Source organism: Brevibacterium antiquum, assembly GCF_016107655.1.
Lineage (GTDB): Bacteria > Actinomycetota > Actinomycetes > Actinomycetales > Brevibacteriaceae > Brevibacterium > Brevibacterium antiquum.
This window is the reverse complement of the sequence record NZ_JABASX010000003.1, coordinates 288,358-346,028: the sequence shown is the minus strand read 5'-3', so window position 1 is coordinate 346,028 and position 57,671 is coordinate 288,358. Positions and strand designations below refer to the sequence as shown.

Below are 57,671 nucleotides of genomic sequence, written 5' to 3'. Positions count from 1 at the left end.
GAGGAACTCCTCGACGTCGACGCCCGATTGTGCGCCGAGAGCCTTGACGATGGCGGGCTGCAAGAGCACGTCGTGAGGAATTTCGTGCTCTTCGGCCAGTTCTGCCATCGCAGCTTTGAGAGCAGAGACCCGATCCTTGATATCTGTGTGGCTGAACGGCGTCCGCGACTGAGCTGCGGTGACTTCTCTTCGCCCCGGCAGTTCGTCCACCGTCAGACGGGTCGCTTTGCGGTAGGCCCGGTAGAGTCGGCCGGAGTCGGCACGGGAGAGTTTGGGCCACTGTGCCATGATGTCGTCGCTCGAATGCACCCGGGACTGAGCGAGGGCGACCAGGTCCCGATCACGCAGAATACGCGAGGGAGCGGTATCGGTCTCGGCCGCCATCTCATCGCGAGCAGTCCACAGCTCCCGTACCTTGGCGATGTCCTTGCGTGACTTGAGTTTGGTCAATCCGTGCGTTCGGCGCCAAGGCTCAGCGTAGTGTTTGGGCTCGAAATCAAGGAGGTGTTCGAACTCCTGCGAAGCGAACTCCCACTTGTCGGCATCGATGAGCGCTTCGCGGAGGATGTCGCGGATGGGCAGCAGAACCTCGACGTCGAGGGCGGCGTAGTTGAGCCACTCCGTCGGAAGTGGTCGCTTCGACCAGTCGGCAGCAGAATGCTCTTTGGCCAAGCGAACACCGAGAGTCCGCTCCGCCACGGCTGCCAGACCGAACTTGTCCCATCCGAGCATGCGGGCAGCGAGTTCAGTGTCGAAGAGCGCCTCCGGCCGCATGCCGCGCTCCTGCAGGCAGGGCAGATCCTGAGTCACTGAGTGAATGACCCATTCATCTGCGCCGAAGGCCGAGTTGAGGGGGCTGAGGTCGGCAAGCACTTCCGAATCGAGCAGGAAGGTTCCTGCATTCGCGCGTCGCAGCTGAACCAGGAATGCGCGCTGGCCGTATCTGATGCCCGATGCGCGTTCGGCATCGATGGCGATGGGGCCGGATCCGTGTGCGAGCTCGTCACAGGCCGCGGAGAATTCTGCCTCGGAGTCGACGAGCGGCGGAACGCCATGAGCGGGTGTGGCCAAGAGCGGTAGTTCGGTTGTCATCGACGTCGCCCGGGCAGGGCTGAAACTCCTTCAGGAAGCGGTGGCAGTCCGGCAACTGTGCACAGCAGATCTATCCAGGCTTCGAAGTGATCGCCGATCAGTTCCGGCTCCGCGATCACGGGGGTCCATGAAGCGCGCAGCTCCAAGTCTATCGTGGACGACCGGTCGGCAAGAGTGCCGAAGCTCTCAGAGAGGACACGGGTCGTCGTGCCCCCGGCGGCGACGACCTCGCAGTCATTTGCTTCGAGGGCCTCTTCGAGCCAAGTCCAGGCCACAGGACCGAGCATCGTCTCATTGCCGAGTTCGTGCTCGAGCTCGGCGCGGATGTAGGACACGACACGGAACTGGCCCTCCCACTCCTCAGGGGAGCTGGGATCATAGAGGACGACGATGCGGCCCGTAGCCAATTCGTCGATCGTTTCACCACTGGCGCGAAGAAAGGTCTCATCGGCACTGACCTCGGCACCCAGAGCGTAGGAATACGGCGCCAAGCGAGCCGGCGCCGGTATTTCAGAGATCGAGACATTGTTCGTGTTCCGCGCTTCGCGCAGAACCGAGGTCACGGCGGAGAACTCCGACGGAATGCGATTGAGAGGTGAGGTGTTGACCACACTTGTCACGATAGATCAGGCCACGGTAGAGGTGAATCGTCCACGCCGTGATGGGACCAAGAGTTTTCACCCGCACCTGCGATCAAGACGCAGCGTCTTGAAACCGGAATCCGATGGGCATCCATCCGCCCGAGATGGGAGGATGGGGGCATGACTTCAACCTTGTTGCCCGCCCTGCGCGGAGAGCAGATTGCGCACACCCCGGTCTGGTTCATGCGGCAGGCCGGCCGATCACTTCCCGAATATCGCGAGCTGCGAGCAGGTACCGCGATGCTCGGTGCCTGCCGCACCCCGGACCTCGTCTCAGAGATCACCCTGCAGCCGGTGCGCAGGCACGGTGTCGACGCCGCCATCTTCTTCTCCGACATCGTGGTCCCGCTGCAGGCGGCCGGCGTCGACGTGGAGATCGTCCCCGGCACAGGGCCCGTGATCGCAAGCCCGATCCGCAGTCGCTCCGATGTCGAAGCACTGGCAGAGCTTGAACCCGATCAGATCCCAGACATCGCGGAATCCATCGGCCGGATCGTCGAAGAACTGGCAGGGCAGACTCCACTCATCGGCTTCGCCGGTGCCCCCTTCACACTGGCCAGCTACCTCATCGAGGGTGGACCGAGCAAGAACCATGAGAAGACCAAATCCCTCATGGCCGCAGACCCCGAGACCTTCTCCCTTCTGCTGAGCAAGCTCGCTCGGATCTCCTCGACATTCCTTGATGTACAGCTGGGCGCCGGAGCCTCCGCGTTCCAGCTCTTCGACTCCTGGGCCGGATACCTGTCCCGACGTGATTACGAAGCCCACGTACTTGAACACTCCAGCGCGGTCTTCGAATCGCTGCGCCACCATGAGGTGCCGAGCATCCACTTCGGTGTTCAGACAGGTGAACTCCTGAGCTCCATGTCACGAGCAGGCTCCACAGCAGTCGGCGTCGACTTCCGCGTCGACCTGACCGATGCCTCGACACGGGTGCAGCCGGGCCAACCATTGCAGGGCAACCTCGATCCGGCACTGCTCTTCGCCCCCTGGGAAGCATTGGCCCCGCGCATCGAGGAGATCGTCAGGCAGGGACTCGAGCATGAGGCAGGATTCGTCTTCAACCTCGGCCACGGAGTCCTCCCCGACACCGACCCGGAAGTGCCAGGACGGATCGTGGCCGAAGTCCACCGCGTCTCCGCAGAGATCCTGTCCGCACGGGGCTGAGGCCATGAGTCACATCACGATCGTCGGAGGAGGCATCTCCGGGCTCGTCACCGCCTATCGTCTGGCGCCCGACCATCAGATCACCCTCCTCGAGGCCGATGCGCGCCTTGGCGGGTGTCTGCACTCGACGACTTTGGCCGGGGCAGTGCCGGTGGGCCTCGACACCGGGGCCGAAGCCAGCCTGTACCGGCGTCCGGAGACGAAGGACCTCGCCGCTGAACTCGGATTGGACGTCGAATTCCCGTCAACGGCGCACAGCTCCCGCGTCCTGTCGAAGGGACGCCTCCACCCGATTCCCAAACGCACCGTCATGGGAGTGCCTGGCAACGCGGCCGAGGTCAGGGACCTCCTCGGCGAAGACGTCAGTGACCGAGTCGCTCATGAGGTCATCACGGACCCGATCGCGGGTTCGGACGTGTCGTTGGGGGACTTCCTGACGGAACGCCTCGGCGCCGATCTCGTCGACACGCTCGTCGACCCGCTGCTCGGGGGAGTCTATGCAGGACGGTGCCGTGACCTATCGCTGGCGTCGACGGTGCCCGCTCTGCTGCCGGCAGCCCGCGAAGGGACTTCGGTGCTCGAGCTCGTTCAGAGCCTGCTCGCTGCCCGTGACGCACAGTCCGCGGAGGGCACGGGCCCGCAGCCGGTGTTCATGAGTCTCGTCGGTGGGATCAACCGCCTTGTCCCGGCGCTCGAGCAGCACATCCGCGAACTCGGCGGCACCATCCACACCGGCACACAGGTGACGTCCGTTCAGGACGAGGGGGACCGATGGGCGGTGGCGACCGAGGACTTCGTCGTCGATTGCGATGCGGTTGTACTGGCCACCCCGGCGCATGTGACGAAGGATCTCCTCGCCGAGGTGGCCCCTGAGTCCGCTTCGATGCTCGCATCCGTGCCCTACGCTTCGACCGCTCTGATCCCGGCCCTCGTCGAGGTCGGAGACCGTGGGCTCGAGGGATCCGGATTCCTCGTCCCACCGACAGAGAGCTCATTCATCAAGGCCTCGACATTCGTGTCGAACAAATGGCCCTGGATGCGTGAGCGCATTCCTGAGGGCACCGCCTTGATCCGGATGAGCATCGGGCGATACGGGGACGGGCCGGGGGGCTGGCAGGATTGCGAGGATGATGAGCTCATCGCACGCGCCTACGCGGATTGGCAGTCCATCGCCGATCGCCGATCAGATCGGCTCATCGCGGCCGAGGCGCACCGCTGGGAACGTGCTCTGCCGCAGTATCTGCCGGGCCACGCCGAAACAGTGGCGAGAATCGATGCGGAGATCGCCGGAATCGCCGGCCTCGAATTGGCAGGTTCGGCATACTTCGGTGTGGGCATCCCCGCCTGCATCGACCGGGCCGAGACGGTTGCCCGGAGAATCACTCTCTCAGCACTGACGCACACAGAAGACGGACACACACAGCAGAAGGAGCAGGAATGAGCGAATACTCGAAGCCCACGGACGAGCAGATCGAACAGGCGAACAATGAGACGCGCTATATCGCGTACTCGGTTTTCGCCTCGGCGGGCGAACTCGGCGATGCCGACCGTGCCGAACTCGCCGACGAGGTCCACGAAGCACTCGCCCCATTGAAGGACCAGGGCCTCGTCGTCCGCGGAATCTACGATGTCTCTGCTCTGCGCGCGGATGCAGATGTGATGTTCTGGTGGCATGCACCGACCATCGAACTCGTCCAGGCCGCCTACTCGGCAGTGCGTCGCAGCATGTTGGGCGGAGTCCTCGAACCGGTCTGGTCGGTTGTGGGCCTGCACCGCCCGGCCGAATTCAACAAGGCACACCTGCCAGCGCTGCTGACCGATGACGAACCGGGCAGGTACATCTGTGTCTACCCCTTCGTTCGGTCCTACGACTGGTATCTCCTCGATCCCGCAGAGCGCTCCACGATGCTGCGCGATCATGGCATGGCCGCCGCGGGCTACAAGGACATCAAGGCCAACACGATCGCCTCCTTCGCCCTCGGCGACTACGAATGGCTGTTGGCCTTCGAAGCCCCGGAACTGCACCGCATCGTCGACCTCATGCGCGATCTTCGCAACACCGAGGCTCGTCTTCACGTGCGCGAGGAGGTTCCGTTCTACACCGGACCGCTCCGTGAACTCGTCGATATCATCAGCGACTGGCGCTGATTCTCACCGGCCTCTTCGAAGTGCCGCTTCGGGGTCGCGGCAGGGCGCAAAGCCTCGCTGCGGCCCCGACTGCTGTCCTGAGGCGGCGCGAGACCATGATGGAGCCTGATTAGGGCAGAAGGTTGATCAGGGAAAAGGCCTCAATCACTCAGGCTGCTTCTTCTCCACCACGTACGAGTGTCCATTGGCGTCCGTGCGCATCTCCAGACCCATCGCATCGAGTCGTTCGTGTCGCAGGTGCTCGTCCTCGTAGTAGCCGCCGGGGCGGGAATTGTCGACTTGGGCAGGCCCGACGATCTTGCGGAAGAAGCGATTGAGCCACGCAACGCGTCGCTGGGGATCGTGTGAGTCTGACATGCGAGTCCATTCGAAGTCTCAGAGCCGAGCTGCGGCCCTCTTGAAGCGAACCTGATGAATCCATTGTACGCTAATCATTAGCACGCTAACTAAATGATATGTCTCCTCGGGAGGATGAGAAGCGATGTCGACCACCCACGACCCTCTGGCTCTGGAGAGTCAGGTCTGCTTTGCCCTGGCTGTCGCCTCGCGCGGAGTGATCTCCGCCTACCGTTCGGTGCTTGAACCGATTCACCTCACCCATCCGCAGTACCTGGTCATGTTGGCTCTGTGGCACCATGAGATGTTGCCTGTGAGGAGGATTGCCGAGCTGCTTCGCCTCGAAGCTGCAACGGTGTCGCCGCTGATCAAACGTCTCGAAGCACTGGACTACGTGGAGAAGCGACGCAGCAGCCACGACGAAAGAGTCGTCGAAGTCTCACTGACCGACACGGGTGCGAAGCTGCGCGCGACGGCTGAGGCGATTCCTGGGCAGATGATGACCAAACTCGATATGAGTGAAACAGAGCTGCGCGAACTTCACTCCACTATGACGAAGATCATCGCCGCGGCCGACGCAGCTCATGCAGTCGATTGAACCGCCGCGGGAGCCCTCGGTCCATTTTCCGCCTCGACACCCCGGGTAGTCCGGGACAGCCCAGGCGCGCGGAAGCCTTTAGGCGGATGAAGCATCCGCCGGGCGTGACATCGGGGTGTGCTCGATCCCGTCCTCGAGGAACCGCGGACCATTCGGGCTGAATCCGAAGCTCTCGTAGAACCCCTCGAGGTGAGATTGGGCGTTGAGCGTCAGCAGTCGGTGACTGTGGCCGGCAACGAGCTCGCCGATCAGCCGTCGACTCCAGCCTTGGCCGCGCACATGCGGGTTTGTCACGACCCGACTGATGCTGCGGGCTCCCGGCTCAAAGGCCGGGCCGTCGGGAAGATCGGGCGGGAGGATGCGGGCGTAGGCCCTGGGAGCAAGACTGCGGCCCACCTCGGCGCCGTGGCTGTCCTGCATGGTCCTGGCGTCATCGGGGTAGAAAGCGTGCAGAGTCTGCGGCAACGTGTCGACTCCGTCCTGATCGAGGAAGATGCAGTTCTGCTCGACGACGAAGACCTGGGACCGCAGCTGGACGATCCCGTAGAGCTCAGTAAGCGTCAGCTCGTCGAAGGACTTGATGACGAGCGGTGATTCTTCGTTCATTCCTGACCGTCGACGAGGCGCAGTGAGATCGAGTTCAGGCAGTACCGCAGGTCGGTGGGGGTGTCGTAGCCTTCTCCCTCGAAGAGGTGGCCCATGTGCGAATCGCAGTTCGCGCACCGGACCTCGACGCGCTCCATGCCCATGGACGAATCGCGGAGGTAGCGGACCCGATCCTCGGCCAGGGGAGCGTAGAACGAGGGCCAACCGCAGTGTGAGGAGAACTTGGTATCGGAGGGGAACAGGTCTGCGCCACAGGCACGGCACTGGTACATTCCGACGCTGGTCGTGTCGACGTATTCGCCGGTGAACGGACGCTCCGTGCCGCCTTCGCGCAGCACCGCGAATTCATCAGGAGTGAGTACATCCTGCCAGCGGATCTCCTCGGGATTGTCTTCTGTATTGACGTTCGGCGACTGACTCATCGCGACCTCCGGTGCTTGTCGATATCTGTTGGAGTCCATTGTCCCACTGCTGCCGGACACGCAGGAGTCCTTCTCCGGCGATGGCTGATGGAGCAGCGAGCTGGCTCTGAGAGCCCTCTCACCTGCACAACAGCGTTTGGAGACTTCTCATTCCTTGGGTGACAATGAAGTCAGGAGGTATTCATGGTTCGCGACACTAAATTCCCGACTCGCCTGCTTCTGGCTTCGGTGGGTGTCGGTGCTGGGATCGGCGCCGTGATCTCGGTGGCGTCCTCGGGGCTGGCCGTCTATTTCGCGCGAAAGATCGTGGTTCCCGAAAACGCGCCGGAAGAACTCGAGATTCTCCACATCGACGGATTCCCGCCCAATATGCGCATCCATCTGCCCGCCGATGAAGAGACGACGGTGCGAGGCACCTATGGCCTCTACTTCAACCAGGGCGCCGGCCATGCCGTGATCGGTGACATCGTCGAGTATGACCCGCGGTCGAGAACCGTCTCCCGAGAGATCCTCTCGGTCACCCGTGGAGACATCAAGCGTGCCTCTCACGGTCGTTGGACGGGCATCGTGTACCCGGAGCCCGTGGCTGCAGGAGTCAACGCCGAGGACATCGAGATCGAATCCGACGCGGGAAGACTGCCTGCCTGGCTGCTGCCCACAGACCATCCCGAACCTCATGACACCTGGGCGATCCTCGTCCACGGCCGCGCCAGCACCCGAGCCGAAGGCCTGCGAGCCGCCCCGATCCTCAATACGCTGGGCGTCCCGGCGATCGCCATGTCCTACCGCAGCGACGCCGAGGTCAGGGTCGAGACCACCTCCCGCTACGGCCTCGGCGACACCGAATGGATCGACGTGGACGCCGCGATCGACTTCGCCGTGTCACAGGGCGCCCGCGACGTTGTCCTCTTCGGCTGGTCGATGGGTGGGGCCATCGCCTTGCAGGCCGCCTCCCGTGGTCGGAACAGACGGTATGTGAAGGCTCTCGTCCTCGATGGTCCCGTCGTCGACTGGGTGAATGTCCTCGACGGCCAGGCTCGACGCAATATGCTTCCGACGCCCATCGCCAAACTCACGCTGGAGATGATCACCCAACCGTGGGCGCGACCGATCACCGGACTGCAGACGCCTTTGGATCTGGGCAGGCTGGACTGGGTGACACGCGCTGCGGAACTCGACGTTCCGGTCCTGCTCATCCACTCAGACGACGACGAATTCGTGCCGTCTTCGCCGTCTCACGCGCTGGCGTCCGTGCGTCGCGACCTCGTGACGATGCCCGTCTACGACAAGGCCCGCCACACCAAGGAATGGAACATCGACCCGGTCCGCTGGGAAGACGATGTGGCGAACTTCCTCGAGGCGAAGATCCTGCCCAGGGCCTGACCGTCTCGCTCCTCGCTCAGGGCCGAAGTACCAGCGAATCCTCGGTGTGCCGGTCCAGCGCATCGGGTGTGTACGGCCAGGGCCGGGTTGCGCCGGCTGCCCAGTCCTCGGTCTGATCTGCATAGTGCGGGTGGAAGGCATGGCCCGAGGCCCCCGTGAGGTTGATCCACCGGGAGTGGTTGAAGTCCTTGAGGTCAACGATCTGTCGCATCGAGGGCACCCAGTTCGTCTCGAAGCCCACCGAGGCGTCCCAGCCCGTGGCATTGACTTCTCCGGACCCGCCCGAGACCTCGTAGGGGCCTCGATTGAACAGCCGCTCAATGGGTTTGATCCCTGATTCGCCGAGGCTGGCGTTGCGGATGGTCAGCCTGTGCAGGATGCCCCACCGCCAGGTCACGGGTTCGGAGCCGAGCAGATCCTCGGTCGTCTTCCACGCAGAATCCATGGCCCGAGCCAGCGCTTCGTCCCGATTCTCGACCTCGTCGTCGGCCCACCACTCGGAGTCCGGATCCTTCAGCTGGTTCTTGATGATGAGATACCAGCGTGATCCGCCGGCCGGAGGCACAGCATCAGGCAGCTTCGGAGCGAACACTTCGTCGAGGATCGTCTTCGAGAGCACATTGAAATACGCTGCAGCGGCACTGTTGGCATCATCGCGGCCATCCCAGTCCGAGAGCAGCTCCTGAGCTTCGGCGATGTCGGTGCCCACGCCGGCATCGATCTCTTCCAGCAGCGGGATCAGGGTCAGTGCAAGGGGATTGAGGTCATCACCCTGAACGCGAGACATGTCGCCCATCGTGACGTCCCCCTGGGCGATCGTGTCCTGCAGCAGCTTAGTGATCCGCCGCGCCCGGTCTCCATCGTCGAAGTCATTGCTCAACTGGACCGACCCTCCTGGAGGGGTGACAGGATTGTTCGCCGTCACGATCCAGCCACGTTCGGGGTTGTACAGACTCGGCAGATCCTCGAAGTCGAGGTATCCCTGCCAATCTTCGTCGGTCTTCCAACCGTGCCGTGGCAGCATGCCGTCGCCCTCGCCGCGTTTGGGGATCCTCCCCGGCACCTGATAGCCGATGTTGCCTTTGGTATCCGCGTAGATGAGGTTCTGGGAGGGGACGTCGAAGAGCGAGGCGGCCTGCCGGAATTCGCTCCAGTTCGTCGCCGCATTGAGCCCGAAGATCGCCGAGGCTGTGTTGCCCGGTTCCAGGGCCGTCCACTGCAGCGCCAGCTGGTAGTGCTCGCCGGCTGGACCTGATTTCGTGTCTGCGGTGTTCGCCCCGGTCGAGGCATCGAGCACATTGCGATAGGTTCCATCGAGATCCGAGATGAGAGGGCCGTTGCTCGTTGAGCGGATCGTGATCTCGCGAGGTTCCTGTTTCGCGATCTTCACGGTCTCCTTGCGTGTGGTCACGGGTTCGTCCCCAGAATCACGGACGACTTCGCCGTCGCGGACCTTCTCGACCACGAGGTCGGCGACGTCGGGCCCCAGATTCGTCAGTCCCCAAGCGATGCTCTGGTTGTGGCCGATGACGACGCCGGGCAGCCCCGAGAAGGAGAAGCCGGACACGTCGAAGGGGCATTCGGGCGTGATTTCGGTGCAGCGCAGTCCGATCTGATGCCACACGGAAGGCATGGCGGGAGACAGGTGCGGATCATTGGCCAGCAGCGGGGCACCGGTGGCGGTGTGCTCACCGGAGACCACCCACGAGTTCGACCCGATGTCATGACTGTTGACTCCCAGGAGCACCGGCAGCGACTTCAGGTGCTCCTTGAGCTCGCCGAGGCTGCTGGGAGTCTCGGTCCCTCCGCCGTGTCCCGATTGCTGTGTGTCCGCAGCAGTCACCTCGCCCCCGGCACGTGCTTGGCCCTCGTCACTTGCTTCGTCTTGGTCACGCGCTTCGTCTTCGTCACGGGCTTTGGCGCCGGCATTGCCGCCGATGATCGTCGGGCGGGTGTCATAGGGGTAGTCGGGATAGACATCGGCCATCTGCTCATCATCGAGCGCGGTCTGGCTGATTGCTCGGTCGATCTCGTCCTCGACATTCGAGCGCAGGTCCCAGGCCATGGCCTTGAGCCAGGAGACACTGTCGACCGGAGTCCATTCCTCGATCTCGACGCCACCGGCCTGAAGACCGACGATGCCGTACTCGAGGGACACCTCGGTGGGGGACTTGTCGCGCAGGTAGGCGTTCACGCCCTCGGCATAGGCCTCGTAGTACGCGCGTGTCTTGTCATCGAGTGCCGCGACCTCCGCCTCGGCGACCTTCCTCCAGCCCAATGTGCGAATGAACTTGTCGGTGCCGAACTGTGACTCGCCGAAGAGTTCCGAGAGCCGGCCCGAGGTGACATGCCTGCGGAAGTCCATCTCCCAGAACCGATCCTGGGCGTGGACGAAGCCCTGAGCCATGAAGAGGTCGTGGGAGTTGCTGGCCTCAATGGTCGGGACACCCGATTCATCGCGGGTGACGCTGACCTCGGCGTCCAGGCCCGACAGTGAGATGTCGCCGTCCGTGGTGGGATAGGACCGTTGGACGAGGAAGACACCGAGCAGGGTCAGGACGAGCAGCAGAACGAGGACGGCCGCGAGGATGCGGATGAGGACCTTCGCGCCCACAAAGCGATGCACGCCGGACGGCGGCCGGACGGCTTCGACCAGGGCACTGGAATCCTCTGAATCCGCGTCTGCCATATGTCTCCTTCGACCGAGTCTGAGTTTCAGCTCAGAATATCAGCTGACCTGGCCTTATCAGGCGGTTTGGGAGGGTAGACGAAGGTGACGAGGACGACGGAGATCATCATCAGCAGGAACCACGCCACCAGTTTGGTCACCGGCACCATCTGCCAACCGTCGATCTGGGAGGGGTAGAGCCACGCGCCGGTGACGGTGCCGATGTTCTCAGCGATCCAGATGAAGAACGCCACCAGCACGAACGCAAAGAGGACCGGCATGCGCAGAGTCAGCTTGTGCACGTGGAAGTGCATCCGACACCGGAAGAACACCACCCCGACAGCAAGGACGAGGAAGAGACGCACATCGACTATGTAGTGGTGGGTGAAGAAGTTGAGGTAGATCGCGGCGGCGATGACCGCGGTGATCCACCTCGGCGGGTAAGAACTGAACCGCAGGTCGAAGAGACGATAGACGCGCACGATGTAGGAGCCGACGGCCGCGTACATGAAGCCCGTGAACAGGGGCACAGCCGCGATGTGGAGGACACCTCCGGCCGCATAGTTCCACGAGCCCATCGATGTCTTGAAGATCTCCATTCCGGTGCCGACGATGTGGAACAGAACGATGACCCAGAGCTCGCGCCCGGTCTCCAGACGTAGAAGGAGCATCACCGCCTGGATCAGGACTGCCAGGATCACGAGGACGTCATTGCGGGCCAGGCCCGCATCGTCCGGGTACCACCACGTGGTGAGAATGATCGCGAGCAGCATGAGGGCTCCGAACAGGCAGGCCCACGCCTGTTTGATCCCGAAGACGAGGAACTCCCGCACCCCGTCCGGTATCTGTGAGAGATGCCGATTGGCGAATCGGTCGAGGAGCTGTTCGAGCCGTGTGAGTTCATGCTGATCGGCCATGAGGTCCTTCGACTGAGGGGCAGCGGTCGTGACAGAACCCTATCGCGCCCGGCGCCGCGCTCCTCGGCGCTGGTGGAGCCATCGGAGCAGCTGTGGCTTCAGCAAATAGACTCGGGGCATGCACATCCTCATCTTCGGAGCCTCCGGCCACGTCGCCACAGGCCTGGCCCAGTACCTGTCCGCTGACCATCGCATCACCGGCATCGTCCGGTCACAGCCGGAGAGCACGACTGCCTATGAACCCGTCGTCGTCCCCGATTGGGTGGATCGACCCCAGGCCGTCATCGACGAGCTCCACCGATTGGACGCGTCATCGGTCGACGCGGTCATCGCTGCGGTCGGCGGGTGGTACGTGGACATTTCGATGATCGCTCGCGGGATCGTCTCCTTCGATGAGGACTACTCCTCATACCTGCGTGGTCATTTCGCAGCCTGTGCCGTGTCAGAGGCGCTCGCCGAGGAAGCAGAGGCGCTCGCCGAGGCGGCCGGAAGTGCCCATGTCCGGCATCTGGCCCTCAACGGTGTGGCCAGCGTTGAGGCCTGTGTCGGGTCTGGAGCGATCAGCGTCTTCGGCGCCGCCCAAGAGATGCTCATCAGGGTGGCCGAGGCCGAGACGGACTCCGTGGACTATCGCGAGCTCAAGGTCATGGCACCCATCGGCGGTGATGACCGTAACGATCTGCGCGGGGGAGTGGAGACGATCAGTCTTCCCCAGGTCGCAGAAGCAGTCAGCGCGGTACTGACTCGACCAGATGAGCACGAGATCAGCACTCAGCTGGGTGTCTAGGCCAGGTCTTGACCTGTGCTCAGGCCCTGGTCTCTGCTCAGGCCCTGCCTTCTACTCAGGCCTTGGCATAGCGGATGAAGACCTGGTCATCGACGGTTCGCACATCGATGACTCGCAACCTGAGGGTGGCCTCGAGTTGGGAGAAGTGGCTGCCGGCGCTGTGAGAGTAGAGCGGGCTCAGACTCAGGTGCAGTTCGGCACCCGGGACGGCATCGAGCAGCCGGTAGGCCAGGTTCGGCCCGGACTCGCACACCAGGGTCTCGCTCGTGGACTCGACGGCTTCGAGCACCTGGGCGGCAGTGTCGGGAGTGAAGTGCTGAGCTCGGTAGTCGAGGCCGGCCTCGGCGAGCTGCCTGCTCAGTTCGTCCGGGTCCGATTCGGTCAGGACATGTACGGGGGTGTGTTCGAGGGCTTTGCCCGGTGCGTTGATGACCGGCAGTGCGGGATTGAGCGCGGTCCGGCGGTCGATGATGATGGCGCCTGCCTGTCTGCGCAGGGCTATGAAGTAGTTGAAGTCGGCCTTCGTAGACACGCCTGTCGACCAGCCGTCCAGGGCATACGCTCCGTTGATCGTCTGTACGAGGGAGATGATGAGCTTTCGCATCCCGGTGCCTCTACTTCTGCAGCTGGGACTCAGGTCCCATGGCGATGTGCGGGTGGGCATCGGGGTCGATGGTCCCAAGGATCCATTTGAGGTCCTTCTCCTTGAGCGTCACACAGCCGTTCGTCCCGGAATCATGATCGAGGTGCAGCCAGATGCCGCCGCCCTTGTCCCATCCCAGTGGACGAGTCCTGTCGGTGGGCGGGGTGCCCGGAACGCGGTTGTAGTCGATTGCGATGATGTAGTCGAAGACCCGCTCGTACTCGGGACCGTAGGCCACCGTCGCCGAGGAGGGGAGTCGTTCATCCTGGGTGTAGGGAAGCGCCGTCCCCGGGTCCTGTTTGTACCCGCCTGCATCGCTGAGAGTGAAGACTCCGACCGGTGATGTCTTGTCGCCCTCCCGTCGATCGGCCAGCCAGCCCTTCTTCCCATTGTGGATGTCAAAGGTCTTGCGCTTCTTCCACTGCCCGTCATCGAAGGTGTAGAAGCTCAGCTGCCCGGAATCGGAATTCGCATCCGGCCCGCTGGCAACGAGGACCTGTGAGGTCTCTGCGGGAATCTGTGCGGCCGTCTCCGGGCCCAGTCCGGGGACCTGAACGGAGTGGGCCGGACCTGCTGTCTCTGCGGTTTCTGCTCCGGGTGGGGTCATCTGCGCGGGGGCGGCGAAATCACCGAGGTCGTTCTGCTGGGCGGGCGCGGCGACCATCGCGGAATGAGCGGACGCACCATCATCATCCTCGCTGTCGGTCGGTGTCCCGCATGACGACAGCGTCAGGGCCAGAACAGCGACCGTCAGGCTGGTCCCGGCCCGGGTTCCACCACTGAACATGAGGTCATCATCTCACGAACCTTGAGAACACCGCGGTAGTGACTATGCGAAAATGAGCCTATGAGCATTCCACCTGTGCCGAACCACCCTCCGCGCCCCGGGCGTCGGAAACCGGCGGAGGAGTCTCCGGATTCGATCACCACTCAGTTGTTCATCGGCCAGGACAAATCCCCGGCCGCGGATGGCTCGACCCAAGCCCTCAGCGCTGACGAGCTGGCCAGACTCCGGTCGATGGTGTCCTCCGACGGAGCCGATGCCACCGAGATACTCAGCCTCGACGAGCTGCGCCAACTCGCCGCCGCCGAGAATGAAGAATCCGCGCTCAGCGGCCCGACACCACGGAAGGCGAGGTCCGAGGACATCGCCGAGGCGGAGGCCGCCTCCGCACCGAAGCAGTGGAATCCACAGGGTGCCTCGGGCGGCCAGCCTCCGAATCCCGAACCCTGGGGCGCCGACTTCGGTGCGCCCGGACAGCCCGCTCCTCAACCGCATCCCCCCGAGTACCCCGGAAACGAGTCGCACGTGCCCAACGGCGCATCACCCTACGCCCCACATGCGGCAGCCGCCTACGCAGGACACGGTGGTCCCGGACCGGCAGGCGGCGGCCACGGGCCAGGTGTCGGCCCAGGTGGTCAAGGGGGACCCGTCGGACCGGGTGGACCAGCCGGTCCCAACGGCGGCGGTTACGGTCCCGGTGGACCTGGTGGGTACGGACCGGGGGGATATGGGCCCGGTGGGCCAGCCGGACCCGGCGGACCCTACCGCCGTGAACCCGATACGAAGAAGGTCCCGGGGTGGCTCTGGGCCCTGGCTGCGATCGCACTGGTGATCGCCCTCGGCATCGTCGGCTACATCGCCTGGGACGCGACGCAGAGCAAGGACGACGCCGCGCCCGGCTCGTCCTCGCAAGGACCCTCAGACGATGCAGGCTCCAAGTCCGACGATTCGAGTTCGAAGCCGCCTGTCGCTGCCGAATCCTTCAAATCTCCGTCCGGCAACATCGCCTGCACGATTGATGCCGATCGCACCCGGTGCGTCATCTCAGCCTTCGACTACACGCCTCCCGCAGAACCCGATGACTGCCAGTTGGACAACTGGGGAGGTGTCGTGGTGGCCAATGACGAAGGTGCCGGCTTCTCCTGCCAAGAGGCCCCCGGAAATTCCGGTCCCGCTCGGGTGCTCGGCTACGGCGAATCGATCACTGCCGAAGGGATGACCTGCACATCGACCCGCGAAGGCATGACATGCAAGTCCGATGAGACCGGTGTCGGCTTCAATATGGCGCGTGCCTCGGTCGACTTCCTCGACTAGGGGTCTGTCGGGGGAGTGCTGCCGACTGCAGAGGGGCACACGACGACTGACCATCTCGGCGATATCGGGATCATAGTCTTAGGATTTGGACAGGTGTGGGATGGACGGAGCAACCACGACTATGTTGACTGTGTGGCTCACAGGTTGCTCCTCCTTCCTTGCCGCGACGAGTCCTGATCGGACAGCACACTCGTCGCGGAGTTTTTCCTATGCTGATGAAGCACACGATCAATGAATGAGGAACCATGAAACTGCAGAAGCCGACTCCTATGCCATACAGCAAGTACAAGTCCTTTCAGGACCGGATTGCTCTCGATATGCGCGACCGCACCTGGCCCGATCAGCTGATCCGGAAGGCTCCGCGTTGGCTGAGCACCGATCTGCGTGACGGCAACCAGGCCCTCATCGATCCGATGACGCCAGAGCGCAAGCGCAAGATGTTCGACCTCCTGGTCAAGCTCGGCTTCAAGGAGATCGAGGTCGGATTCCCCGCAGCCAGCCAGGTCGACTTCGATTTCGTCCGCGAGATCATCGAGCAGGACGCTATCCCCGACGATGTGCGCATCTCCGTGCTCACCCAGGCTCGCGAGGACCTCATCGAACGGACGGTGGAATCCCTCGTCGGTGCCCAGAAGCCGACCGTCCACCTCTACAACGCGACCGCGCCGGTCTTCCGCAAGGTCGTGTTCGGTTTTGACGGTGAGGGTTTCGACCAGACTCGTGACATCGCCACCCGTGGCACCCAGGCGGTCATGAAGCACGCCGAGTCACTCCTCGGCGACGCAGACTTCGGCTACCAGTACTCACCCGAGATCTTCGTCGACACCGAACCCGAATTCGCTCTCGACATCGTCGGCAGTGTCCTCGACATGTGGCAGCCGGCCGCGGGCCGCGAGACTGTCGTCAACCTGCCGGCCACGGTGGAGCGCGGCACCCCGAACACCTACGCCGACCAGATCGAATGGTTCTGCCGGAACATGCCCTACCGCGACGAGGTGGCCGTGTCCCTGCACCCCCACAACGACCGGGGAACCGGCGTGGCGGCAGCTGAGATGGGCATCATGGCAGGTGCCGACAGGATCGAAGGCTGCCTCTTCGGCAACGGCGAACGGACCGGAAACCTCGACCTCGTCACCGTTGCGCTCAACCTCTACACCCAGGGCGTCGACCCCGAGCTGGACTTCTCCGACATCGACGAAGTCATCCACACCGTCACCGAATGCAACCAGATCGGCGTCCACGAACGTCACCCCTACGGTGGCGACCTCGTCTTCACCTCGTTCTCCGGCTCGCACCAGGACGCGATCAACAAGGCGTTCGCCGACCGTGAGAAGAAGGCCAACGAGCAGGGCGTGCCTGTGGACCTGATGGAATGGGACATGCCCTACCTGCCGGTCGACCCCAAAGATCTGGGCCGCTCCTACGAAGCGATCATCCGCGTGAACTCGCAGTCGGGAAAGGGCGGCGTCACCTACCTGCTCAAGAGCGAGTACGGTCTGGATCTGCCTCGACGCATGCAGGTCGAATTCTCCCGCGCCGTCCAGCAGCACACAGAAGGCGGAGGAGAGGTATCGGCCGAGGAGATCCGCCGTATCTTCAACCACGAGTACCTGCCCAGCGATGATCCGGACAATGCCTGGGGCCGGTTCCAGATCGTGGGCCTCCGCACCGACTCCGGCACGGTTGATGACTCGGGCGCCTCGGAGCGCGTCGAGGTCGACCTCATCGTCGACGGCCAAGAGCGCACCTACGAAGGACGCGGCAAAGGTCCCATCGATGCACTGGTGAAGGTGCTCATCGACAACTTCGACGTCGACGTTCGTCTCCAGGACTACACCGAGCACGCCATCGGCTCCGGTGCTGACACCATGGCGGCAGCGTACGTCGAGCTCGCCGTCGAAGACCGTGTCGTCTGGGGTGCCGGACTTCACCCGAACATCACGAAGGCCTCACTCAAGGCCGTCGTCTCGGCAGTCAACCGTGCCGCCCGTGATCGCGACGGTGAGCGCGAGCGCTGATCTCACACCTGATATCTCACACCTGACACAGAGTGCGGCGGGGATCATTCCCCGTCGCATTCTGCGATAATGGGCAGGTGCACAATTATCGTGATGAAGGCATCGTGCTCCAAGGGCACAAGCTCGGCGAAGCCGACCGCATCGTCACTGTTCTCACCCGCAGCCACGGGCTGATCCGAGCAGTAGCGAAGGGCATTCGCCGCACCAAGTCACGCTTCGGTTCCCGGCTCGAACCCTTCATGCTCGTCGATCTGCAGTGCCACGTCGGCCGCAACCTCGACATCGTCACCCAGGTCGAACTCATCGAGCCCTTTGCCCGCGGCATCGGCGCCGACTATGACGCGTACTCGGCCGCGAGTGTGATGGCGGAGACCGCCGCCCGGATCACCGAGGTCGAACCCCAATCGCGCACCCATTTCCTGCTTCTCGTCTCGGCCATCCGGTCCCTGTGCAATGGCGAGCATCCGCCGAGGCTGGCCCTCGACGCGTATCTGCTGCGGGCAATGTCCGTGGCGGGCTGGGCACCGAGCCTGCTCGACTGTGCACAGTGCGGCAGCCCGGGCCCGCACCGTGCGTTCTCGGCCTCCCTGGGCGGTGCCGTGTGCACCACCTGCCGACCCAGCGGAGCGGCTCTGCCGGACACCGACGCACTCGAACATATGGCCGCCCTGCTCTCCGGTGACTGGGAGCGAGCGGAATCCTCGGACCTCCACGACCAGATCGACGGTTCCAAACTCGTCTCTGACTGGGTGTCATGGCACTTGGAACGCAATATCCGATCACTGAGAGTTCTGGAGGCCAGATGAGCTATCCCACGCCGCCCTCGCACCCCAGCGGAGCCCGCCCCCCGGGCATCGACGCGAAGTTCGTCCCGAAGCACGTCGCTGTGGTCATGGACGGCAATGGACGGTGGGCCAACGACCGCGGACTGCCGCGCACGGAAGGACACAAAGCCGGAGAGGCGTCGCTCCTCGAAGTCATCCACGGTGCCATCGAAATGGGCGTTGACTATCTCTCCGCCTACGCCTTCTCCACCGAGAACTGGAAACGCTCCCCGGACGAGGTGCGCTTCCTCATGGGCTTCAACCGCGATGTCATCCGCCGTCGTCGTGATGAGCTCAATGAGCTCGGCGTGCGGATCGTGTGGGCCGGACGCCGTGGGCGCCTGTGGCGATCGGTCATCGACGAACTCGAGTCCGCGGCGGAGATGACCAAGCACAACACCGGCCTAGTCCTCCAGTTCTGCGTCAACTACGGAGGTCGCTCAGAGATCGTCGACGCGGTCAACCAGATCACCGCCGAGGTAGCCGCCGGCAAGCTCAAGCCAGGCAAGGTCAGCGAGAAGACCGTTCGCTCGCGCCTGTACGCCTCTCAGGTGCCGGACGTCGACCTGTTCCTGCGCTCCTCTGGCGAGCAGCGCACCTCGAACTTCCTGCTGTGGCAGTCCGCCTACGCGGAGATGGTCTTCCAGGACGTCCTGTGGCCCGATGTCGATCGCCGCACCCTGTGGGCCGCGATCGAGGAGTACGCGCGTCGTGACCGTCGCTTCGGCGGTGCCGTCGACAGCCCCAGCGCCTAATACTCAGGTTTCGACGTTCAGCGCTGCCCACGAAGGATCCTCCCGGCACCAGAAGTCCCAGCGGTTTCGCCATCGATCACGTTTGGTGCAGTGGAGCAGTTTGCGAAATGCTTGACTGCACCAAACGTGATCGAGGAGTGCATCAAACGTGATCGAATATTCCGCGGTCCTCCATGAGAGGGGGACGCGGAAGGGCAGACTAGTCGTACGGGTGCACTCGTCGTACGCGTTCAGTCGTCGTATGCGTTCAATCGCCGTACGGGACGAGATACAGATCGGGCCCGCATCAGACGATGCGGGCCCGAGTCGGCTCTCAGCGCCGGGGGAGCCGGATAGCGGACGCCCCCGTACGCTCAGGCTCAGCGATACTCAGTAGCGATCGCTTGAGCGTTCGCCGCCGAAGCGGTCATTGCTGAACTTCTTGCTGGCACCGCCGCGTCGATCATTGCGGAAGTTGCGGCTGTCGCCGGGCTGCTTGTCGAAGTTGCGCTTCTTGAACGGACGAGCCGGACGGCCCGAATCCGGACGAATGTCGATCGGGCGACCCTGGATCTGCGTGCTGGAGAGCTTGCGCATGACCGAGGAATCGAGATCCTTGGGCAGATCGACAAGGGTATGGTTCGACCGGATGTCGATGTGACCGATCTCCTTCGAAGTGAGACCCCCCTCGTTGGCGATGGCGCCGACGACCGCACCTGGCTGCAGACGCTCATTGCGGCCGATGGCCAGACGGTAGGTGGTCATATTCTCATCACGCGGACGGGATGAGCGTTCACGGCCTGGCTTGCCGTCGCGTCCGCCGCCGTCACGATCACGACCTGGCTTGCCACGCGAAGGCTCCGGCATGGGATCGGCCTTGAGTGTGTTCGACTCGAGCACCAGGGATGCCAGCGCTGCGGCGATGTCGGTCGCAGGCACGTTGCGGGAGAGCTCGTACTGCTCGATGACTGTCGCGAGTTCGGTCAGCTCGGTCGTCGCGAGCACATCGTCGATGCGTTTGGTGAATTTCTCCACACGGGTGTTCGTCAGCTCTTCGACGCTGGGCATCGACAGCGGTTCGACCTTCTGCTTCGTGGCGCGCTCGATGGAACCGAGCAGACGCTGCTCACGCGGGGTGATGAACAGAATGGCCTCGCCGGAACGCCCTGCGCGGCCGGTGCGGCCGATGCGGTGGACGTAGGACTCGGTGTCGTGCGGGATGTCGAAGTTGACGACGAGGGTGATGCGCTCGACGTCGAGACCGCGGGCTGCGACATCGGTGGCGACGAGGATGTCGACCTTGCCGCTGCGCAGCATATCGATCGTGCGCTCACGAGCCTGCTGGGGGATGTCACCATTGATCGCCGAGGCCTTGAAGCCGCGGGCACGCAGCTTCTCAGCGAGCTCCTCCGTGGCCTGCTTGGTGCGCACGAACATGATGATGCCTTCGTACTCCTCGACCTCCAGGATTCGAGTCAGGGCATCGAGCTTATGCGAGTGCTGGACCATGTGGTAGCGCTGGCGGATGTTCGATCCGGTCTGCGACTTCGAAGCGACCCGGACCTCTTTGGGGTTGTTGAGGTATTTGCCGGTCAGGCGGTGGATCGATGTCGGCATCGTGGCGGAGAACAGGGCCACCTGACGCGAGTCGCCGGACTGGCTGAAGATCTCTTCGATGTCCTCGGCGAAGCCCATCTTGAGCATCTCGTCGGCCTCATCGAGGATGAGGTGACGGAGGTTTTCGAGCTTGAGCGATCCCTTCTTGAGGTGGTCGATGACACGACCTGGCGTTCCCACGACGACCTGAGCGCCGCGCTTGAGGCCCGACAGCTGTGGGCCGTAGGCCTGGCCGCCGTAGATCGGGAGGACGGAGAAGTCGTTGAGATTCGTCGCATACGAGGTGAACGCCTCGGCGACCTGGATCGCAAGCTCACGGGTGGGGGTCAGGACCAGAGCGAAGGGACCGTCGTTGGCGCGGCCAGCCTCGGCGAGGTCGGACAGTGCTGGAAGAGCGAATGCGGCGGTCTTGCCGGTGCCGGTCTGGGCCAGGCCGATGACGTCGCGGCCGTCGACCAGCGCGGGGATCGTTTCAGCCTGGATCGGAGTGGGGGTTTCGTATCCCTGGGCTTCGACTGACTGGAGGACGAGCGGGTGGAGACCCAGCTCGGAGAACTTCGGTGTTGTCGGATTGTCGGATGTGGACACATCTGTCATGAGTTTTCTCTCTCACGTCGGCACACACTTGATCGCAGATGACTGTAGTGGCGATCTACCCTGCGGCCGCTTGTGCAATCATCGTGAGCAATCCGGGCCGAAACCGTATGAGATCCAAGGCGTGCTTGGACAGACTTGAAAACCGTCAGTACGGAGAAAGGTTTGGGTGTACCTCAATCCTACACGCCCCACGTCCGCCGAGGTGGTTCTGCGGACCGGATTAAGTGTGAGTTCCGTCGCCCACGAGCCGAGACCCTCGGACGGGAGCGCAACAGATAGGCTGTACCTGCGAGCCACGGCAGCCGGCCGTCGGCGACCTACCTCAAGGAGAATAAACGTGGCACAGTCCAAGTTGGATGCCGTCATCGCCCTGGCCAAACGCAGAGGATTCGTCTTCCAAGCCGGAGAGATCTATGGCGGGTCCCGTTCGGCCTGGGACTACGGGCCCTTGGGCGTTGAGCTCAAGGACAACATCAAGGCCCAGTGGTGGCAGACCTTCGTCCGCGGTCGCGAAGACGTCGTCGGACTCGACTCCTCTATCATCCTGCCCAAGCGCGTCTGGGAAGCCTCCGGACACGTGGAGACCTTCGTCGATCCGCTCGTCGAGTGCCTCAACTGCCACAAGCGCCACCGCGAGGACCACCTCGTCGAAGCCTATGAAGCCAAGCACTCGAAGACACCCGAGAACGGCATGGCCGACATCGTCTGCCCCGACTGCGGGAACCGTGGACAGTGGACCGAGCCGCAGGAGTTCTCCGGCCTGGTCAAGACCTTCCTGGGTCCGGTGGAATCGGAGGCAGGTCTGAACTACCTGCGCCCCGAGACCGCACAGGGGATCTTCGTCAACTTCAACAACGTCGTCACCGCTGCACGGAAGAAGCCGCCCTTCGGCATCGGCCAGATCGGCAAGGCCTTCCGTAACGAGATCACTCCCGGAAACTTCATCTTCCGCACACGTGAGTTCGAACAGATGGAGCTCGAGTACTTCGTTCGTCCCGAAGAGGCCGACGCCTACTATCGCGAGTGGGTTGAGGCCTGCTGGAACTGGTTCATCGACCTCGGCATCTCCGAAGACAACGTGCGCCGCCTCGACGTTCCCGAAGATGACCGGGCACACTACTCGTCCGGCACGATCGACGTTGAGTACCGCTTCGGCTTCCAGGGATCGGAATGGGGCGAGCTGATGGGCGTGGCCAACCGCACCGACTACGACCTCGGCACCCACACCGAGGCTTCCGGTGCGAAGCTGCAGTACTTCGATCAGGCCAGCGGTGAACGCTTCACTCCCTACGTGATCGAACCATCCTTCGGTCTGACTCGTTCGATGATGGCCTTCCTCGTCGATGCCTACACCGAGGACGAGGCACCGAACACCAAGGGCGGCGTGGACAAGCGCATCGTGCTCAAGCTCGATCCGCGCCTGGCTCCGATCAAGGCGGCCGTGCTGCCGCTGAGCCGCAACGAGAAGCTGACACCGGCGGCCAAGGAACTCGCGGCTCGTCTGCGCAGGCGTTGGAACATCGACTTCGATGATGCCGGCGCGATCGGTCGTCGGTACCGTCGTCAGGACGAGATCGGCACCCCGCTGTGCATCACGTTCGACTTCGACTCGCTCGACGACAACGCGGTCACGATCCGCAAGCGCGACGATATGAGCCAGGAGCGCGTCAGCCTCGATCAGGTCGAGAATTACCTGGCCGAGCACCTCGGCGTCTGACAGTCCGCTGGCGTCTGATAGTCCGCTGGGGTCTGACCACCAGTTGGAACCTGTCACCGGCGGCTTCTGAGATTCGGGCCCGGTCGGTCGTGAAATCGACCGACCGGGCCCTTTCGGTTGCGCTGCCGTGGGCACGATCATCGACATCGCCATTCAATTCGCGCACGGAGCCCGCGCATCGACACGAAGGTCCGCCATGCATATGACGTTCCAAGGGGAGCCCACAGCCTCGCCGAGGGTCCGCCTGATCATGATCGTGTGCCTCCTGCCGCTGGTCCTCATCACGATCGGGGCCTTGTCCTTCTGTGGCCGCACGGACCGGAGCTGGACCTGCCCGGCGGCGGTCCGATGACGAACACCGCACCGGGAGTCTCTCACGCTGAAGCCAGAGTCACCGCCGTGGACGCGTCGAGCTGCGAGACCCTGACACTGGGGGAGATGGCAACTGAGGTGGTGAGCATCCTCGTGTGTTCGATCGGCTTGGTCATCGCCATCCCGCTGACGACTGCTCTAGGGGTGCTCGTCGTACGATCGGGCCTGCGACCGCCGCCACGCGCAGCACCGTCGCAGGGCAGCATCCCACCCTCGCAGGAGCAGAACTCCACGGCCGACCCAGCCCTGGACTGACGCCTGACATGAAGTGCGGATGCCCGACATGAGACTGCCCCGAGACCTCAAAGAGGAATCGGGGCAGTTTCCATGCGACCAGGCTTCAGGCTACGATCAGAGCTTCGTCCAGGCTTCCGAGAGGACGCCGCGGATGATCTGCTCCATCTCGTCGAATTCCTTCTGACCCACGGTCAGGGGAGGTGAGAGCTGGATGACTGGATCCCCACGGTCATCGGCACGGCAGTACAGGCCGTTCTCATACATCTTCGCGGACACGAAGTTCTTGAGGATGCGCTCAGACTCCTCCTCTGTGAAGGACTCCTTGGTGTCGCGATCCTTGACGAGTTCGATGCCGTAGAAGAAGCCCTCACCGCGAACGTCACCGACGATCGGCAGGTCCTTGAGCTTCTCGAGCGTGAACTTGAACGCGGCAGCGTTCTCATGGACGTGGTCGTTGAGCTTCTCCTTTTCGAACACGTCGAAGTTCGCCATCGCGGCGGCACAGGCGACGGGATGACCGCCGAAGGTGTAGCCGTGGTAGAAGGTCTCCTCGCCACCGGGGCCGAAGGGCTCGAATAGGCGATCCGAGGCGATCATCGCACCCAGCGGAGCATACCCGGAGGTGATGCCTTTGGCGCTGGTGATGATGTCGGGGACGTAGCCGAAGTCATTGCAGGCGAACATGTCGCCGATACGACCGTAGGCGCAGATGGTCTCATCGGAGACCATGAGCACGTCGTACTCGTCGCAGATCTCACGCACGCGATCGAAGTATCCGGGTGGCGGTGGGAAGCAGCCGCCGGAGTTCTGCACCGGCTCGAGGAACACGGCCGCAACCGAATCGGCACCTTCGAACTCGATGGCCTCGGCGATGCGGTCGGCTGCCCAGCGGCCGAAGGCCTTCTCATCGTGGGCGTAGGGCTGCGGCGAACGGTAGAAGTTCGTGTTGGGCACCTTGATCGCACCAGGGACCAGCGGCGCGAACTGTTCGCGCAGATCAGGCAGCGAGGTCACGGACAGGGCACCGTGCGGCGTGCCGTGGTAGGCGGTGGCGCGCGAAATGATCTTGTGCTTGCCCGGCTTGCCGGTGATCTTGAAGTAGTTCTTCGCCAGCTTCATCGCGGACTCGACCGAATCACCGCCGCCGGAGGTGAGGAAGACGCGGTTGAGGTCGCCGGGAGCGTAGCTGGCCAGGCGCTCCGAGACCTCGATGGCCTGCGGATGCGCGAAGGACCACAGCGGCATGAATGGCAGCTTCAGCGCCTGATCGTACATTGCCTTCGCGATCTCCTCGCGACCGTGGCCCACCTGGACAGTGAAGAGTCCGGCCAGGCCGTCAAGGTACTTATTGCCCTTGTCGTCGAAGATGTGGTGGCCTTCGCCACGGGTGATGATCGGTGCCTCACCACCGTTGAACAGTGACTGGTGTGGAGCCATATGCATCCACACGTTGTTGCGGATGGCATCCTGATAGCCGGTGCCAGCTCTGGTGACATTCTCTGTCATCGCGTCCCCCAATTGTATTTTTGCTTTTCGAGTGAGAGGTACATGAAGAGCTCCGTGTCCACGACTGCGTCGATCGAGCGGAGCTCTTGGTTGACGAATTCGATCAGGTGGCGATCCGATTCGCAGACGATCTCGACCAGGATGTCGAACGACCCTGCGGTCACGACGAGATAGTCGATCTCGTCGTATCCGTGAAGTCTGTCGGCGACCTTGGAGATATCGCCGCGAACCTTGACTCCCACCATGGCCTGTCGGGCGAAGCCCAGACTCAAGGGATCGGTCACGGCGACGATTTCCATCACGCCGGAGTCGATGAGCCTGGAGACCCGCTGACGGACAGCAGCTTCGGACAGCCCGACGGACTTGCCGATGGCCGAATACGACTTGCGTCCATCGTGCTGCAGCTCGACGATGATCGCTTTCGATTTCTCGTCGAGATTGCCCAGGCGGTGACTGCTTCCGCTCGGCATCAAGTGGGCCATTCTTCACCTCCGTGATTCGGGTCTCAGCACAATCTATCATCAATTCGGTCGGAATGCGCACCCTGGCGTGCGAATTCCGTCGAATCTCAAAAAGAATGATTCTGGATCCGTCATGAATTCGCATTTCTACGCGCGACAACACGCGTGTCGCAGTGATTGACATGGTGTGATGCGGCTCACCACACTGTAATCATGAATGAGGGTGAGCTGTTCTATGCCGGAGAAGACAACCGGCCGGATGTGCAGGGAATGCGGCCCGGTGCTGAGCAGGGCCGGGCAGGACAGGAAGTCAGAGCTCGCCCACAGCCGCGGCCAGGCGAGGTCGACACGATCGGCGCGAACAGTCTGTCGTTCTCCCCGGACGAGTACTTGGGGCGCATCGCCTCGGTGCGCAATCGGATGGTCGATCAGGGACTGTCTGCGCTCATCGTCACTGACCCCGCAAACGTCTACTATCTGACCGGCTACAACGCCTGGTCCTTCTATACCCCGCAGCTGCTGTTCGTCCCGGCTGCGGGCCCGCTGACACTGTTTCTGAGGGACATGGACGCCAAGGGAGCTATGCACACCTCGTGGCTGCCGCCCGAGGACATCGTCGGATATCCCGAACGCTATGTGCAGAGACCCCACATCCACCCGTTCGACTGGGTGGCGTTCGCACTCCGACAGCGTTGGGAGGTCGCCCGGGCGTCCTCATCGCCGGTCGGCGTCGAGATGGACTCGCACTTCTTCTCGCCGCGTGCTTTCCGATCGCTGGTCAACGGCGTGCCTGAGTGGAGGCTCGTTGACTCCTTCGAGCTGGTCAACTGGATCCGGGCGATCAAATCTCCGGCCGAGGTGGCGCTGATGCGCAATGCCGCCGAGGTGACCACGGAGTCGATGAACGCGGCACTGGGAACCATCGGGGTCGGCATCGCGCAGAACGAGGTGGCGGCGGAGATCGCCGCCGCGCAGGCTCGCGGACGCGGCAGCGCCTGGGGTGACTATCCGGCCATCGTTCCGCTGCTGCCCACAGGGGAGAGTGCCGATACTCCGCACCTGAGCTGGACGGACCGCAAGTTCATCGACGATGAGTCGGTGAGCATTGAGCTGGCCGGCGTCCACCGCCGCTACCACGTGCCCTTGGCTCGGACTGCCGTGGTCGGAAAGCCGAAGCAGGAGCTCATCCGTCTCGAAGGCGTCGTCGCCGAGGCGCTGTCCGCGGTTCTCGAAGTCGCCGCGCCCGAGGTGGCCACCGCTGAGCTCGCCCGGACGTGGAATCGGGTGCTGGCACTGGCGGGCCTGGAGAAGCCGAGCCGCCTGGGGTATTCAATCGGCATCGGCTATCCGCCCGATTGGGGCGAGCGCACGATCTCGATCAGGACCGAGGACGATCAGTTCCTCGAGGCGGGAATGACCTTCCACCTCATCTGCGGAATGTGGATGAACGGGTACGGTTACGAGCTGTCCGAGTCCGTTCTCATCACCGACACCGGCTGTGACACATTCACCGCTTTCCCGCGCGAGCTGATCCGGGTCTGACAACCACCTCGGCGCCGGCAGATCGATCTGGATCTCAGGCCATGAACTGGATCCAGAGACCGAGCGCCACCGCGTTGACTCCGGCTGCAGTCAGGGCCCGGCCCTGAACCCAGCCGATGTCATCTGCCGAAGCGGGCGCTGAAGGTTCGGCCATCTGCACCGACATCGCCACACGCGGAGGGGCAGCGAGTGCTGCGAGCGAGGCGGCGGCGTTGCCTGCTGCCACCACGGGCAGAGATGGAACGTGGGACGCTGTGGCAACCGCGTCGATGGTGCCGGTGAACATGGAGTTTGCGCCGGTGTTCGAGCCGGTGACGACGGCTCCGATCGCCGTCAGCCATGGTGTGAAGAGGACGAGTCCGGCGGGCACAAGTGTCCCGATGGCTGCGCTCATCCCGGTTGTCGTCATGATCCACCCCATGAGCATGAACGCGGCAGTTCCGGCACCGATGGGCAGCCAGGAGCGGACGGCGGACGCCGTGACGCTGCTGCGAGAGGTGACTCTGAATGCGGCGATCACGCAGGCAGCAGCCAGCCAGAACGGGGGCGAGGCGACGATCTGAGTCAGCAGCGAAGGGAACGCCGACTCCAGTGCGCGTGCGATGAGCAGGCCCACGGTGAGGGTGGTGTACGGCAGGACTGCCAGGCCCAATCTGTGTGTGAAGCCGGTTCTGCGGCGGCGGAGGATGAAGAGGGTGCCCATTACGGCGATGACGAGGAGCGAGCCGATGATGCCGGCCGGGGCCATGCCGATCAGGATGTTCGCGGCGAGGATGCCGGTCCATAGGAGGGCTGCAGCGGCGCCGATTCCGAGGCAGGAGGTCAGTCTGGGGCGCATGACGAGGATCACCGAGGTGGCCACGATGATGACCGGAATCGCATTGGTCCACGCTGTTGCCACACCGAGAACGTCTACGTTGATGCCGGTGAGAGCCGCAGCGACCGTGGTCCCGGGGCCGAGTGCGCCCCACGGTACGGCGATGAGTCCCAGGAGTCCGAGAATCGCTGATTGACGCAGCGAACAACCGAGCAGTCGAAGAACGGGGACTCCGATAGTCACCCCGATGCCGAAGCCGGTGACAGATTCGGCGAACGGGACGAGGCCGAAGACGACGAGGGCCACACCGAGCGGCCGACTGGGTGCCGCCGATTCGACCCAGGCGGAGATCTCGCCCATCGAGCCTGCCGCTTCAAGCAGGCGAGCGAGGACCATCCCGAAGAGGAGGATGAGGGCGACTTCGAGGATGAGGGGAAAGTAGTCCGCCCCGGATTCGAGCAGAACCGACAGCGGCGTCGGAAAGAAGAAGATGACTGCAAGACCGGCGGCGATGACCCCGGCTGCGGCGGAGATCCACGAACTCTGCTTGAACATGAGCAGGGCGATGGCGAGCATAATGGGGGCAAGTGCCAGCAGTGGAGTCATATGAGAAGTTCCATCATGTGAAGAAGTCTATATTGATGGAACTCACTCTACTATCCAAGAATAAACTATGATGTCACAATGGCGAACACAGAGGACCTCGGAGCCCGTGTATTCGGCGCGCGGATCAGAGCCCGCCGCAAGTACAACGACTTGACGCTCAACGAACTGGCAGTCCGTGCTGGACTCTCCCGTGCGGCACTGTCGAAGATCGAACGCGGCGAACAGGACACCTCGGTCTCGAACGCCATGGGCCTCTCCCGCGCACTCGGCGTCGATGTGGGAGAGCTCCTCGCTCCGCCGGAGGTGGTCATCGCCCGGAGCAGCTCCATCCCTGCCCACAGCGGATACGGCAGGGGCACGCTGCGGCGCGACCTTCCCGCGCCGCAGGAGAACATGGAAGTCGTCCACTACAAACTCGATCCGCACTGCGAAACCGCGTCGTTCGCCGCACACCGCAGCGGCTCACGTGAGTCCTTCTTCGTCCTCGCCGGCACGATCGAAATCGTCACCATCGATCGCCGGACGACTCTGCGAGCGGGAGACTGTGCGCAGGCGCCGGGCGATGTTCCCCATCAGCTGTCCAACCCGGGTGACGAGCCGGCGGAACTCATGCTCTTCATCGTCTGAGGCGCAGTTGGCTCAAGGGTCTGTCAGCACCCTTGACGAAACGAACCGACCTCGGGCATCCTGGTGCTGATCCATTCCCGGCGAAAGACAGTCACTTCGTGAAGTAATTCCTCATTTCCGCATCACGCGGGTGCAACGGACCCGCAGCGCACTTCTGTGCACGAAATGAGGACACACATGACTGCTGCCGTATCCATCTCCGATCTCGGCTACCGCCTCGGCGACGACACCGAGATCTTCACATCGCTGAGCGCCACGATCCCTGCTGCCACCGTCGGCCTGGTCGGCGACAACGGGGTGGGCAAATCCACTCTCGCCAGGATCATCGCCGGTCTGCTCAGGCCCACTGCCGGGAGCATCACCGGTGCCGAGGGCGCCGTCTACATCGATCAGCTGCTGCCGCACGCCGAGGACAGCGTCGCCTCGGCGCTGGGAATCACCGAAATCAGATCGGCACTGTCGACAGCCCTGGCTGGGCAGGCCCAACCCGATGACTTCGAGGTCATCGGTGATGACTGGGACATCGAAGAGCGGGCGCTGAGTGCTCTGGCCGATCTTGGCCTCATGCTCGACGCCGCTGCCCTTGACCGCCGGCTGTCCACCTTCTCGGGAGGTCAGGCCATGCGCATCGGTTTGGCCAGAGCCGCGCTGGCGGGCGACCGCTGGTTGATCCTCGACGAACCCAGCAACAACCTCGACGAGGCAGGGCGTCGACGCCTGGCCGCTCTGCTCCAGGACAGGACCGGACCGACCTTGGTGATCTCGCACGACCGCGCACTTCTGTCGACCGTCTCCACGATCGTCGAGATGACGGACCAGCTGCGGGTGTACGGAGGAGACTTCGACGACTACGAGGCCATGGTCGCGGCCGAGGAAGAGGCGAAGCTCGCCGATCTCGTCGACGCCAAGAGGACCCTGGCGATCGAGAAGCGCCAGCGCATCGAACTCGAGACGAAACTGGCCCGAGCCGACCGAAAGGCGGCCAAGGACAAGGAGAACAAACGTCGACCGAAGATCGTCATGAACGGTCTGACGGACTTCGCCCAGAAGAGCGCTGCGAAGCGTCGAGGAGACAAAGCCGCCGACGAGGAGCAGGCCCGCTCCTCGGTTCGCTCTGCCAAGGACGCCCTGCGCAGGGACTCGAGCATTCGCCTGGATCTGCCGGAGACCGCGATCCATTCCGGTAAGCGAGTCCTCGACATCTCCGGGGGAGCGCTGGACCAGCCGCGCACGGTGGTCGGACCTGAGCGCATCAGGCTGACCGGTGCCAACGGCTCCGGGAAGTCGACGTTGCTGACCGCAATCGCCGGCAGAAACGACACAGGTGCGCCTGTACACGAGCTGTTTCCGAACATGTCGATCACAGTTCCGGTCCCGATCGGCATCCTCGACCAGCAGTACAGGCTGCCGCCGACGCTGACCGTCATGGAGGCGGTGAGGGAGAACAACCCCAGTCTCGGCCCGCACCGCGTCCATGAGGTATTGGCGGCGATGGGGCTGCGAGCGGGCCGGACCGATCAGCTCTGCTCGACCTTGTCGGGAGGGGAGCGGTTCCGTGTGGCACTGGCGACGACTCTGCTCCAGGACCCCGCTCCGCAGCTGCTCGTACTCGACGAGCCGGGCAACAACCTGGACCTGTCATCGCTGACCGCGCTCGTGACCGCTCTGGACGGATTCGGCGGATCCATGATCGTGGTCACCCACGATGATCGTCTCGCCGAGGAGATGCGTCTTGACGTCGAATGGGACATCCGGGAATTTCTGGCCCAGGAACAGGTTGAAATGGACAGAGATGAGAAAGAGAAGGAGGAGCCATATGGGCGATCGTGAGTCGGCGGCATCTGCTTGTGCAGGTGTTCCATCATTTGACGGCTCGGGGATAATGGCATGGTGAGTGTCATCAGCCCTGCCCCAGAATCCGCATCCCCAACCACCGTCGAGCCTCTGCGCATCGGCCCCATCGAGCTGTCCTCGCCGGTGGTGCTGGCACCGATGGCGGGAATCACCAACACCGCCTTCCGCCGCCTGTGCCGCGAGTACGGAGCCGGTCTCTATGTGACAGAGATGGTGACGTCCAGAGCGCTTGTCGAGCGCAGCCCCAAAAGCATGCGGATCATCCAGCATGAGCCGTATGAGACCCCGCGCTCGGTGCAGCTCTACGGCGTCGACCCGGAGACGATCGGGCAGGCCGTGCGGATGCTCGTGGACGAAGACCGCGCCGACCACATCGACCTCAACTTCGGCTGCCCCGTGCCCAAGGTCACCAGGAAGGGCGGCGGCTCGGCCCTGCCCTGGAAGAAGGACCTGTTCAAGGCCATCGTCACCACGGCCGTGACCGAGGCGGACCGCGGTGGCATCCCTCTGACGGTGAAGATGCGCAAAGGCATCGACAAGGACCATCAGACCTTCCTCGACGCCGGCGAGACGGCCCGCAATGCGGGTGTGGCAGCGATTGCCCTCCACGGCCGATCCGCGGCGGACCTGTACTCCGGACAGGCTGATTGGGACGCCATCGCCCGACTCAAGGACCACCTCGGCGACACCGTTCCGGTCCTGGGCAACGGCGACATCTTCGCGGCAGAGGATGCACTTGAGATGATGCGCCGCACGGGATGCGATGGAGTCGTCATCGGCCGTGGATGCCAGGGTCGGCCCTGGCTGTTCGGTGACCTCGCCAATGCACTGGGCGGCAGCGACGAGCGCTTCCGACCCGGCCTCGCCGAGGTTGCACGCGCCGTCTACAAGCACGGTGAATACCTGGCCGAATACTACGAGGACGAATTCTACGGAGTCCGTGACCTGCGCAAACACGTCGCCTGGTATTTCAAGGGCTATCCGGTCGGGGGAGACCTGCGGCGTCAGCTGGCGATGGTCTCTTCGCTCGAAGAGCTCGAGGGGCTGCTGGCCCAACTCGATCAGAACGCACCGTATCCTGGTACGGATGCGGAAGGCTCCCGGGGGCGGACCACCCGCCCGAAGAAGCCGCATCTGCCCGAAGGGTGGCTCGACTCCCGCATCTTCGATGTCAGCGGGAAGTCTCTGCTCTCCGAGGCGGAACTCGACATCTCGGGAGGATGACAATGCCATTCGAATCTCACTCACGCACATCGGTGCGCTCGGGGACCGTGGCGACCTACACGCCGTGGGACGAGGAACGATGGGTGAGTGAACCGGCGAAGAATCCACGCCGCTCGGCCTTTCAGCGTGACCGGGCACGGGTTGTGCATTCCGCGGGTCTGCGCAGACTCGGCGCCAAGACTCAGGTCGTCGAACCAGGCACCGACGACTTCGTCCGTACTCGGCTCACGCATTCCCTCGAGGTCGCCCAGGTCGGACGCGAACTCGCCCGCTACCTCGGCTGCGACCCCGATATCGTCGACACCGCCTGCCTCAGCCACGACCTCGGCCACCCGCCCTTCGGTCACCACGGCGAGACCATTCTTGACGCACTGTGCGTCGACATCGGCGGATTCGAGGGCAATGCGCAGACGCTGCGTCTGGTGACCCGGATCGAACCGAAGGTGATCGCCGATGACGGTCGCCCGGCCGGACTCAATCTGACACGGGCGAGCCTCGACGCGCTGACCAAATACCCATGGTCGCGAAGCGAGGCATCCGTGGGTCGGCGTGACTCCGGTGTCAGGAAGTTCGGCGTCTACGACGACGACAGAGGAGTCTTCGACTTCTACCGCGACGGGATCGAGAACGGCAAACGATGCATCGAAGCCCAGGTGATGGACCTCGCCGATGACATCTCCTACTCCGTCCACGACGTCGAAGACGCGATCGCCGGCGGCCATCTGCACCTGGGAGATTTCGCTGGCACGGACCGCCGCGGAGAGCTCTTCGACATCACCCGGAAGTGGTATCTGCCGACCACGAGCGATGAGGAGATGGACAAGGCTCTGTCGAGGCTGCAGGTCGCGGCATACTGGCCGTCGGAGACCTATGACGGATCCAGGCGGGCCCAAGCGGCACTCAAACACATGACGAGTCAGCTCATCGGACGGTTCGTCGGTGCAGCGGAGGCCGCAACCCGTGAGGAGTTCGGATGGGAGCCCTTGTCCCGTTACGCAGCCGCCCTCGTGGTCCCCGAACATACGGCTGTCGAGATCGCCGTTCTCAAGGGAATGGCGACGCTGACGGTGATGGTCGCCGAGGATCGTCTGCGTCTCCATGACATCCAGTCCGCCGTCATCACCGAGCTGTCCCAGTGGTACTCCGAGTCGCCGACCAATCTCGAGCCGATGTTCAGGACCGACTACTTCGAGGCCGCCGACGATGCGGCCAGGCTGCGCGTCGTCGTCGACCAGATCGCATCGCTGACCGATCATTCCGCCTGGGCCCTGTACCACCAGCTCAAAGCAGGGGCGGAGGATCGTCTCTAGACCATGGCCGGACTGATCAGACGCGAGGACATCGACGAGCTGCGAAGTCGAACCCGCATCGACGAGGTGGTGGGCGAGTTCGTCACGCTCAAGACCGCGGGAATCGGCTCGCTCAAGGGCCTCTGCCCATTCCATGATGAGAAGACCCCGTCGTTCACCGTTCGTCCTCAGGTCGGGATGTATCACTGCTTCGGCTGCGGTGAGTCTGGCGACGTCTTCGCCTTCCTGCAGAAGATCGAACAGCTCAGCTTCGTCGAAACCGTCGAATCTCTGGCCGGCAAGATCGGGATGCATCTGCGCTATGAAGATGGCAAGGGTCCCGATCGTGAGCAGGCCAGCCGGCGCCAACGCCTGCTGGAGATGCACGAGGTCGCGCAGCGCTTCTTCACTCAGTCGCTGGAAGGTGAGCAGGGACAGATCGGTCGGGAGTTCCTCGAAGGCCGTGGCTTCCCCAGCAGCTCGAGCCGAGAATTCGGCCTCGGCTTCGCACCCAAGTCCTGGGATTCGCTGACCAGCCAGCTCAAACGAGCCGGTTTCAGCGAAGAGGAGGTTCTTGCAGGAGGCTTGGCCAGTGAGGGTGGCCGCGGCATCTACGACCGTTTCCGGGGCAGGGTCGTCTGGCCCATCAAGGACATGACCTCACGGACCATCGGCTTCGGGGCCAGGCGCCTGTTCGACGATGACCAGGGCCCGAAGTATCTGAATACTCCGGAAACCGCCCTCTATCACAAGAACCAGGTGCTCTACGGTCTGGATCTGGCCAAGAAGGACATCGCGAAGACCAAGCGCGTGGTCATCGTCGAGGGCTATACAGATGTCATGGCCGCACACCTGGCTGGAGTCACGCAGGCGGTGGCCACATGTGGAACGGCCTTCGGGCCCGAGCATGTGAAGATCGTGAGGCGACTGCTCGGCGACGACCCGACGGGACAGGTGATCTTCACCTTCGACGGAGACGCAGCCGGACAGAAGGCGGCACTGCGGGCCTTCGAGTTCGAAAGTGAGTTCACCGCCCAGACCTTCGTCGCAGTCGAGCCGGACGGACTCGACCCCTGCGACCTGCGGATGCAGAAGGGCGACGGTGCGCTGCGCGAACTCATCGACGGTCGCAAACCGCTCTTCGAGTTCGTCATCACCACCGCGATCTCTCGCTACGATCTCGACTCGGTCGAGGGGAGGATCGCTGCAGTCAAGGCCAGTGCCGAGGTCCTGACCGACATTCGCGATCGCAACAGCCTCAGCCACTACTATCGCTTTGTCGCCGGCCGCATCGGCGTCGACATCGACGAGGTGGAATCTGCGGTCAGGGATGCCCGAAAGAGGCCGAAGAAATCGCAGCCTCACCAGTCTCGTCAGACTCAGGGCGGCTCACCGCAGGCCCTGCCGGAGACTCCTCCCGGACCGGCCCAGACACCGCCCGGACCGGCCCAGACACCGCCCGGACCGGCTCAGACATCGCCCGGATCGCAGGGTCAGTCTGCCCCGTGGAACCAGCACCAATCGGCTCCGGCGCAGACCCGGCCAGGGCGGCAGGCCGCCGGCGCGCAGGCGTCGGGACCGGCGTCCGGACGGCAGGCGCCGGGACAGCCAGCGCCCGGCTCCGCCGGGGGAGTTGCCGGCAGGGACGACACCGCCATCGAATACGTCTACGACGAGCGCCCAGACGTGTCGAACCTGTCGGCCCCGATCAGCCCCGCTCGCCTGAAGACGGAGAAGGGGGCCCTGATGGTGGCGCTGCAGCATCCCGAGTTCGTCAACGCAAAGCTCTTCGACTCCCTGTCTGCCCGCGCCTTCGAACACCCGGGCTATCGCCGGATCCAGTCTGCGATCAAGGCTGCCGGGGGACTGAAGGCAGCCGGAGGTGTGAACTCAGCCGGATCCGCCGACGCCGCGCGCTGGGCGGAAGCCGTCCTCGCAGCCAGTGACGAGGATCTCAGGCCCTATGTCATGCAGCTGCTCGTGTCTCCCTTGCCGGTGGCAGACGGTGTCAGCGCGGAGGGATTCGCCAGAGGCATCGTGGCCCGCCTCTTCGACTACGACCTCGAACGGATCGCCAAGGAGCTGCACTCACGGCTGCAGCGGCAGGACACCACGGACACCGATGCGCAGACGACGCTTCTGGGGCAGCTGCAGGTTCTCGAACAGCACAGGGCACGGTTGAAGACACTGATGTGAAGGCGGCGAATCTCGCCTGAGAACGTGAAATAGTGCACAATTGCAATTTTGCAGTTGGTGAAAAGTTGCATGAGATGCAAAAATGGTCTCATGCGTGAATCCGAACCCGAATCCCTCCGTGCCAAAAAGGCGCGTCAGACGCGTCATGCGCTGCACGACGCGGCAATCACTCGGGTTATCGACGAGGGACTCGACTGCGCGACGGTGGCGAATATCGCCGCCGATGTCGGCGTATCCACACGAACCTTCTTCAACTACTACGCGACGAAGGAAGATGCCATCGTCGGGCTCGACGAGTCGAATATCGACGCCAAGCTGGTGGAAGACTACGTCCACTCTGATTCAGGGGTGGAGGATCTGGCCGAGGACACTGCCCGTTTCGTCCGCGAAGTGCTGCTCATGGGTTCGATGGATCCCAGCCTGCCGGCACGGCGCAGGAAACTGTTCGCCCGCTATCCGGAGCTGGTCAGCAAGCGCTTCGATCGGGCCGAGGCTCTTGAAGAGCTCGTTGCCGAACACGTGTTGGCTCGTCTGCGCTTCCTGGGGCAGGAGTTCTCCACCGAAGAATCGGCCTGGCGCAGCGCCAGGATGCTCACCCAACTGTGCCGGGTGCCCCTGAACCACGCTGGTCAGACGGTCAAGCGCTCACCCGAGCGCATTGACGAGAAGTCCGGCACGCAACCACTCTTCGAAGAATCATTGGGACTCTTCCTCAAGGTTCTGGACCGACTATGACAAAGGCTGAAATGAGAAGCAATCAAGGACTGAGAGCCGGCGAAACGCCGAAGTCCCCGGAGGACCGCAGCGAACCCGAGCAGATGAAGACATCTGCGATCATCCTGTTGTTTGTGGGACTGATGATCGCGATGTTCATGTTCTCCCTCAACCAGACGGTGCTGGCGACCGCCCTGCCGACGATCGTCGGTGAACTCGACGGTGTTGACCAGATGCTGTGGGTGTCCACAGCGTTCATGCTCGCCTCGACGATCATGATGCCCATCTACGGCAAGGTCGGCGACCTGTTCGGTCGCAAACCGCTCTTCATGTTCGCGATCTGCTGCTTCCTGCTCGGCTCGGTCTTCGCACTCATCGCAAACGACATGTCGATGCTCATCTTCGGTCGTGTGCTCCAGGGCATCGGCGGCGGCGGCATGATGATCCTGTCGCAGTCCATCATCGCCTCTGTGGTCCCAGCCCGTGAACGTGGCAAGTACATGGGCATCATGGGTTCGGCCTTCGCCGTGTCCTCAGTCGCCGGCCCACTCATCGGCGGTTGGCTGACGGAAGGTCCCGGCTGGCGCTGGGCCTTCGCCATCAACTTCCCACTGGGCATCATCGCTCTCATCGCTGCCGCCATCTTCCTCAAGGTGCCCAAACGGGCCCCTGGACCACGTCCGAAGATCGACGTCATCGGCATGGCCCTGATCTCGATCGTCACTTCCTGCATCGTCCTCGTATCCGCATGGGGCGGACACGACTACGAATGGGGATCGTGGCAGATCAACGGCCTCATCGTCGTCGGTGTCCTCGCGATCGTCGGATTCATCTTCGTCGAGCTCAAGGTCAGCGAGCCGGTCATCCCGATGTACCTGTTCAAGAACCGCGACTTCCTGCTGTGCACCATCGCAGGCCTGTTCATCGGCGTCGGAATGTTCGGTGTTCTGTCCTACATGCCCACCTATCTGCAGATGGTTCACGGCATCGATGCCACAGTGGCGGGCCTGATGATGGTTCCTATGATGGGCACGATGCTCATCTCCTCGACCCTCATCGGGTTCGTCGTGTCCCGCACCGGCAAGTATAAGAAATACCCTCTGATGGGCATCCTGATCATGGCTGCCTCTCTTGTGCTGCTGTCGCAGCTCAAAGCAGACAGCGCCGCTTGGGAGACCATGGGCTGCTTGGCTCTGCTGGGGCTCGGACTGGGACTGAGCATGCAGACCCTCGTGCTCGTCGTCCAGAACGCATTCCCCGTTGCCATGGTCGGCACTGCCACAGCATCGAACAACTACTTCCGCCAGGTCGGAGCGACCTTGGGCATGGCCTTCATCGGTTCGGTCTTCACACAGCGCCTCCTGGACAACATCAAAGACGGGATGGGCGAGCTGGCAAAGGCCAATCCGTCGCAGCCGCTGCCCAAGGTGTCCTCGACGGGGCTCACACCCCAGATCGTCGCCGACATGCCTGAGCCGCTGCACACTCTCATCATCACGTCGTACAACGACGCCTTGGTGCCGCTGTTCCTGTGGGTCGCCCCACTGGCAGTCCTCGGGTTCGTCTTCCTGTGCTTCCTGCCCAACACACCGCTGGCTCAGACCTTGAAGGCTGACCCTGCGAAACGAGAGCTCGTGCGAGTCGGCGCAGACTCATCCGCCAGTCTGACGGACGTTTCCCAGAGTCAGACCGACTCATCCGATAGTCTGGCTGAGAAGGCTAGGCTGAAGGAGTCGACTCATGACGGTACTGACCATACTCAACGCCCCTGGGACGGAGATTCCGGACCAGCTCACTGATCTCGGTCGAAAGGAGGACGTCGAGCTGCGGATCGTCGAGGCCCACGAGTTGGGCTCCGCTCTCCCCGGCACCGATGTCCTCCTTCTCTGGGACTTCTTCTCAAAGGCGCTGCGCAGCGAATTCGGACACGCTGACAGCCTGAAGTGGATCCACGCGGCCGCGGCAGGGGTGGACTCGCTGCTGTTCGACGAACTCTCGGCCTCGGAGGTGGTGGTCACGAATGCACGTGGCATCTTCGACCGTCCGATCGCGGAATTCGTGCTCAACTACATCCTGATCCATGCGAAGAACTCGCTGCGATCACTTCAGGACCAACGGGAGTCCGTCTGGAACCGTCGATCGACCAAGAATCTCGCGGGATCCCAGGCTCTGATCGTCGGCACAGGTTCGATCGGCCGGGAGATCGCCAGGGTCCTCAGCGCCCTCGACGTCAATGTCACCGGAGCCGGCAGCCACGCACGGACCGGAGACGCTGACTTCGGGATCGTCATCGACTCATCTCAGCTGAGTTCTCACCTGTCCGGCGTCGACTGGGTCATCAACATCGCGCCGCTGACGGACAGAACGAAGAACCTCTTCGACGCCGAGGTGTTCGCCGCCATGGAGTCAAGCGCCTACTTCGTCAATGTCGGTCGTGGTGAAGGTGTTGTCACCTCCGACCTCGTCAACGCACTCGAGACAGGTCAGATCTCCGGTGCAGGCCTCGACGTCTTCGACGAAGAGCCGCTGCCAGCCGACCACCCCTTGTGGCAGGCCGACAACGTCATCGTCACTCCGCACATGAGTGGGGACACAGATGGATGGCGTACACGCCTGGCCGGCCAGTTCGTCGACCTGTTCGAGAAGTACGCGGCAGGTGAGACGTTCCCGCACACGGTCGACAAGGCGGCGGGCTACGTACGATGACCGAGATGTCAGACCATGCTGCCCAGCGGGCGTTCCTCGCTCAGATCGTCGGCGAACTCATTGCGGTGCGCAGAGCACGACTGCTGAGCATGCTCGTGTTGGCCCTTGCCATGCTCGTAGCCGGTCTCGGCGCGGCGATGCAGGCGCAGGGGACTCGGGTGGACACGGTTCTGCTGTTCTCAGCATTCAGTCTCATCATGATCGGAATCGTGTGCGCCCTGGGTGCGATCATCGCGTGGACGAGGATCAATCGTGACATCCTCGACTCAGTATCCTCCGCCAGACCGGCCCGTGCCCGCGCACCCAGAAGCCGCAACGCGGGTATGGCTGTGGCAATCGGCTTTGCGGTGATCGGACTCCTGTTCGGATGGATGCTGTTCTCGATGACACCGATCTTGGCAGTCGCGGTTGTCCTGGCATGTGCGATTCTCGCCTGTCTGGGACCTGTGTGGGCCAATGAACTCTCCAGCGCTGATGATCGCTTTGCCGTGATTCTCGACAGCGATGACGAGCTGGCCGATCGGTTCCGCACCTATACCCCGATCTGGCTTCACGACGCGTTCGAGAATGAGAAGGCAGGCAGGGGCAGAGACCGAGCCTGAACAGGTTCGCCGGTCACCGGTCGCATACGGACAGGACGTCTCAGCCGCCGTAGGCAGGAAAGCACTCGAGGCGAGCCCACACTCACAGACAGTGAAGCGCCCGCAGCCATTCAGGCTGCGGGCGCTTACGCATGCGATCAGTCGCTCGGATCGATCAGATCAGGGGAACGCAGGAACGTCGACTCCGGCCATCTTCGCCACACAGCGAATGACTTGGCAGCTGTAGCCGAACTCGTTGTCGTACCAGACGTAGACGACGACGCGGTCGTCATCGACGATCGTGGCCAGGCCATCGACGACGCCTGCTCGCTTCGATCCGACGAGGTCGCTGGAGACCAGTTCGGGGGAGGAGACGTAGTCGATCTGATTGCGCAGCGACGAATTCATCGAGGTCTCACGCAGGAACTCGTTGAGCTCATCGACGCTCGTTGCATTCTCAAGGTTGAGGTTGAGGATCGCCATCGACACGTTCGGCGTGGGAACCCGGATCGCGTTGCCTGAGAGCTTGCCTTTGAGCTCGGGCAGAGCCTTCGCGACGGCCTTGGCCGCTCCGGTTTCGGTGAGCACCATGTTGAGGCCGGCAGCGCGGCCACGACGGGAGCCCTTGTGGAAGTTGTCGATGAGGTTTTGGTCGTTGGTGAACGAGTGCACCGTCTCGACGTGGCCGTTGCGGACCCCGTACTTGTCATGGAGGGCCTTGAGCACCGGGGTGATCGCGTTCGTGGTGCACGATGCGGCTGACATGACAGTATCGTCATCGAGAATGGCCGCGTCGTTGACACCGTAGACGATGTTCTTGACGTCGCCTTTGCCCGGTGCAGTGAGAATGACCTTCGAGGCGCCGGGGCATTCCAGGTGCTTGGACAGACCTTCTTCGTCACGCCATTTGCCGGTGTTGTCAACGATGACGGCATCGTTGATTCCGTACTCGGTGTAGTCGACCTGCGAGGGATCATTGGAGTAGATGACTTGGATCAGCGTTCCGTTGGCCTGAATCGTGTTGGCCTCTTCGTCGACGACGATGCTGCCGTCGAAATTGCCGTGCACGGAGTCACGTCGCAGAAGCGATGCGCGCTTGACGATGTCATCGTCGCTGCCCTTGCGCACGACGATTGCACGCAGACGCATACCTGTGCCGCCAGCGCGATCGATGAGGATGCGAGCCAGCAGACGGCCGATGCGGCCGAAGCCATAGAGCACGATGTCGCGAACTGCACCGTCCTCACCCTTGGTACCCGCAACTGAGGCGAGTTCGGCGGAGAGGAAGCTCTCAACGGAGTCGGACTGCTCCTGCTGCTTCTGGATCAGACGACCCAAGTCGATTCGGGTGGGCCCCAGGTCAAGCTCGGCCAGCGCCCGTACGATCTTCAGCGTGACTTCGATGTCGAGATCCTCGCCGAGGAAGTGGCGGGCATAGCGGTGAGCCTTGATCATTCCGATCACTGACTTATTCAGCAGCGACCGGCCGAACAGCGTCAGCAGTACGTCGTTCTCGCGGTACAGGCGTCCGGTCAGTGGGATGAGTTCTTCGGCGGCAGTCTGCTTGTTCGCCCATTCGTTCAGGCGAGCCGTCGTTGCATCAGTCAAAGGTCGTGTCTCCTCGGTCAGTTAGCGAATTCTCGCTCAGTCTAACGGGTTGTCTAATCGCGTTTCGTCTGGTGCTCGTCGAAGCGTCGGAATCCCAGCAGAGTGAGTGCGATGATGCCGGCGCCGGCCAACAGAGCACCGAGACTCTGGATCTGGACCTGGGGTTCGACGAAGCGGTATTCGGGCGAGGAGTCTTCCTGTGGCCGGGGCGGGTTCGCGGTTCCGATCCAGGCCGCAACGAACAGGATGATCCGGGCGAAGATATTCATCGTCAGCATGATCGCGATGATCGATCCGAACACACCGGCAGCTTTGTTGCCGGAGAAGATCTCGACGAGGACAGTGGCCAGGTTGATGAGAATCGTGAAGGCCACGGCACCGAGGAGTGAGCCCCTGATCTTGGCTCTTTTGCCGACCGGGTGATCGGGCAGCATGGTGAAGAGGAACATGAAGATCAGCCAAGCAGCCCCCAGCGTGATGATGAACGGCACCACCCTGATGACCAATGACCCGAACCCGCCGAGGTTGAGCATCTCGCTGATGATCGAGCCCAGGCCGGTGCCGACGACGGTCAATGCCACCGTGAGCAGCAGGCCCACGATGAGCCCCAGGAGAGTTGCAACGTTGTTGAGGATCTTCTTGACGAATGACTTATCGGGCACGACATCGTCGAAGTCTGCGTGCAGCTGTGCTCTCACCGCAGCACCGAGGTTGCCGATGAATCCCTGGCCTGTGTAGAGAGCCGCCAGGATGGCGATGATGCCGACCGACTGCCAGCTGGTGAGGAAGCTCTCCAGCTGCTCCGTCAGCGATGAGTTTCCGCCCACCTGCTTCTCGATCTGCTCGACGACGATCGGAAGAAGGTCCGGACGTGCAACGTCGAGAACGAAGCCCAGACTGGCGAAGGTGAACATCGCGATCGGCATGACTGCGAGAACCAGGAAGTAGGTGATGGCTGCGCCGAACTGGTTGCCCAGCCGATCGCCGAAGCGTTTGACGGCGCGCATCAGGTGGGCTGGTCCCGGCTGGTTGATGGCGGTGTGGCCGACTTCGGCGACCGTGTTGCGTGAGGCCAGTACTTTGGCTGGTGCCACTTCGTGCTCCTTCGATCGTGACCCGCAGGTGTCTGTTTCAACACTAGCCGCTGGGAGGGTCCTGGGAGTGGTGGGCCGCGCCTGTAATCTAGACTTTTGACCATGCCGACACCAATTTCGACAGCCCTGCCTATCGATCTGATGCTGTCCGCAGGCTCTTCAGCGGCAGGCAATCTCAGCGGCTTCTCCGCCTGGGCCGTGACGCTCATGGAGACGCTGGGGCCCATCGGTGTCGGTTTCTTGGTGTTTTTGGACACCATCTTCCCACCGATTCCCAGCGAACTCGTGCTGCCGCTGGCGGGCTTCACGGCCAGCCAGGGAAGCATGAACATCGTCCTGGCGATCATCCTCGCCACCGTCGGCTCCGTCGTGGGTGCAGTCGTCCTGTGGGCGCTCGGCAAATGGATCGGCCTTGAGCGCATCAGCCGCATTGCCGTGAAGATGCCGTTGGTCGACGTCGATGACGTGCACAAGACGGTTGGATGGTTCGACAAGCACGGTGACAAGGCAGTGTTCTTCGGCCGGATGGTCCCCATCTTCCGGTCCCTGATCTCCATCCCCGCCGGCATGCGGAACATGTCCATCATCAAGTTCCTGGTGCTGACCACCGCAGGAAGCACAATCTGGAACACCATCCTCATCGTTGCCGGCTTCTACCTCGGCGAGAACTGGTCGATTGTGGAAACCTATGCAGGTTACTTCCAGACGCTGGTCATCATTGCCGTGGTCGTCTTCGTCGCCGTGTGGATCGTATTGAAAGTCCGCAAGCGTAGGAGGGCAAAGGCTGCGCGGTCTGGAAGCTGAGCCTTCGGTGCGCATCACGGCGCGGCCTGAATCACTGCACGACCCGCAGACTTCATCACAGCCAGGCGGCAGCGGTGTGCTCCTCCGGAACTTCCTCACCGGCGCGGACAGGTCCGGGGGCGGTGCCGTCGCCGAAGGGTGAGCCACCCAGCCTCTCTCGGCCATGAGGCGAGAGCCAACCGGCGAGATCGGGACCCTTGGGAATGATCTGCGTCGGGTTCACATCGACGTGGACGATGTAGTAGTGCTGTTTGATCTGAGTGAAGTCCACGGTGTCTCCGAATCCCGGAGTCTGGTAGAGATCACGGGCATAGCCCCAGAGGTTCTCGAAATCCCGCAGCGTCTGGCGATTGCACTTGAAGTGTCCGAAGTAGACGGGGTCGAAGCGAACCAGCGTGGTGAATAGACGGACATCCGCCTCGGTGATGGAGCCGCCCATGAGGTACCGGGAATTGCTCAGACGTTGTTCAATCGTGTCGAGAGCAGCGAACAGTCGGTCGAAGGCAGCGTCGTAGGCTTCCTGAGAGCCGGCGAAGCCACAACGGTAGACCCCGTTGTTGATCTCCGTGTAGATCAGGCGCATGACCTTCTCCATCTCCTCCCGAGACTCTTCGGGCCAGAGATCCGGGGCGCCCTCTCTGTGATATTGCTTCCACTGAGTGGAGAAGTCCTCGGTGATCTGCGGGAAATCGTTCGTCACGACAGCACCACTGGCGATTTCGACCATTGCAGGGACGGTGATTCCGCGGGGGTAGTCCGGGAAGCGTGCGAAGAACGCCTGCTGCAGACGCTCGATGCCCAGCACTGGGTCGACTCCGCCGGGGTCGAGGTCGAACGTCCATGACCGAGCATCGTGCGTGGGACCCGGCATTCCGATGGAGATGACGTCCTCGAGGCCCAGCAGCCTGCGGACGATGATCGTCCGGTTCGCCCACGGGCAGGCACGAGCGGCAATGAGTCGGTAGCGACCGGGTTCGACCGGCCACCGCGAGTCGGGAGCGGCAAGGATCCGGTCTTCGATGTAGTTCGTGTCCCGGGCGAATTCCTCGTCCTTGGCCACATAGCTGTTCATCTGGATGCTGTCATCGGACACGGTCCACTCCTTCGCTCAAGTGCCTCAGTGGTCTCCTCTGAGTCCCAGCCTACGTCTCCTTGCGGGCCTGCGTCCCCTCGCCGGACCGTGGTCAGTCGGCGTAGAGCGCGTCGATGTCGGCGGCGAAGTCCTTGCCGACGAGGTGACGCTTGACCGACTGCTTTGCCGACAGGTAGCCGTTGTCTTCGGTGAGTTCAACGGGCAGGATTGTGAACTTCTTGATGCCCTCCGCCCGTGACACGGTTCTGTTGACGTTCTCGACTGCCTGCTCGATGGTGGCTCTCACGGTTTCGTCGGCAGAAGCCTGGCGCAGGTCCATCTCCGGCAGATCATGATTCTTCAACCATGTCGGCAGCATCTCCGAGTCGAGGAAGATGAGTGCAGAGATGAACTTCCGGTTGTCGCCGACGACCACAGGCTGGCCGATGAGCGGGTGGCGGCGCAGTGCATCTTCGAGAGGTGCCGGCGCGATGTTCTTGCCGCTCGAGGTGACGATGAGCTCCTTCTTGCGGCCGCTGATCGTGAGGTAGCCGTCCTCGTCGAGTGAGCCGAGGTCGCCGGTGGCGAACCATCCGTCGTGGAATTCCTTGTCGGTGGCCTTGGGGTTGTTCCAGTATTCGCGGAAGACAGGGACGCCCTTGGCCAGAATCTCCCCATCGGGTGCGATCGCCACGCTGACACCGGGAAGGGGAATGCCGACGGTGCCGATTTTGGCCTTTTCCGGCACATTGACAGTGATCGGGGCGGTCGTCTCCGTCAGGCCGTATCCTTCGAGGACGACGAGGCCGACTCCGCGGAAGAAGTGACCGAGGTGGGCGCCGAGGGGGCCGCCGCCGGAGACCGCGGCGCTGACGTTGTTGCCCATGACCGTACGGAGCTTCGAATACACGAGTTTGTCGAAGAGCGCGTGCTGCAGCTTGAGCGCGACCGGGACCTTGCCGGCATCCGTGGCCTTGGAATAGGAGACCGCGACCTGTTCTGCTCGACGGAAGATCTTCTCCTTGCCGCCGGACTGGGCCGTCGCCAGTGCCGAGTTGAATACCTTCTCGAAGACTCGAGGAACTCCGAGGATGAACGATGGACGGAAGCTGGCAAGCGCGTCGGTGAGCTTGGTCAGGTCGGACTGGTGGGCCAGCAGAGCGCCGGAGCTGATCGCAAGGACCTCGATGAAGCGGGCAAAGACATGTGCCTGCGGCAGGAACAACAGGGCGCGCATGCCTCCGGTGAAGATCTCAGGGATCTGCTCCTGAGCAGCTTGCACCGTCTGCACAAAGTTCCCGTGTGTGAGGACGCAGCCCTTGGGCTTGCCGGTGGTGCCGGAGGTGTAGATGAGGGTGGCGACCGATTCGCCGGTGACCTGTGAGCGCTGAGCTTCGAGGGCGTCATCGCTGATCTCGCGCCCGGTTGTCTCGAGCTCGGCGGAGGCTCCTTGGTCCCACACCCATAGCTGTGGGGCCGCGATTCCGGCGGCGGCCGCAGCGGCTTCGACCCGGTCGGCGTGCTCACGTGTGCTGACAAGGCCACGGCCGACTTCCGCGTCTTTGATCATCCAGGCCAGCTGGTCTTCGGAAGAAGTGTCGTAGAACGGAACGGAGATCGCGCCGGCGAACCACACGGCGTAGTCGCTGAGCGTCCATTCGAAGGAGGTGGGACCGAAGATCGCGATCCGGTCCCCGACCTCGACTCCGGAAGCAATGAGCCCCTTGGCTGCTGTGCGGACCTGGGTGAGGAATTCGCCGGCGCTCACTTCCTCCCAGCCGTTCTCAACTGGTTTGGCCAGCAACGGCAGATTCGCGTCCTCGGCCACCTTCGCGAGGAAGACATCGGTCGTCGATGACGTCGTATCAACCTTGAAGTCCACGACCGGGGTCGTGGATTGGGGCATTGTCGCTGGGCTCATGAGGTCTCCTTCGTGACGTAAGTTACTGCCCGGTTATCCTACTGGTCTGGCGTTGTGAGGTGAAATCGCTCACGTTTGGAGGCTCAAAACCACTTCACGCCTCTATCTGGCAGTCTAGCCAAGTCGAAGCAGGGAATGTTCAGAGTACGATGGTCGAAACCCGCTCACGCCCAGTCAGTGAAGGAAGGTAATGACGACGAATCCTGAGGAGACCGGTTTCCGCTATGACGCGGTGCTGGCCGAGAAGATCGAGAAGTCATGGCAGCACACATGGGAACAGGCGGGAACTTTCCACGCGCCGAACCCCACCGGTGATCTGAGCCTGGCTGACGGAAGTCTCGGTCGACAGGATTCGGAGTCTGCCTACGCTCCGCCACAGGCCCTCGGTGAGCGTGAATCCCTCTACATCATGGACATGTTCCCCTACCCCTCGGGAGCCGGACTGCACGTCGGTCACCCCTTGGGATACCTGGGTACGGACGTCTACGGCCGCTATCAGCGGATGCGCGGGCACAACGTCATGCATGCACTGTCCTATGACGCCTTCGGACTGCCCGCCGATCTGTACGCGGTGCAGACGGGACAGCACCCACGCATCACGACGGATGCGAACATCAAGAACATGACACGTCAGCTGCGCCGGCTGGGGCTTGCCCACGACGCACGCCGCAGCTTCGCGACCACCGACGACGACTTCGTCCGGTGGACCCAGTGGATCTTCCTGCAGATCTTCAACTCCTGGTACGACCCGGAGGCAACCACCGAAGGAGAGGACTCCGTCGGTGCCGCACGGCCGATCACCACACTGGTCGAGAAATTCGAGCAGGGAACCAAACAGGCACCTGGCTCTCGTCCCTGGGCCGAGCTGAGCCCGGCGGAGCAGGAGAACATCCTGCAGGACTACCGCTTGGCCTACGTCTCGGAATCCCCGGTCAACTGGTGCCCGGGACTGGGCACAGTGCTCGCGAACGAGGAAGTCACGGCCGAGGGACTGTCCGAACGTGGCAACTTCCCGGTCTACACCCGCCGTCTGCGGCAGTGGAACATGCGCATCACCGCCTACGCCGACCGCCTCATCGACGACCTGGACGACTTGGACTGGCCTTCGGCCGTTCGCAGTATGCAGGTCAACTGGATCGGCCGCTCCAAGGGTGCCCTGCTGCGCCTGCCTGTGGCCGCATCAGATACCCAAGTCGAGGTCTATACGACCCGTCCGGACACACTCTTCGGCGCCACCTATCTCGTTCTCAGCCCAGAGCATCCGCAGGTCGCTGAGCTGACTGCAGCTGAGTGGGATGAGCAGACGCCCGATTCGTGGCGCGGTGGTCAGCCCAGCCCCGCCGAGGCGATCGCCACCTACCAGCGGGACGCGGCAGCGAAGACTGACGCGGATCGTCAGCAGAGCAAGGACAAGACCGGAATCTTCACCGGTTCCTATGCGATCAATCCTGCGACCGGTGAGCAGATCCCCGTCTTCGTCGCCGACTATGTGCTGATGGGCTATGGCACCGGCGCGATCATGGCCGTTCCGGCAGAGGATGCCCGTGACTGGGACTTCGCGAAGTCCTTCGGACTGCCCTACGTGCGCACGGTGCAGCCTCCAGCCGACCACGATGAGGACACTCCCTTCACCGGCGCCGGCGTGATGATCAACTCCGCCAACGACGAGATCGACATCAACGGTCTCGAAATCGATGCGGCGAAGGAGACGATCACCGCCTGGCTGGCCGGCCAGGGACTGGCTACCGAGTCGACCCAGTACCGACTGCGGGATTGGCTGTTCTCACGCCAGCGGTATTGGGGCGAACCGTTCCCGATCGTCTACAACGAGGCCGGCACACCCATCGCACTGCCCGATTCCATGCTGCCGGTGGATCTGCCCGAGGTCGACGACTTCGCACCTCGGACGTTTGCCGCCGATGATGCCGACAGCCATCCGGAACCTGCCCTGGGGCGCAATCGCGATTGGGTCGAGGTCGAACTCGACCTGGGCGATGGTCCGCAGAGGTACTACCGCGAGACGAACACGATGCCCAACTGGGCCGGATCGTCCTGGTACCAGCTGCGCTACGCCGACCCGCACAACAGCGACCGTCTCGTGGATCCGGTCAACGAGAACTACTGGCTGGGTCCACGCGAATCCAAGCCGCGCGGCGGCGCCGACCTCTACGTCGGCGGTGCCGAGCACTCGGTTCTGCACCTTCTCTACGCCCGGTTCTGGCACAAGATCCTATTCGACCTGGGCCACGTCACCTCGTCGGAGCCGTTCCATCGTCTGGTCAATCAGGGCTACATCCAGGCTTACGCCTACACCGACTCACGTGGGGTCTATGTCCCCGCCGCCGAGGTGGAGGAGAGGACCGATGACAAGGGCGAGTCGAGCTTCTGGTACGACGGTTCGCAGGTCAACCGTGAGTACGGCAAGATCGGCAAGTCGCTGAAGAACTCCGTCTCTCCCGATGAGATGTATGACGCCTACGGTGCTGACACGTTCCGCGTCTATGAGATGTCGATGGGGCCGATCGAGCAGGCTCGCCCGTGGGAGACGCGTGCCGTCGTCGGCGCGCAGAGGTTCCTGCAGCGCGTGTGGCGTCTATTCGTGGATGAGACCACCGGTGAGTCCGTCATCAGGGACGGTGCGGCCGATCCGGAGACGCTCAAGGTCCTTCACCAAGTCATCGACGGAGTCCGAGACGATATGGACCACCTGCGCTTCAACACCGCGATCTCGAAGCTGATCGTGCTCACGAACCACGCGACGAAACAAGGTGGAACCACGGCCGACGTCCTCGAACCGCTGGCCATCATGCTCTCGCCCTTCGCGCCGCACTTGGCCGAAGAGCTGTGGTCGAAGCTGGGACGCACATCGACGGTGACCTATGCGACCTTCCCCGTCGCGGACCCACAGCATCTGGTCGCCGACCAGGTCACCTGTGTCGTTCAGGTCAAGGGCAAGGTGCGTGCCAGGCTCGAGGTCGATCCCGATATCTCGGCAGAGGATCTGGAGAAGCTGGCACTGGAATCACCGAACGCCGTCAAGGCGCTCGACGGGGCCGGAGTGCGCAAGGTCATCGTTCGTGCGCCCAAGTTGGTCAATATCGTCCCCGACGCCTGAGCGTCGGCGTCTGCCCGGAAGGGTTGGAAACATATGTCAATGGAAGCCACACAGGACGAGATCCGGCACACCCTGGGTGTGAGGCCGACGATCGATCCGGTGACGGAGGTCGCTCGTCGCGTCGAATTTCTGGTCGACTACATCCTGACAACAGGCGTCAGAGGCCTGACCTTGGGCATCAGCGGCGGCCAGGATTCGACCCTGGCCGGACGCCTGTGCCAACTGGCGGTCGAGGAGCTGCGTCGGCGGGGAGCGAGAGCAGAATTCTGGGCGATCCGCCTGCCGCATCATGTTCAGGCCGATGAGAGCGATGCTCAGGATGCAATGGGATTCATCCGCGCCGACCACGAAATCGTCATCAATATCGGTTCGGCCACAGACGCGGCGGCGGCTGAATATGAGAACGCCACCGGAGACGCCATCACCGACTTCGGCAAGGGCAACATCAAGGCACGGATGCGGATGGTCGCTCAGTTCGAGCTGGCGGGGGAGAAGCGGCTCCTCGTCGCGGGCACCGATCACGCTGCCGAGGCGGTCACCGGCTTCTTCACCAAATTCGGTGACGGCGGTGCCGATGTGGTGCCGCTGGCCGGGCTGAACAAGCGGCAAGGTCGAGCACTGCTCGACCACCTCGGCGCCCCCGAACATCTGGTGCGAAAGGCACCGACAGCGGACCTGCTCGATGACGAACCGGGCCAGACTGATGAGTCGTCACTGGGAGTCAGCTATGACCAGATCGACGACTTCCTCGAGGGCAGAGACATCGAGAAGTCGGCTGCTGCGACACTCATCGAGAAGTACCGTGCCTCTGAGCACAAGCGTCGGACTCCGGTGACACCGACCGATTCGTGGTGGATCCGCCACTGACTCGGTGCCACTGACTTCGCGCCACTGACTTCGCTCAGGCGACGAGTCCGAGTTCCAATGCTGTCTGGTTGAATTCCCACCGAGCGGAGACGAACCTGTCGCCCAAGCTCTCGCCGCGGCTGCGTGCTTCTGTGTACTCTCTCCAGCCACCCTTGCGGGAGTCACCTGGACGGATCTCTCGCTTCGTCTTATCGTCAGCCAGCGGCCGGGTCTCTTCGTTCACCCAGATCGAGAGAGCCTCGGCTGCGCGATAGAGATTCATGAACGCAGTGTGCGAGCGCGAATTGTCGAAGCTGGACTTCGAGAATTCCTGCCTGAACGTGTGCAGCGGCTCGAGCTCATCGACTTCGAGCGTCCCGTAGGTCGCGTCGAGACGCAGCGACTGCACCAGACCGGCAGAATCCGGGAGCAGATCCAGGATCCGCTGTGCTCGCTCTTCGTCGGGAAGCGCTGTGACCTCTTCGTCGACGGGGGTCAGCCCCAGCGTGTCGAGGCGCCCGCGCTCGGTGCTCAGCAGCTGGCGCAGGGAATCGATCTGCCTCTGCGCCCGCCGCCATTCGCCATGGAACATGAGCAGGGCGCCGATGACTCCCAGGCACAGAATAAGGCCGAGGATCCAGGCGATCGGATGCAGTCCCGGCACAGCGAAGACCACGATGCCCAGAACGCTGAGCACCGCGAATGTCACCGCTGCCGGTGAGTTGGTCAGGAAATCAAAGAAACGCTTCACAATTCCAAGGGTACTGTTTCAACCTGCAGATATCGTGGAACCTAGTGGCATATAGTGTGGCTGAAATGCCGGGACGAAGCAGGGAGAACACGGGTTGAAGATTTCAGTCATCGGGTGTGGATACTTGGGCGCCGTGCATGCGGCGGCTATGGCATCACTGGGACACGAGGTCGTGGGCGTCGACGTCGACGCCGACAAGGTTGCGGCGCTGACCTCTGGTCGCCCGCCCTTCTTCGAGCCGGGCCTGAGTGAATTGCTGGTGAAGGGTCAGAATCTCGGCAGTCTCGAGTTCACCACCGACGTCTCGCGTGTCGCGGATTCGGCGATCCATTTCGTGTGTGTCGGGACACCGCAGAAGCCTGGGGAGTTCGCCGCCGATGTCGCGTATGTCGATGCCGCAGTGGATTCGCTGGTTCCCCATCTGACTTCGACGTCGGTGGTTGTGGGTAAGTCCACGGTTCCCGTCGGCACCGCTGAGCGTCTGGCCGCTGTGCTGGCTCCCACGGGTGCGTCTCTGATGTGGAATCCGGAGTTCCTGCGTGAAGGCCATGCCGTTGAGGACACGCTGCACCCGAATCGTCTGGTCTACGGCGTTGCTGTGGGTGAGGCCGGTGAGCAGGCCACGGCAGTCCTCGACGAGGTGTATGCGACGATGCTGGCGGACCAGACCCCGCGGATGGTCACAGATTTCGCGACGGCCGAGCTGGTCAAGACCGCTGCGAACTCGTTCTTGGCCACGAAGATCTCGTTCATCAATGCGATGGCTGAGCTGTGCGAAGCTTCGGGCGCGGACGTCACTCAGCTGGCGGATGCGATCGGGATGGATGATCGCATCGGGCGGAAGTTCCTCAATGCCGGCCTCGGCTTCGGTGGTGGGTGTCTGCCCAAGGACATCCGTGCATTCATGGCACGTGCCGGTGAGCTGGGGGCTGACCAGGCGGTGGCGTTCCTGCGTGAGATCGATTCGATCAACATGCGTCGGCGTGTGCGCATGGTCGACATTGCCCGGGATACCTTGGACGGCTCGTTCATCGGGAAGAAGATCACGGTCCTCGGTGCCGCGTTCAAACCCAACAGCGACGATGTCAGGGACTCTCCTGCTCTGGCCGTGGCACGGCTGATCGCGACGCAGGGAGGTGTGGTGACGGTGACGGATCCGCAGGCCATCGACAATGCCGCACGATCGTTTCCCGAGCTGAACTATGTGGCTGATGCCTCTCAGGCGCTGGCTGGTGCCGATGCGGTGCTGCTGCTGACGGAGTGGCAGGAGTATCGGGATCTTGATCCGGTCGCCACGGCGTCGCTGGTGGCGGGCAAGGTCCTCATCGATGGCAGGAATGTGCTGACACCGCAGGTGTGGCGCTCGGCTGGATGGACATATCGGGCTCTGGGCCGTCCATGAGAATCGGCCTGGTCACTGATTCGACGGCACAGCTGTCGGATGCAGAGGAAGCCTCGCTGCGTGAGATCACCGGTGATCTCTTCGCCGTCGTTCCCCTGACGGTGCTCGTCGGAGGGGTCGCCTTCACCGACGGGGAACTCGCCGCTGGAGACCTGTGCCGGAAGATGAACGAGGGCGCCGAGGTGTCGACGTCCATGGCGTCACCCGCCCAGTTCGCGAACGCCTATTCGACGTTGCTTGATCATGGTGCCGAGTCGATCATCACCGTGACCATGTCCGGAGATCTCTCCGGTACCCGCGACTCGGCCGTGGCCGCAGCACAGAACGAAGAGTCGCTGATCAATGTCGTCGACTCCCGAACCACCTCGGCGGGACTGGCCGGTGCCCTGGCGATCGCGGCCGCCGGAATCTCGCAGGGACACGACGTGGCAACGATCGCCGGCACAGTCGCCGATTGGTGCGCTGGCGAGACCCGAACCGCATTCGCTCCGGAGACCTTGGAGCATCTGCGCCGAGGTGGTCGCATCGGCGCCGCTTCCTCACTGTTGGGCCGGGCCCTGCAGATCGTTCCGGTGCTCGGGCTCAACGCCGGCGTCGTAGCTCCCGTCGCACGGGTCCGGACACGCACGAAGGCACTTGAGCGCATGGTTGCGCTGGCCGGTGAAGCCGCGACGGAGATCGACTCCGATGAGCAGGATGTCTACGTGGAGATCCAGCACGCGGACGGTGAACCCTCCCACCCTGATGTGGTCATGTTGCGCGAGAAGATCGAAGGTGCCGGTCTGCCGACGACATTTCGAACCTTGTCGACCATCATCACCGCCCATGTCGGCTCCGGCACGATTGGTATCACGGTCCAGACCAGACCCTGATCTCCTCACCGCAGTGCCACTCACGTTCGTTGAACTGTGGATGACGGGCCGACTCATGTGCGTTTGAGCTGTGGACCGGCGAACGGCTTCCACAGGCGGCATTTCGGCCCTGGCGCGATCGAAGCAGCTGCCCTTAGCTTGTCGACATGGCTGTCTCTCCCGATGATCGCTTCGCAGGCCTCATCAACTCCAGCGCCGAACGCGGCGGATGGGTCCCAGGAGACGTCTACGAAAGCGACAGCGACGGCGATGAGGAACCGGTCGAGCCGCGCCGAGTGCGCCTGCCGATCCTCGTCGCGCTGATTGTCGCTGCCATTGCTGTGCTCGTCATGGCCTTTCTCGTTCTTCGCCCGGCCCCACAGCATTCCGCCACTGGTGGCCAGGAGGGTCCGGCCCCCGGCGGAGGAGCGACCTCGACCGAGACGAAGACGGGAGCATCTCCAGGGCAGGACCAAGCTGCTGCAGACGAAGCCACATCCGCAGCCCAGAGTGCCGATCCCGGCACGGTCGTCGTCCATGTCACCGGAGCGGTGAACAGACCCTCCGTCGTGAGCCTGAGCGCTGGAGCTCGAGTCCAGGACGCTGTGGAGAAGGCGGGCGGACTGAAGGAACAGGCGGATGCGGAGGCCATCAACCTGGCTCGCGTCCTCCACGACGGCGAGCAGATCCACATCCCCGCCCACGGAGAGGAACCAGAACCCGCAGGCGCAGATCCCGGCAGTGCCGCATCGAACGCGGCAGGGGGCGCAGGGACCGGCAGTGAGGGAGACAGTGCAGGTGGTGCTCCCGGCAGTGGGGCTGCAGAGCAGGGCGCGAAGGTGGACCTCAACACTGCTGGTCTCGCGACTCTGGAGACGCTGCCGGGAGTCGGACCGGTGACGGCGGAGGCGATCATCGCCCACCGCGAAGAACAGCCCTTCACCAGCATCGACGATCTGCTGCTTGTCCAGGGGATCGGACCCAAGACATTCGAGAGCCTCAAAGATCGTGTCTCGGTCGGATAGGGCTCGGCGAGAGCGAGCGCACTGTTCGAAGGCTCGGTGGGTGAGAGACCGGTGGAGAGCCATACTCAGTTGGGCGTGCTCGGCTGCGAAGGTCTGGCCAGGATCCGTTCGCCTGCTCATCTGCGCGCTGGGGCTGTGGATCACCGCGCTGGTGGCTCCAGGGCCATGGGCGCTCCTCGTCGCTGCGATCCTCGTCGGTCTCGGCTTCCTCTGCCTGCGCAGACACCACCACCTGGGCGTGCTCCTCATAGTGTTCGCATGTCTGTTCACGGTTCAGACCACCATGCTCGGTGCCGGCCGCGGAACTGAAGACGTCACCTATGTGGAGGGCATCGTGGTCGGTCACAGCCAACCAGGGCCCTCGGGCTGGTCTCGGCTGACGGTGCTGACCTCGGGAGGCTTCACCGAGGTGCTCAGCCCCTCCGCTCCACCCGAAGGATCGCACGTGACCATGCGCACGGAGGCTCTCGACGACATCCGCATCAGCAGCAAAGATGCGACGGTCCTGCGCACACCGAACAGGCTGTGGCAGTGGCGAGGAGACCTGCGCATGCAGCTGCGACATGATTCCCTGGCCTCAGGACACAGCGGCGGTGCACTGCTGCCAGGCCTCGTGGTCGGTGACACCGAGCCCCAGGACGCACGGATGGAAGACGATATGCGTGTGGTGTCCCTGACTCACATTTCGGCTGTCTCAGGCAGCAATGTCACGATTGTCAGCCTCGGTGCCGGACTGCTGGCTGGACTGTGCAGGGCCGGTCCTCGGACGCGCGTCGGTGTCGGGGTGCTCACCTGTGTGGGGTATGTGTTCGTGGTCGGGTTCGAACCCAGCGCCATCCGTGCGGCGGGTATGGCGATCGCGGTCGCCCTTGTCTTCCTCCGTGGGGGAGGGATCTCACCGGTGGCGGTGATGAGTTCGACCGTGTGCATCCTGCTCAGCGTTGTCCCTGTGCTGGCGACCTCGGTGGGATTCGTGCTCTCCGTCGTCTCGACCGCCGCAATCATGTTCGTCGTTCCGATCATTCTGCGGCGACTGAGCCTGCGCCTGTCGATGGTCCCCGCCATTGTCCTCAGCGCACTCATCGTGCCCCTGGTCGCCCAACTGGCCTGCACCCCGGTACTCGTGGCCATCGACCCTCGGATCGGGCTGTGGTCGGTGGCAGCGAACGCCCTGGCCGCACCCGCAGTTCTGCCGGCCACTGTCCTGGGGTTCCTATCGCTGGTGTGCGGGGGACTCGGTCTCGTCGGTATCCCCGGACTGCTGTGGTGTGCTCAGCTTCCCGCCTTGCTCGGCTCGCTGTGCGCATGGTGGATCGTGGCCGTGGCCAGGATCTGTGCCGGACTGCCCGGAGCTGCCCTCGACTGGCCGGAACCGCCGTGGGGGACACTGGCCGCGCTCGGACTTCTCATCGTGCTGGGTGCAGGCTGCTGGCTGCTGATACGCAGAAAGCTGTGGGGAGTCCCGGTCGTCGTCCTCTGCATCTGCCTGACCGCACTGATCATCGTGGTCGGTCGGACGAAGCCACCGGCACACGATTGGTTGGTGATGATCTGCGATGTCGGGCAGGGATCGGCAACGCTGATCAACCTCGGCGAGGGCCGTGGCCTCGTCATCGACACGGGGAAGGACCCGAAGCCCGTCGACGTGTGCCTCGACGAGGGCAGGATCGAGGAGTTCGACCTCGTCATCTCCCACTTCGACGCCGATCACAGTGCCGGGTATGCCGGAACCACCTGGTCGCGGACCCTGCACCGCCTCTGGGTGTCCACCAACGTCAGCGGGGGAGAGGAGGTGCACAGAATCGTCGAGGACACCGGCGCCGAGGTGGTCCCGACAACGCGTGGACACACGTTCGACGCCGGTGGAGCCCAGATCGAGGTGCTCTGGCCACCTGCGCGAGAGATCACGGGGACAGAAGAGACCGCGGAGACAGAAGGGGCCGCGGCGACAGAGGGGACCGAAGTGCGCAATGAGGACTCACTGGTCCTCAGAGTCGAACAGAAGGGACTGAGCTACCTGGTCCCCGGCGACATCGGAGAAGACGAACAGTTCATCGTCGCCCAGAATCTCGAACCCGTCGACGTGCTCATCGCACCCCACCATGGCTCCTCCGACCTGTCGGAAGACTTCTTCACCGCCGCAGGCGCTCGCCTCGGAGCGATCTCAGTGGGGGAGAACAGCTACGGCCATCCCACCCCACGAGCCCAACGGGCCTTCGGCCCCGTCCCGGTTCTGCGCTCCGACCTCTGCGGCACCATCGCCGTCTATGCGAACGCGCAGTACAGTACGGGGCGAAGCTGCGGCGGTGATGGACAGTGACTCCTGCGGGTAGGCTCCGGCGACTGGCGCGCATCGAGTCCGTGGCTAACGATAGGCTTGGCGCATGGCAGTGAAGAAGACCCTGATCCCGTGGAGTTCCGCGAAGCCCGCGCCCGTAGTGATGATCTCCGGAAACGAGCCGGTGCTCATCCGCATGGCCAAGGATCGGATCGTCACTGCCGCGCGGAAGTCCGACCCGGAGGAGATCGAGTTCGACGCCGCCGGATACCAAGGCGGAGAGCTGCTCATGGCCGCCTCGCCCTCATTGTTCTCCTCCTCCAAACTCATCGTCGTCGACAGCGTCGAGAAGTGTTCGGAGGCATTCTTGGCAGATGCGCTCGCCTACCTCGATGAACCCAATGACGATGCCATCGTCCTGCTCCTTCACGGAGGCGGCAACCGCGGGGCCAAACTGGTCAAGAAGATCGAGGCGAACGGATTCCCCCGGGTCGATGCGACGCCGCTGAAGAACGAGAGCGACCGCGCCAAATTCGCCCAAGGACGATTCAAGGCTGCGAAGAGGCAGATCGACGAATCAGGGATGGCCGCGCTCATGTCTGCACTCGGGGCCGACCTGTCCGAACTCAATGCCGGAGTCGACCAGCTCATCGAGGACACCGACGGAACCATCACCGCGCAGATCGTCGACCAGTACTACGGCGGCCGAGTGGAGGCCACCGGCTTCAAAGTCGCCGACGCCGCGGTCGGAGGCGATGCGAAGAGCGCACTGAGCCTCCTGCGTCACGCACTGTCGACCGGGTCCGACCCGGTGCCCCTGGTTGCCGCGGTCGCGATGAAGCTGCGGTCGATGGCCAAGGTCCAAGGCTTCTCGGGATCGAGCGGCGAGCTCGCCTCGGAGCTGAAGATGGCTCCGTGGCAGGTTGACCGTGCCCGGCGCGAGGTGCGCCGGTGGAACGAAGTCGCCTTGGGGCAGTCATTGATCGCGGCAGCCGAAGCCGATGAGGCTGTCAAAGGCGGAGGCCGTGACCCGGTCTATGCGGTCGAATGGTTCGTCTCCGAAGTCTGCCGCCTGGCGCGTCAGCGCTGAGCGGTGAAGAGACTCTGAATGGTGAATAGATGAGGGGCCCGATCCAAACGGATCGGGCCCCTCGAAGCT

At 63.2% G+C, this 57,671-nt stretch carries 48 protein-coding genes (1 of these 48 running past the window's edge); 30 read left to right on the top strand and 18 right to left on the bottom strand.

The window, feature by feature from the left end:
• A protein-coding gene (locus JFC13_RS07040; protein ID WP_198396371.1) for an HRDC domain-containing protein crosses the window boundary here: on the bottom strand, positions 1–1,092 show its 5' portion. 84 nt of this gene lie to the left of the window's left edge; only the first 1,092 of its 1,176 coding nucleotides appear in the window; it begins with the start codon at positions 1,090–1,092; its stop codon lies beyond the left edge, outside the window.
• Positions 1,089–1,703, bottom strand: a complete 615-nt coding sequence (locus tag JFC13_RS07035) for a DUF3000 domain-containing protein (protein WP_198396370.1) — start codon at positions 1,701–1,703, stop codon at positions 1,089–1,091. Before JFC13_RS07035 ends, JFC13_RS07040 begins: the two co-directional genes overlap by 4 nt.
• A 150-nt stretch (positions 1,704–1,853) precedes the next feature.
• On the opposite strand from JFC13_RS07035, the gene hemE reads away from it, so the two are divergent.
• From hemE to hemQ, 3 genes are read left to right on the top strand one after another with little or no spacing between them, the layout of a single operon-like run.
• Entirely contained in the window at positions 1,854–2,900 is a 1,047-nt protein-coding gene (gene hemE, locus JFC13_RS07030; protein ID WP_198396369.1) for a uroporphyrinogen decarboxylase, read from the top strand.
• Positions 2,901–2,904: 4 nt separating this feature from the next.
• A complete protein-coding gene (gene hemG, locus JFC13_RS07025) occupies positions 2,905–4,341 on the top strand; it encodes a protoporphyrinogen oxidase (protein ID WP_198396368.1) in 1,437 nt (478 codons plus the stop codon).
• Positions 4,338–5,048, top strand: a complete 711-nt coding sequence (gene hemQ, locus JFC13_RS07020; RefSeq protein ID WP_096160777.1) for a hydrogen peroxide-dependent heme synthase — start codon at positions 4,338–4,340, stop codon at positions 5,046–5,048. The genes hemG and hemQ overlap by 4 nt, the downstream gene beginning before the upstream one ends.
• 144 nt (positions 5,049–5,192) lie before the next feature.
• On the opposite strand, the gene JFC13_RS07015 is transcribed toward hemQ, so the two are convergent.
• Positions 5,193–5,405, bottom strand: coding sequence for a hypothetical protein (locus tag JFC13_RS07015; protein WP_143921870.1), 213 nt, complete (start codon positions 5,403–5,405; stop codon positions 5,193–5,195).
• 124 nt (positions 5,406–5,529) lie between these two features.
• Here JFC13_RS07015 and JFC13_RS07010 point away from each other — a divergent pair, with 124 nt between their 5' ends.
• Entirely contained in the window at positions 5,530–5,982 is a 453-nt protein-coding gene (locus JFC13_RS07010; RefSeq protein WP_198396367.1) for a MarR family winged helix-turn-helix transcriptional regulator, read from the top strand.
• Positions 5,983–6,060: 78 nt separating this feature from the next.
• Here the strand turns inward: JFC13_RS07010 and JFC13_RS07005 are convergent, their stop codons facing one another.
• Together JFC13_RS07005 and msrB are read right to left on the bottom strand one after the other, a co-directional pair.
• Positions 6,061–6,588, bottom strand: coding sequence for a GNAT family N-acetyltransferase (locus tag JFC13_RS07005; protein WP_198396366.1), 528 nt, complete (start codon positions 6,586–6,588; stop codon positions 6,061–6,063).
• Entirely contained in the window at positions 6,585–7,010 is a 426-nt protein-coding gene (gene msrB / locus JFC13_RS07000) for a peptide-methionine (R)-S-oxide reductase MsrB (protein ID WP_198396365.1), read from the bottom strand. The genes JFC13_RS07005 and msrB overlap by 4 nt, the downstream gene beginning before the upstream one ends.
• Before the next feature lie 183 nt (positions 7,011–7,193).
• Here msrB and JFC13_RS06995 point away from each other — a divergent pair, with 183 nt between their 5' ends.
• Positions 7,194–8,393 carry an alpha/beta hydrolase gene (locus tag JFC13_RS06995; RefSeq protein WP_198396364.1) on the top strand — a complete coding sequence of 400 codons (1,200 nt, stop codon included), beginning with the start codon at positions 7,194–7,196 and terminating at the stop codon, positions 8,391–8,393.
• Positions 8,394–8,409: 16 nt separating this feature from the next.
• On the opposite strand, the gene JFC13_RS06990 is transcribed toward JFC13_RS06995, so the two are convergent.
• Together JFC13_RS06990 and JFC13_RS06985 are read right to left on the bottom strand one after the other, a co-directional pair.
• Positions 8,410–11,082 carry a penicillin acylase family protein gene (locus JFC13_RS06990; RefSeq protein WP_198396363.1) on the bottom strand — a complete coding sequence of 891 codons (2,673 nt, stop codon included), beginning with the start codon at positions 11,080–11,082 and terminating at the stop codon, positions 8,410–8,412.
• Positions 11,083–11,108: 26 nt separating this feature from the next.
• Positions 11,109–11,978, bottom strand: coding sequence for a DUF817 domain-containing protein (locus JFC13_RS06985; protein ID WP_198396362.1), 870 nt, complete (start codon positions 11,976–11,978; stop codon positions 11,109–11,111).
• Positions 11,979–12,096: 118 nt separating this feature from the next.
• Here JFC13_RS06985 and JFC13_RS06980 point away from each other — a divergent pair, with 118 nt between their 5' ends.
• On the top strand, positions 12,097–12,765 hold the full coding sequence (locus tag JFC13_RS06980; protein ID WP_198396361.1) for a Rossmann-fold NAD(P)-binding domain-containing protein: 669 nt from the start codon (positions 12,097–12,099) through the stop codon (positions 12,763–12,765).
• A gap of 55 nt (positions 12,766–12,820) precedes the next feature.
• On the opposite strand, the gene JFC13_RS06975 is transcribed toward JFC13_RS06980, so the two are convergent.
• Together JFC13_RS06975 and JFC13_RS06970 are read right to left on the bottom strand one after the other, a co-directional pair.
• Positions 12,821–13,369 carry a hypothetical protein gene (locus tag JFC13_RS06975; protein ID WP_198396360.1) on the bottom strand — a complete coding sequence of 183 codons (549 nt, stop codon included), beginning with the start codon at positions 13,367–13,369 and terminating at the stop codon, positions 12,821–12,823.
• A gap of 10 nt (positions 13,370–13,379) precedes the next feature.
• Positions 13,380–14,195, bottom strand: coding sequence for a L,D-transpeptidase family protein (locus JFC13_RS06970; RefSeq protein ID WP_198396359.1), 816 nt, complete (start codon positions 14,193–14,195; stop codon positions 13,380–13,382).
• Between the two features lie 60 nt (positions 14,196–14,255).
• On the opposite strand from JFC13_RS06970, the gene JFC13_RS06965 reads away from it, so the two are divergent.
• The 4 genes from JFC13_RS06965 (at position 14,256) to JFC13_RS06950 (ending at position 19,103) form a co-directional block, all read left to right on the top strand.
• Positions 14,256–15,506 carry a DUF6636 domain-containing protein gene (locus JFC13_RS06965; protein WP_198396358.1) on the top strand — a complete coding sequence of 417 codons (1,251 nt, stop codon included), beginning with the start codon at positions 14,256–14,258 and terminating at the stop codon, positions 15,504–15,506.
• Between the two features lie 245 nt (positions 15,507–15,751).
• Entirely contained in the window at positions 15,752–17,524 is a 1,773-nt protein-coding gene (gene leuA, locus JFC13_RS06960; RefSeq protein WP_198396357.1) for a 2-isopropylmalate synthase, read from the top strand.
• 77 nt (positions 17,525–17,601) lie between these two features.
• On the top strand, positions 17,602–18,330 hold the full coding sequence (gene recO / locus JFC13_RS06955; protein WP_198396356.1) for a DNA repair protein RecO: 729 nt from the start codon (positions 17,602–17,604) through the stop codon (positions 18,328–18,330).
• Positions 18,327–19,103, top strand: a complete 777-nt coding sequence (locus JFC13_RS06950) for an isoprenyl transferase (protein ID WP_198396355.1) — start codon at positions 18,327–18,329, stop codon at positions 19,101–19,103. Before recO ends, JFC13_RS06950 begins: the two co-directional genes overlap by 4 nt.
• Positions 19,104–19,472: 369 nt before the next feature.
• On the opposite strand, the gene JFC13_RS06945 is transcribed toward JFC13_RS06950, so the two are convergent.
• Positions 19,473–21,296, bottom strand: coding sequence for a DEAD/DEAH box helicase (locus tag JFC13_RS06945; RefSeq protein WP_198396354.1), 1,824 nt, complete (start codon positions 21,294–21,296; stop codon positions 19,473–19,475).
• 337 nt (positions 21,297–21,633) lie between these two features.
• Between JFC13_RS06945 and JFC13_RS06940 the strand changes: the two genes are divergently transcribed.
• Together JFC13_RS06940 and JFC13_RS19830 are read left to right on the top strand one after the other, a co-directional pair.
• Positions 21,634–23,013 carry a glycine--tRNA ligase gene (locus JFC13_RS06940; RefSeq protein ID WP_198396353.1) on the top strand — a complete coding sequence of 460 codons (1,380 nt, stop codon included), beginning with the start codon at positions 21,634–21,636 and terminating at the stop codon, positions 23,011–23,013.
• A gap of 258 nt (positions 23,014–23,271) precedes the next feature.
• Positions 23,272–23,640: a hypothetical protein gene (locus JFC13_RS19830; RefSeq protein WP_198396352.1), complete on the top strand. Its 369-nt coding sequence runs from the start codon at positions 23,272–23,274 to the stop codon at positions 23,638–23,640.
• A gap of 96 nt (positions 23,641–23,736) precedes the next feature.
• Here the strand turns inward: JFC13_RS19830 and JFC13_RS06930 are convergent, their stop codons facing one another.
• Both JFC13_RS06930 and JFC13_RS06925 read right to left on the bottom strand, forming a co-directional pair.
• Positions 23,737–25,128, bottom strand: a complete 1,392-nt coding sequence (locus JFC13_RS06930; RefSeq protein ID WP_096177750.1) for an aspartate aminotransferase family protein — start codon at positions 25,126–25,128, stop codon at positions 23,737–23,739.
• Positions 25,125–25,610, bottom strand: a complete 486-nt coding sequence (locus JFC13_RS06925; RefSeq protein ID WP_096167274.1) for an Lrp/AsnC family transcriptional regulator — start codon at positions 25,608–25,610, stop codon at positions 25,125–25,127. The genes JFC13_RS06930 and JFC13_RS06925 overlap by 4 nt, the downstream gene beginning before the upstream one ends.
• Before the next feature lie 192 nt (positions 25,611–25,802).
• Here JFC13_RS06925 and JFC13_RS06920 point away from each other — a divergent pair, with 192 nt between their 5' ends.
• A complete protein-coding gene (locus JFC13_RS06920; protein ID WP_198396351.1) occupies positions 25,803–27,131 on the top strand; it encodes a M24 family metallopeptidase in 1,329 nt (442 codons plus the stop codon).
• 34 nt (positions 27,132–27,165) lie between these two features.
• On the opposite strand, the gene JFC13_RS06915 is transcribed toward JFC13_RS06920, so the two are convergent.
• A complete protein-coding gene (locus JFC13_RS06915) occupies positions 27,166–28,554 on the bottom strand; it encodes an L-lactate permease (protein WP_198396350.1) in 1,389 nt (462 codons plus the stop codon).
• A 78-nt stretch (positions 28,555–28,632) separates the two neighbouring features.
• Between JFC13_RS06915 and JFC13_RS06910 the strand changes: the two genes are divergently transcribed.
• From JFC13_RS06910 to JFC13_RS06870, 9 genes are all read left to right on the top strand, one after another.
• Complete coding sequence (locus tag JFC13_RS06910; RefSeq protein ID WP_198396349.1) at positions 28,633–29,181, top strand: helix-turn-helix domain-containing protein; 549 nt, start codon at positions 28,633–28,635, stop codon at positions 29,179–29,181.
• A 177-nt stretch (positions 29,182–29,358) separates the two neighbouring features.
• Positions 29,359–31,011, top strand: coding sequence for an ATP-binding cassette domain-containing protein (locus tag JFC13_RS06905; protein ID WP_198396348.1), 1,653 nt, complete (start codon positions 29,359–29,361; stop codon positions 31,009–31,011).
• A gap of 57 nt (positions 31,012–31,068) precedes the next feature.
• Positions 31,069–32,259, top strand: coding sequence for a tRNA dihydrouridine synthase DusB (dusB, locus tag JFC13_RS06900; protein ID WP_198396347.1), 1,191 nt, complete (start codon positions 31,069–31,071; stop codon positions 32,257–32,259).
• 2 nt (positions 32,260–32,261) lie between these two features.
• Entirely contained in the window at positions 32,262–33,569 is a 1,308-nt protein-coding gene (locus tag JFC13_RS06895) for a deoxyguanosinetriphosphate triphosphohydrolase (RefSeq protein WP_198396346.1), read from the top strand.
• Between the two features lie 3 nt (positions 33,570–33,572).
• Positions 33,573–35,744 (top strand): DNA primase, encoded by a 2,172-nt coding sequence (gene dnaG, locus JFC13_RS06890; protein ID WP_198396345.1) that lies wholly within the window; start codon positions 33,573–33,575, stop codon positions 35,742–35,744.
• Between the two features lie 90 nt (positions 35,745–35,834).
• Positions 35,835–36,479 carry a TetR/AcrR family transcriptional regulator gene (locus JFC13_RS06885; RefSeq protein ID WP_198396344.1) on the top strand — a complete coding sequence of 215 codons (645 nt, stop codon included), beginning with the start codon at positions 35,835–35,837 and terminating at the stop codon, positions 36,477–36,479.
• 11 nt (positions 36,480–36,490) lie between these two features.
• Entirely contained in the window at positions 36,491–38,257 is a 1,767-nt protein-coding gene (locus JFC13_RS06880) for an MDR family MFS transporter (RefSeq protein ID WP_198396343.1), read from the top strand.
• A complete protein-coding gene (locus JFC13_RS06875; RefSeq protein ID WP_198396342.1) occupies positions 38,199–39,164 on the top strand; it encodes a D-2-hydroxyacid dehydrogenase in 966 nt (321 codons plus the stop codon). Before JFC13_RS06880 ends, JFC13_RS06875 begins: the two co-directional genes overlap by 59 nt.
• Positions 39,165–39,169: 5 nt before the next feature.
• Positions 39,170–39,766, top strand: a complete 597-nt coding sequence (locus JFC13_RS06870) for a hypothetical protein (RefSeq protein WP_232488282.1) — start codon at positions 39,170–39,172, stop codon at positions 39,764–39,766.
• 159 nt (positions 39,767–39,925) lie between these two features.
• Here JFC13_RS06870 and JFC13_RS06865 read toward each other — a convergent pair whose 3' ends face one another.
• Both JFC13_RS06865 and JFC13_RS06860 read right to left on the bottom strand, forming a co-directional pair.
• Positions 39,926–41,353, bottom strand: a complete 1,428-nt coding sequence (locus JFC13_RS06865) for a glyceraldehyde-3-phosphate dehydrogenase (protein WP_198396340.1) — start codon at positions 41,351–41,353, stop codon at positions 39,926–39,928.
• A gap of 53 nt (positions 41,354–41,406) precedes the next feature.
• Complete coding sequence (locus JFC13_RS06860; protein WP_198396339.1) at positions 41,407–42,447, bottom strand: YhjD/YihY/BrkB family envelope integrity protein; 1,041 nt, start codon at positions 42,445–42,447, stop codon at positions 41,407–41,409.
• Between the two features lie 102 nt (positions 42,448–42,549).
• Here JFC13_RS06860 and JFC13_RS06855 point away from each other — a divergent pair, with 102 nt between their 5' ends.
• Positions 42,550–43,251, top strand: coding sequence for a DedA family protein (locus tag JFC13_RS06855; protein WP_232488281.1), 702 nt, complete (start codon positions 42,550–42,552; stop codon positions 43,249–43,251).
• Positions 43,252–43,306: 55 nt separating this feature from the next.
• On the opposite strand, the gene JFC13_RS06850 is transcribed toward JFC13_RS06855, so the two are convergent.
• On the bottom strand, positions 43,307–44,323 hold the full coding sequence (locus JFC13_RS06850) for a glutathione S-transferase family protein (protein WP_198396487.1): 1,017 nt from the start codon (positions 44,321–44,323) through the stop codon (positions 43,307–43,309).
• 112 nt (positions 44,324–44,435) lie between these two features.
• A complete protein-coding gene (locus tag JFC13_RS06845; protein ID WP_232488280.1) occupies positions 44,436–46,244 on the bottom strand; it encodes an AMP-dependent synthetase/ligase in 1,809 nt (602 codons plus the stop codon).
• Between the two features lie 190 nt (positions 46,245–46,434).
• Between JFC13_RS06845 and leuS the strand changes: the two genes are divergently transcribed.
• Positions 46,435–49,359: a leucine--tRNA ligase gene (gene leuS / locus JFC13_RS06840; protein ID WP_198396338.1), complete on the top strand. Its 2,925-nt coding sequence runs from the start codon at positions 46,435–46,437 to the stop codon at positions 49,357–49,359.
• A 39-nt stretch (positions 49,360–49,398) separates the two neighbouring features.
• Positions 49,399–50,226 (top strand): ammonia-dependent NAD(+) synthetase, encoded by an 828-nt coding sequence (nadE, locus tag JFC13_RS06835; protein ID WP_269770004.1) that lies wholly within the window; start codon positions 49,399–49,401, stop codon positions 50,224–50,226.
• A 34-nt stretch (positions 50,227–50,260) separates the two neighbouring features.
• Here nadE and JFC13_RS06830 read toward each other — a convergent pair whose 3' ends face one another.
• A complete protein-coding gene (locus JFC13_RS06830) occupies positions 50,261–50,956 on the bottom strand; it encodes a hypothetical protein (RefSeq protein WP_198396336.1) in 696 nt (231 codons plus the stop codon).
• Between the two features lie 94 nt (positions 50,957–51,050).
• Between JFC13_RS06830 and JFC13_RS06825 the strand changes: the two genes are divergently transcribed.
• The 5 genes from JFC13_RS06825 (at position 51,051) to holA (ending at position 57,602) form a co-directional block, all read left to right on the top strand.
• Entirely contained in the window at positions 51,051–52,358 is a 1,308-nt protein-coding gene (locus JFC13_RS06825) for a UDP-glucose dehydrogenase family protein (RefSeq protein ID WP_198396335.1), read from the top strand.
• Positions 52,355–53,230: a DegV family protein gene (locus tag JFC13_RS06820; protein ID WP_232488279.1), complete on the top strand. Its 876-nt coding sequence runs from the start codon at positions 52,355–52,357 to the stop codon at positions 53,228–53,230. The genes JFC13_RS06825 and JFC13_RS06820 overlap by 4 nt, the downstream gene beginning before the upstream one ends.
• A 146-nt stretch (positions 53,231–53,376) precedes the next feature.
• Complete coding sequence (locus JFC13_RS06815; RefSeq protein WP_198396333.1) at positions 53,377–54,234, top strand: helix-hairpin-helix domain-containing protein; 858 nt, start codon at positions 53,377–53,379, stop codon at positions 54,232–54,234.
• Positions 54,235–54,274: 40 nt separating this feature from the next.
• A complete protein-coding gene (locus JFC13_RS06810; RefSeq protein WP_198396332.1) occupies positions 54,275–56,554 on the top strand; it encodes a ComEC/Rec2 family competence protein in 2,280 nt (759 codons plus the stop codon).
• 64 nt (positions 56,555–56,618) lie between these two features.
• A complete protein-coding gene (gene holA, locus JFC13_RS06805; protein ID WP_198396331.1) occupies positions 56,619–57,602 on the top strand; it encodes a DNA polymerase III subunit delta in 984 nt (327 codons plus the stop codon).
• Positions 57,603–57,671: the final 69 nt, after the last annotated feature.

Bases quoted from the DNA above. Each gene is read 5' to 3' on its own strand.
- hemE (WP_198396369.1), top strand. From the start codon at position 1,854: ATGACTTCAACCTTGTTGCCCGCCCTGCGCGGAGAGCAGATTGCGCAC.
- hemG (WP_198396368.1), top strand. From the start codon at position 2,905: ATGAGTCACATCACGATCGTCGGAGGAGGCATCTCCGGGCTCGTCACC.
- hemQ (WP_096160777.1), top strand. From the start codon at position 4,338: ATGAGCGAATACTCGAAGCCCACGGACGAGCAGATCGAACAGGCGAAC.
- JFC13_RS07015 (WP_143921870.1), bottom strand. From the start codon at position 5,405: ATGTCAGACTCACACGATCCCCAGCGACGCGTTGCGTGGCTCAATCGC.
- JFC13_RS07010 (WP_198396367.1), top strand. From the start codon at position 5,530: ATGTCGACCACCCACGACCCTCTGGCTCTGGAGAGTCAGGTCTGCTTT.
- JFC13_RS07005 (WP_198396366.1), bottom strand. From the start codon at position 6,588: ATGAACGAAGAATCACCGCTCGTCATCAAGTCCTTCGACGAGCTGACG.
- msrB (WP_198396365.1), bottom strand. From the start codon at position 7,010: ATGAGTCAGTCGCCGAACGTCAATACAGAAGACAATCCCGAGGAGATC.
- JFC13_RS06995 (WP_198396364.1), top strand. From the start codon at position 7,194: ATGGTTCGCGACACTAAATTCCCGACTCGCCTGCTTCTGGCTTCGGTG.
- JFC13_RS06990 (WP_198396363.1), bottom strand. From the start codon at position 11,082: ATGGCAGACGCGGATTCAGAGGATTCCAGTGCCCTGGTCGAAGCCGTC.
- JFC13_RS06985 (WP_198396362.1), bottom strand. From the start codon at position 11,978: ATGGCCGATCAGCATGAACTCACACGGCTCGAACAGCTCCTCGACCGA.
- JFC13_RS06980 (WP_198396361.1), top strand. From the start codon at position 12,097: ATGCACATCCTCATCTTCGGAGCCTCCGGCCACGTCGCCACAGGCCTG.
- JFC13_RS06975 (WP_198396360.1), bottom strand. From the start codon at position 13,369: ATGCGAAAGCTCATCATCTCCCTCGTACAGACGATCAACGGAGCGTAT.
- JFC13_RS06970 (WP_198396359.1), bottom strand. From the start codon at position 14,195: ATGTTCAGTGGTGGAACCCGGGCCGGGACCAGCCTGACGGTCGCTGTT.
- JFC13_RS06965 (WP_198396358.1), top strand. From the start codon at position 14,256: ATGAGCATTCCACCTGTGCCGAACCACCCTCCGCGCCCCGGGCGTCGG.
- leuA (WP_198396357.1), top strand. From the start codon at position 15,752: ATGAAACTGCAGAAGCCGACTCCTATGCCATACAGCAAGTACAAGTCC.
- JFC13_RS06950 (WP_198396355.1), top strand. From the start codon at position 18,327: ATGAGCTATCCCACGCCGCCCTCGCACCCCAGCGGAGCCCGCCCCCCG.
- JFC13_RS06945 (WP_198396354.1), bottom strand. From the start codon at position 21,296: ATGACAGATGTGTCCACATCCGACAATCCGACAACACCGAAGTTCTCC.
- JFC13_RS06930 (WP_096177750.1), bottom strand. From the start codon at position 25,128: ATGACAGAGAATGTCACCAGAGCTGGCACCGGCTATCAGGATGCCATC.
- JFC13_RS06925 (WP_096167274.1), bottom strand. From the start codon at position 25,610: ATGGCCCACTTGATGCCGAGCGGAAGCAGTCACCGCCTGGGCAATCTC.
- JFC13_RS06920 (WP_198396351.1), top strand. From the start codon at position 25,803: ATGAATGAGGGTGAGCTGTTCTATGCCGGAGAAGACAACCGGCCGGAT.
- JFC13_RS06915 (WP_198396350.1), bottom strand. From the start codon at position 28,554: ATGACTCCACTGCTGGCACTTGCCCCCATTATGCTCGCCATCGCCCTG.
- JFC13_RS06910 (WP_198396349.1), top strand. From the start codon at position 28,633: ATGGCGAACACAGAGGACCTCGGAGCCCGTGTATTCGGCGCGCGGATC.
- JFC13_RS06905 (WP_198396348.1), top strand. From the start codon at position 29,359: ATGACTGCTGCCGTATCCATCTCCGATCTCGGCTACCGCCTCGGCGAC.
- dusB (WP_198396347.1), top strand. From the start codon at position 31,069: ATGGTGAGTGTCATCAGCCCTGCCCCAGAATCCGCATCCCCAACCACC.
- JFC13_RS06895 (WP_198396346.1), top strand. From the start codon at position 32,262: ATGCCATTCGAATCTCACTCACGCACATCGGTGCGCTCGGGGACCGTG.
- dnaG (WP_198396345.1), top strand. From the start codon at position 33,573: ATGGCCGGACTGATCAGACGCGAGGACATCGACGAGCTGCGAAGTCGA.
- JFC13_RS06885 (WP_198396344.1), top strand. From the start codon at position 35,835: ATGCGTGAATCCGAACCCGAATCCCTCCGTGCCAAAAAGGCGCGTCAG.
- JFC13_RS06880 (WP_198396343.1), top strand. From the start codon at position 36,491: ATGAGAAGCAATCAAGGACTGAGAGCCGGCGAAACGCCGAAGTCCCCG.
- JFC13_RS06875 (WP_198396342.1), top strand. From the start codon at position 38,199: ATGACGGTACTGACCATACTCAACGCCCCTGGGACGGAGATTCCGGAC.
- JFC13_RS06870 (WP_232488282.1), top strand. From the start codon at position 39,170: ATGTCAGACCATGCTGCCCAGCGGGCGTTCCTCGCTCAGATCGTCGGC.
- JFC13_RS06855 (WP_232488281.1), top strand. From the start codon at position 42,550: ATGCCGACACCAATTTCGACAGCCCTGCCTATCGATCTGATGCTGTCC.
- JFC13_RS06850 (WP_198396487.1), bottom strand. From the start codon at position 44,323: ATGAACAGCTATGTGGCCAAGGACGAGGAATTCGCCCGGGACACGAAC.
- JFC13_RS06845 (WP_232488280.1), bottom strand. From the start codon at position 46,244: ATGAGCCCAGCGACAATGCCCCAATCCACGACCCCGGTCGTGGACTTC.
- leuS (WP_198396338.1), top strand. From the start codon at position 46,435: ATGACGACGAATCCTGAGGAGACCGGTTTCCGCTATGACGCGGTGCTG.
- nadE (WP_269770004.1), top strand. From the start codon at position 49,399: ATGGAAGCCACACAGGACGAGATCCGGCACACCCTGGGTGTGAGGCCG.
- JFC13_RS06820 (WP_232488279.1), top strand. From the start codon at position 52,355: ATGAGAATCGGCCTGGTCACTGATTCGACGGCACAGCTGTCGGATGCA.
- JFC13_RS06815 (WP_198396333.1), top strand. From the start codon at position 53,377: ATGGCTGTCTCTCCCGATGATCGCTTCGCAGGCCTCATCAACTCCAGC.
- holA (WP_198396331.1), top strand. From the start codon at position 56,619: ATGGCAGTGAAGAAGACCCTGATCCCGTGGAGTTCCGCGAAGCCCGCG.